General features: G+C 68.0%; 57 protein-coding genes (2 of these 57 running past the window's edge). 46 read left to right on the top strand and 11 right to left on the bottom strand.

What is annotated here, in order from left to right:
• The 4 genes in view from J4H85_RS10980 to J4H85_RS10965 are tightly spaced (at most 24 nt apart) and all read right to left on the bottom strand, a layout consistent with a single transcriptional unit that may run on beyond the window.
• A protein-coding gene (locus tag J4H85_RS10980) for a dipeptide ABC transporter ATP-binding protein (protein WP_208239552.1) crosses the window boundary here: on the bottom strand, positions 1–789 show its start. 1,053 nt of this gene lie to the left of the window's left edge; 789 of the gene's 1,842 nt are visible here — the first part of the coding sequence; the start codon lies at positions 787–789; its stop codon lies beyond the left edge, outside the window.
• Position 790: 1 nt separating this feature from the next.
• On the bottom strand, positions 791–1,702 hold the full coding sequence (locus J4H85_RS10975; protein ID WP_208239550.1) for an ABC transporter permease: 912 nt from the start codon (positions 1,700–1,702) through the stop codon (positions 791–793).
• Positions 1,699–2,652 carry an ABC transporter permease gene (locus J4H85_RS10970; protein WP_208239548.1) on the bottom strand — a complete coding sequence of 318 codons (954 nt, stop codon included), beginning with the start codon at positions 2,650–2,652 and terminating at the stop codon, positions 1,699–1,701. The genes J4H85_RS10975 and J4H85_RS10970 overlap by 4 nt, the downstream gene beginning before the upstream one ends.
• A gap of 24 nt (positions 2,653–2,676) precedes the next feature.
• Positions 2,677–4,197: an ABC transporter substrate-binding protein gene (locus tag J4H85_RS10965; RefSeq protein WP_208239546.1), complete on the bottom strand. Its 1,521-nt coding sequence runs from the start codon at positions 4,195–4,197 to the stop codon at positions 2,677–2,679.
• A 165-nt stretch (positions 4,198–4,362) separates the two neighbouring features.
• On the opposite strand from J4H85_RS10965, the gene J4H85_RS10960 reads away from it, so the two are divergent.
• Complete coding sequence (locus J4H85_RS10960) at positions 4,363–5,115, top strand: FadR/GntR family transcriptional regulator (protein WP_208239544.1); 753 nt, start codon at positions 4,363–4,365, stop codon at positions 5,113–5,115.
• Here J4H85_RS10960 and J4H85_RS10955 read toward each other — a convergent pair.
• Positions 5,069–6,400, bottom strand: coding sequence for an MFS transporter (locus J4H85_RS10955; protein ID WP_243893618.1), 1,332 nt, complete (start codon positions 6,398–6,400; stop codon positions 5,069–5,071). The genes J4H85_RS10960 and J4H85_RS10955 overlap by 47 nt on opposite strands.
• 198 nt (positions 6,401–6,598) lie before the next feature.
• On the opposite strand from J4H85_RS10955, the gene J4H85_RS10950 reads away from it, so the two are divergent.
• The 15 genes from J4H85_RS10950 to J4H85_RS10880 all read left to right on the top strand — a co-directional run bounded on the left by J4H85_RS10950 (position 6,599) and on the right by J4H85_RS10880 (position 18,312).
• Positions 6,599–7,051 carry an Lrp/AsnC family transcriptional regulator gene (locus J4H85_RS10950; protein WP_208239540.1) on the top strand — a complete coding sequence of 151 codons (453 nt, stop codon included), beginning with the start codon at positions 6,599–6,601 and terminating at the stop codon, positions 7,049–7,051.
• A gap of 153 nt (positions 7,052–7,204) precedes the next feature.
• Complete coding sequence (locus J4H85_RS10945; protein ID WP_208239539.1) at positions 7,205–7,708, top strand: Asp23/Gls24 family envelope stress response protein; 504 nt, start codon at positions 7,205–7,207, stop codon at positions 7,706–7,708.
• A complete protein-coding gene (locus J4H85_RS10940; protein ID WP_208239537.1) occupies positions 7,705–7,893 on the top strand; it encodes a DUF2273 domain-containing protein in 189 nt (62 codons plus the stop codon). The genes J4H85_RS10945 and J4H85_RS10940 overlap by 4 nt, the downstream gene beginning before the upstream one ends.
• Positions 7,893–8,273, top strand: a complete 381-nt coding sequence (locus tag J4H85_RS10935; protein ID WP_208239535.1) for an NTP pyrophosphohydrolase — start codon at positions 7,893–7,895, stop codon at positions 8,271–8,273. Before J4H85_RS10940 ends, J4H85_RS10935 begins: the two co-directional genes overlap by 1 nt.
• 1 nt (position 8,274) lies before the next feature.
• A complete protein-coding gene (locus J4H85_RS10930; protein ID WP_208239533.1) occupies positions 8,275–8,856 on the top strand; it encodes an Asp23/Gls24 family envelope stress response protein in 582 nt (193 codons plus the stop codon).
• Entirely contained in the window at positions 8,853–9,470 is a 618-nt protein-coding gene (locus J4H85_RS10925) for a hypothetical protein (protein WP_208239531.1), read from the top strand. Before J4H85_RS10930 ends, J4H85_RS10925 begins: the two co-directional genes overlap by 4 nt.
• Positions 9,471–9,531: 61 nt before the next feature.
• Positions 9,532–9,705: a CsbD family protein gene (locus J4H85_RS10920; protein WP_208239529.1), complete on the top strand. Its 174-nt coding sequence runs from the start codon at positions 9,532–9,534 to the stop codon at positions 9,703–9,705.
• 141 nt (positions 9,706–9,846) lie between these two features.
• Positions 9,847–10,419: an RNA polymerase sigma factor gene (locus J4H85_RS10915; RefSeq protein ID WP_208239527.1), complete on the top strand. Its 573-nt coding sequence runs from the start codon at positions 9,847–9,849 to the stop codon at positions 10,417–10,419.
• Positions 10,416–11,012 carry an Asp23/Gls24 family envelope stress response protein gene (locus tag J4H85_RS10910; protein WP_208239525.1) on the top strand — a complete coding sequence of 199 codons (597 nt, stop codon included), beginning with the start codon at positions 10,416–10,418 and terminating at the stop codon, positions 11,010–11,012. Before J4H85_RS10915 ends, J4H85_RS10910 begins: the two co-directional genes overlap by 4 nt.
• Before the next feature lie 30 nt (positions 11,013–11,042).
• On the top strand, positions 11,043–11,375 hold the full coding sequence (locus J4H85_RS10905; protein WP_208239523.1) for a hypothetical protein: 333 nt from the start codon (positions 11,043–11,045) through the stop codon (positions 11,373–11,375).
• 258 nt (positions 11,376–11,633) lie between these two features.
• Positions 11,634–13,091, top strand: a complete 1,458-nt coding sequence (locus J4H85_RS10900; protein WP_208239521.1) for a hemolysin family protein — start codon at positions 11,634–11,636, stop codon at positions 13,089–13,091.
• The gene (locus J4H85_RS10895; RefSeq protein ID WP_208239519.1) at positions 13,088–14,110 is read left to right on the top strand and encodes a CNNM domain-containing protein; all 1,023 of its coding nucleotides are present in this window, start codon (positions 13,088–13,090) and stop codon (positions 14,108–14,110) included. Before J4H85_RS10900 ends, J4H85_RS10895 begins: the two co-directional genes overlap by 4 nt.
• 38 nt (positions 14,111–14,148) lie before the next feature.
• Entirely contained in the window at positions 14,149–14,634 is a 486-nt protein-coding gene (locus J4H85_RS10890) for a Fur family transcriptional regulator (protein WP_208239517.1), read from the top strand.
• 52 nt (positions 14,635–14,686) lie between these two features.
• A complete protein-coding gene (gene katG / locus J4H85_RS10885; RefSeq protein ID WP_208239515.1) occupies positions 14,687–16,912 on the top strand; it encodes a catalase/peroxidase HPI in 2,226 nt (741 codons plus the stop codon).
• Positions 16,913–16,962: 50 nt separating this feature from the next.
• Positions 16,963–18,312 carry a cryptochrome/photolyase family protein gene (locus J4H85_RS10880; RefSeq protein WP_208239513.1) on the top strand — a complete coding sequence of 450 codons (1,350 nt, stop codon included), beginning with the start codon at positions 16,963–16,965 and terminating at the stop codon, positions 18,310–18,312.
• A 21-nt stretch (positions 18,313–18,333) separates the two neighbouring features.
• Here the strand turns inward: J4H85_RS10880 and J4H85_RS14280 are convergent, their stop codons facing one another.
• Complete coding sequence (locus J4H85_RS14280; RefSeq protein ID WP_307863625.1) at positions 18,334–18,786, bottom strand: Lrp/AsnC family transcriptional regulator; 453 nt, start codon at positions 18,784–18,786, stop codon at positions 18,334–18,336.
• 63 nt (positions 18,787–18,849) lie between these two features.
• Here J4H85_RS14280 and J4H85_RS10870 point away from each other — a divergent pair, with 63 nt between their 5' ends.
• From J4H85_RS10870 to J4H85_RS10785, 18 genes are all read left to right on the top strand, one after another.
• Positions 18,850–19,605, top strand: a complete 756-nt coding sequence (locus tag J4H85_RS10870) for an AzlC family ABC transporter permease (RefSeq protein ID WP_208239510.1) — start codon at positions 18,850–18,852, stop codon at positions 19,603–19,605.
• The gene (locus J4H85_RS10865) at positions 19,595–19,936 is read left to right on the top strand and encodes a branched-chain amino acid transporter permease (RefSeq protein WP_208239508.1); all 342 of its coding nucleotides are present in this window, start codon (positions 19,595–19,597) and stop codon (positions 19,934–19,936) included. Before J4H85_RS10870 ends, J4H85_RS10865 begins: the two co-directional genes overlap by 11 nt.
• A 9-nt stretch (positions 19,937–19,945) precedes the next feature.
• On the top strand, positions 19,946–20,773 hold the full coding sequence (gene ppk2, locus J4H85_RS10860; RefSeq protein ID WP_208239506.1) for a polyphosphate kinase 2: 828 nt from the start codon (positions 19,946–19,948) through the stop codon (positions 20,771–20,773).
• A gap of 42 nt (positions 20,774–20,815) precedes the next feature.
• Positions 20,816–21,334: a hypothetical protein gene (locus tag J4H85_RS10855; protein WP_208239505.1), complete on the top strand. Its 519-nt coding sequence runs from the start codon at positions 20,816–20,818 to the stop codon at positions 21,332–21,334.
• A complete protein-coding gene (locus J4H85_RS10850; protein WP_208239503.1) occupies positions 21,334–21,627 on the top strand; it encodes a hypothetical protein in 294 nt (97 codons plus the stop codon). Before J4H85_RS10855 ends, J4H85_RS10850 begins: the two co-directional genes overlap by 1 nt.
• 83 nt (positions 21,628–21,710) lie before the next feature.
• Entirely contained in the window at positions 21,711–23,303 is a 1,593-nt protein-coding gene (gene serA, locus J4H85_RS10845; RefSeq protein WP_208239501.1) for a phosphoglycerate dehydrogenase, read from the top strand.
• A gap of 14 nt (positions 23,304–23,317) precedes the next feature.
• A complete protein-coding gene (locus J4H85_RS10840; RefSeq protein WP_208239499.1) occupies positions 23,318–24,349 on the top strand; it encodes an asparaginase domain-containing protein in 1,032 nt (343 codons plus the stop codon).
• A gap of 51 nt (positions 24,350–24,400) precedes the next feature.
• The gene (ddaH, locus tag J4H85_RS10835; protein WP_208239497.1) at positions 24,401–25,171 is read left to right on the top strand and encodes a dimethylargininase; all 771 of its coding nucleotides are present in this window, start codon (positions 24,401–24,403) and stop codon (positions 25,169–25,171) included.
• Between the two features lie 237 nt (positions 25,172–25,408).
• Positions 25,409–27,718 (top strand): polyribonucleotide nucleotidyltransferase, encoded by a 2,310-nt coding sequence (locus J4H85_RS10830; RefSeq protein ID WP_208239495.1) that lies wholly within the window; start codon positions 25,409–25,411, stop codon positions 27,716–27,718.
• 166 nt (positions 27,719–27,884) lie between these two features.
• Entirely contained in the window at positions 27,885–29,273 is a 1,389-nt protein-coding gene (locus J4H85_RS10825) for a M16 family metallopeptidase (protein ID WP_208239493.1), read from the top strand.
• A gap of 9 nt (positions 29,274–29,282) precedes the next feature.
• Positions 29,283–30,056 (top strand): 4-hydroxy-tetrahydrodipicolinate reductase, encoded by a 774-nt coding sequence (dapB, locus tag J4H85_RS10820; protein ID WP_208239490.1) that lies wholly within the window; start codon positions 29,283–29,285, stop codon positions 30,054–30,056.
• Positions 30,053–30,529 (top strand): hypothetical protein, encoded by a 477-nt coding sequence (locus J4H85_RS10815; protein WP_208239489.1) that lies wholly within the window; start codon positions 30,053–30,055, stop codon positions 30,527–30,529. Before dapB ends, J4H85_RS10815 begins: the two co-directional genes overlap by 4 nt.
• Positions 30,530–30,650: 121 nt before the next feature.
• Complete coding sequence (locus J4H85_RS10810) at positions 30,651–32,246, top strand: APC family permease (protein ID WP_208239487.1); 1,596 nt, start codon at positions 30,651–30,653, stop codon at positions 32,244–32,246.
• Positions 32,247–32,293: 47 nt separating this feature from the next.
• Complete coding sequence (locus J4H85_RS10805) at positions 32,294–33,103, top strand: thymidylate synthase (protein ID WP_208239485.1); 810 nt, start codon at positions 32,294–32,296, stop codon at positions 33,101–33,103.
• 79 nt (positions 33,104–33,182) lie between these two features.
• A complete protein-coding gene (locus tag J4H85_RS10800) occupies positions 33,183–33,764 on the top strand; it encodes a dihydrofolate reductase (protein WP_208240447.1) in 582 nt (193 codons plus the stop codon).
• A gap of 19 nt (positions 33,765–33,783) precedes the next feature.
• Complete coding sequence (gene dapA, locus J4H85_RS10795; RefSeq protein ID WP_208239483.1) at positions 33,784–34,761, top strand: 4-hydroxy-tetrahydrodipicolinate synthase; 978 nt, start codon at positions 33,784–33,786, stop codon at positions 34,759–34,761.
• Positions 34,762–34,779: 18 nt separating this feature from the next.
• On the top strand, positions 34,780–36,456 hold the full coding sequence (locus tag J4H85_RS10790) for a ribonuclease J (protein ID WP_307863620.1): 1,677 nt from the start codon (positions 34,780–34,782) through the stop codon (positions 36,454–36,456).
• Between the two features lie 10 nt (positions 36,457–36,466).
• Positions 36,467–37,507 carry a lipid II:glycine glycyltransferase FemX gene (locus J4H85_RS10785; protein ID WP_208239481.1) on the top strand — a complete coding sequence of 347 codons (1,041 nt, stop codon included), beginning with the start codon at positions 36,467–36,469 and terminating at the stop codon, positions 37,505–37,507.
• Positions 37,508–37,544: 37 nt separating this feature from the next.
• Here J4H85_RS10785 and J4H85_RS10780 read toward each other — a convergent pair whose 3' ends face one another.
• The 3 genes from J4H85_RS10780 to murJ all read right to left on the bottom strand — a co-directional run bounded on the left by J4H85_RS10780 (position 37,545) and on the right by murJ (position 41,353).
• Positions 37,545–38,495 carry a lipid II:glycine glycyltransferase FemX gene (locus J4H85_RS10780; protein ID WP_208239479.1) on the bottom strand — a complete coding sequence of 317 codons (951 nt, stop codon included), beginning with the start codon at positions 38,493–38,495 and terminating at the stop codon, positions 37,545–37,547.
• A gap of 49 nt (positions 38,496–38,544) precedes the next feature.
• Positions 38,545–39,648, bottom strand: a complete 1,104-nt coding sequence (locus J4H85_RS10775; RefSeq protein WP_208239477.1) for a lipid II:glycine glycyltransferase FemX — start codon at positions 39,646–39,648, stop codon at positions 38,545–38,547.
• An 82-nt stretch (positions 39,649–39,730) separates the two neighbouring features.
• On the bottom strand, positions 39,731–41,353 hold the full coding sequence (murJ, locus tag J4H85_RS10770; protein ID WP_208239475.1) for a murein biosynthesis integral membrane protein MurJ: 1,623 nt from the start codon (positions 41,351–41,353) through the stop codon (positions 39,731–39,733).
• A 224-nt stretch (positions 41,354–41,577) separates the two neighbouring features.
• Here murJ and J4H85_RS10765 point away from each other — a divergent pair, with 224 nt between their 5' ends.
• The 11 genes from J4H85_RS10765 to dapF all read left to right on the top strand — a co-directional run bounded on the left by J4H85_RS10765 (position 41,578) and on the right by dapF (position 53,432).
• Entirely contained in the window at positions 41,578–42,972 is a 1,395-nt protein-coding gene (locus J4H85_RS10765; RefSeq protein ID WP_208239473.1) for a peptidoglycan DD-metalloendopeptidase family protein, read from the top strand.
• A 102-nt stretch (positions 42,973–43,074) separates the two neighbouring features.
• Complete coding sequence (locus J4H85_RS10760) at positions 43,075–46,017, top strand: FtsK/SpoIIIE family DNA translocase (protein ID WP_208239471.1); 2,943 nt, start codon at positions 43,075–43,077, stop codon at positions 46,015–46,017.
• Positions 46,010–46,591, top strand: a complete 582-nt coding sequence (gene pgsA / locus J4H85_RS10755) for a CDP-diacylglycerol--glycerol-3-phosphate 3-phosphatidyltransferase (RefSeq protein WP_208239469.1) — start codon at positions 46,010–46,012, stop codon at positions 46,589–46,591. The genes J4H85_RS10760 and pgsA overlap by 8 nt, the downstream gene beginning before the upstream one ends.
• 9 nt (positions 46,592–46,600) lie before the next feature.
• The gene (locus tag J4H85_RS10750) at positions 46,601–47,158 is read left to right on the top strand and encodes a CinA family protein (RefSeq protein ID WP_208239467.1); all 558 of its coding nucleotides are present in this window, start codon (positions 46,601–46,603) and stop codon (positions 47,156–47,158) included.
• Positions 47,159–47,319: 161 nt separating this feature from the next.
• Positions 47,320–47,640, top strand: a complete 321-nt coding sequence (locus tag J4H85_RS10745) for a helix-turn-helix domain-containing protein (protein ID WP_208239465.1) — start codon at positions 47,320–47,322, stop codon at positions 47,638–47,640.
• A 7-nt stretch (positions 47,641–47,647) separates the two neighbouring features.
• Positions 47,648–47,869 carry a DUF3046 domain-containing protein gene (locus J4H85_RS14055; RefSeq protein ID WP_307863616.1) on the top strand — a complete coding sequence of 74 codons (222 nt, stop codon included), beginning with the start codon at positions 47,648–47,650 and terminating at the stop codon, positions 47,867–47,869.
• A 315-nt stretch (positions 47,870–48,184) separates the two neighbouring features.
• Positions 48,185–49,243, top strand: a complete 1,059-nt coding sequence (gene recA, locus J4H85_RS10735) for a recombinase RecA (RefSeq protein WP_208239461.1) — start codon at positions 48,185–48,187, stop codon at positions 49,241–49,243.
• Between the two features lie 6 nt (positions 49,244–49,249).
• Entirely contained in the window at positions 49,250–50,029 is a 780-nt protein-coding gene (locus J4H85_RS10730; protein WP_208239458.1) for a regulatory protein RecX, read from the top strand.
• A 35-nt stretch (positions 50,030–50,064) separates the two neighbouring features.
• Complete coding sequence (gene miaB, locus J4H85_RS10725; protein WP_208239457.1) at positions 50,065–51,600, top strand: tRNA (N6-isopentenyl adenosine(37)-C2)-methylthiotransferase MiaB; 1,536 nt, start codon at positions 50,065–50,067, stop codon at positions 51,598–51,600.
• Entirely contained in the window at positions 51,597–52,511 is a 915-nt protein-coding gene (miaA, locus tag J4H85_RS10720) for a tRNA (adenosine(37)-N6)-dimethylallyltransferase MiaA (protein ID WP_208239455.1), read from the top strand. Before miaB ends, miaA begins: the two co-directional genes overlap by 4 nt.
• Before the next feature lie 36 nt (positions 52,512–52,547).
• The gene (gene dapF, locus J4H85_RS10715; protein WP_208239453.1) at positions 52,548–53,432 is read left to right on the top strand and encodes a diaminopimelate epimerase; all 885 of its coding nucleotides are present in this window, start codon (positions 52,548–52,550) and stop codon (positions 53,430–53,432) included.
• On the opposite strand, the gene J4H85_RS10710 is transcribed toward dapF, so the two are convergent.
• Complete coding sequence (locus J4H85_RS10710) at positions 53,429–54,055, bottom strand: class I SAM-dependent methyltransferase (RefSeq protein ID WP_208239452.1); 627 nt, start codon at positions 54,053–54,055, stop codon at positions 53,429–53,431. The two genes, dapF and J4H85_RS10710, sit on opposite strands and share 4 nt — an antisense overlap.
• A 96-nt stretch (positions 54,056–54,151) precedes the next feature.
• Here J4H85_RS10710 and hflX point away from each other — a divergent pair, with 96 nt between their 5' ends.
• A complete protein-coding gene (gene hflX / locus J4H85_RS10705) occupies positions 54,152–55,675 on the top strand; it encodes a GTPase HflX (RefSeq protein ID WP_208239450.1) in 1,524 nt (507 codons plus the stop codon).
• Positions 55,676–55,681: 6 nt separating this feature from the next.
• Here hflX and J4H85_RS10700 read toward each other — a convergent pair whose 3' ends face one another.
• Positions 55,682–56,166 carry the 3' end of a ThiF family adenylyltransferase gene (locus tag J4H85_RS10700; RefSeq protein ID WP_208239448.1) on the bottom strand. 727 nt of this gene lie beyond the right edge of the window, so the window shows 485 of its 1,212 coding nt (coding positions 728–1,212); its start codon lies off the right edge, out of view — the gene reads right to left on this strand; the stop codon is at positions 55,682–55,684.

Raw genomic sequence — 56,166 nt, 5'->3', positions numbered from 1 at the left:
GCGCGTGTACGGGTGCTGCGGTCGGGTGAAGACGGTCTCGGTCTCACCCGCTTCCACGACCGTCCCCTCGTTCATCACGAGCACGCGCGTGCACATGTTCGCGACGACGGCGAGGTCGTGGGTGATGAAGAGCAGACCGGTCCCGCGGGCGCGTACGAGCTCGAGGATCAGGTCGAGCACCTGTCGTTGCACCGTGACGTCGAGCGCCGTCGTGGGCTCATCGCAGAGCAGCAGACTCGGGTCGTTCGCGAGCGCCATGGCGAGCATCACGCGCTGACGCTGCCCGCCCGAGAGCTGATGCGGGTACGCCCTGGCCGCCTCCGCCGGATCGGGAAGGTGCACGGCATCGAGCATCTCGACCGCGCGTCGGTGCGCTTCGGCCTTCGAGGAGACCATGCGGTGGCGCAGCATGATCTCGGCGACCTGCGCGCCCGCGCGCATGAGGGGGTTCAGCGCGGTCAACGGCTCCTGGAAGACCATCGCCAGGTCCTTTCCGCGCAGGCGCATGAGGTCGGCCTCAGGCGCGTCGAGCAGATTGCCCGCGTACCCGTCGACCCGGACGGACCCGTCGGCGGCGACCCCGTGCGGCAGGAGACCGAGCAGGGCCGTCGTGGTCATGGACTTGCCCGAACCGGACTCGCCGATGAGCCCGATGCGTTCCCCGTGGGCCATGTGCAGCGAGAAGTCGTGGACGAGGGTGCGCTCCGCGGTGCGGACGTGCAGCCCGTCGACGGCGAGGAGCGCATCCGCGGGCGCGGCGGTGGCGCCTGGGTGCTGTGCAGAGGTCATATCAGCTGCGGCTTCCTGTGAGTTTCGGATCGAAGCGGTCGCGCAGGCCGTCGCCGAGCAGGTTGAATCCCATGACGGCGATCGCGATCGCCAGTCCTGGCCACACCGCGAGCATCGGCTGCGTCCCGAGGAACTGCTGCGACTCCTGCAGCATGCGACCCCACGACGGCGTGGGTGGCGGCGTGCCGAGACCCAGGAAACTGAGCCCCGCTTCGGCGAGCACGGCGAGGGCGAAGGCGACCGAGCTCTGCACGACGACGATGCCGAAGATGTTGGGAGCGACGTGGCGGATCGCGATGCGGAGCCGCGACTGGCTCGCGGCTCGGGCCGCGAGGACGTACTCGGTCGTCATCACCTGGAGCGTGCCGGATCGGGCCACGCGGGCGAATCCCGGCACGGTGGAGATGCCGATGGCGATCATCGCGGTGAGGGTCGAGGCGCCGTAGACGGCGCTGAACATGATGGCCAGGAGCAGCGCGGGGAACGCGAGTGCGATGTCGGAGGTGCGCATGATGACCTCTTCGATCCAGCCGCCTCTGATGCCGGCCGCGATGCCGAGCGGTGTGCCGATGAGGATCGCGATGCCGACCGAGATCACCCCGACGAAGAGCGTGATGCGTGCGCCGTACAGCATCGCCGAGAAGACATCTCTGCCGTATCGGTCGGTGCCCATTAGGTGCGCCCAGCTCGAGCCCTCGAGGCGGGCGCCTGGGTCAGCCTGTACCGGGTCGTAGGGCGTCCAGATGAACGAGACGATCGCGGCGACGGCGACGAGCGCGATGAGCGCGAGTCCGATGATGAGGGTCGGCGCGAGGCGTCCGCGGCGTCGGTCCGAGGCGGGAACCCCCGGGGCCTGGATGGCGGTGGTGCGGGGCGCTTCAGACGCCCGCGTCGGAATCCGTTCGGTACTCATGCGTTCGCACCCTTTCGCAAGCGCGGGTCGACGACCGTGTAGAGGATGTCGACCACCAGGTTCAGTATCAGGGTGATGGCGACCAGCACCATGACGACCGACTGCACCGTGAGCAGGTCGCGGTTGCCGACCGCATCGAGCAGCATGGATCCGAGTCCCGGGATCACGAATACCCGCTCGATCACCACGGCGCCGATGATGAGGGCGGCGATCTGCACGCCGGTCACGGTGATGACGGGGATCGCGGCATTGCGCAGTCCGTGCTTGATGAGCGCCTCGGTCTTGCCGAGCCCCTTCGCCCGTGCCGTGCGGAGGTAGTCCTCACTCATCACCTCGAGCACCGCCGACCGTACGTAGCGGGTCAGGATCGCGCCCTGCACCGAGGCGAGTGCGAGGACGGGCAGGATCAGGCGGCGCAGGAAGTCGCCGAAATCCTCCACCGGTGCCGTCCACCCGTTCGCGGGCAACCAGCCGAGACCGACGGCGAAGACGATGACGAGGAGGATGCCGGCGAGGAACCCGGGGATCGCGACGCCGATCTGAGACCCGACGCCGATGACGACGCCCGAGAGGTTGCGGTGCTTGACGGCGGCCCAGGTGCCCAGCGGGATCGCGACGAGCAGCGCGATCGCCATCGCGGTGAGCACGAGGATCAGGCTCACCTGGACCTTGTCGAGCACCATCGGGCTGATGTCCGTGCGGGTGACGTACGAGATGCCGAAGTCTCCGCGGAGCAGGCCGCCCGACCAGTCGAAGTACTGCTGGATGAGCGGACGATCAGTGCCGAATTCGGCACGCGTCTGCACGAGGAGTTCCGGGGTGGCGTTGACGCCGAGGGCGACCTGAGCGGGATCCCCGGGGATCAGACGCATGAACAGGAACACCACGATCGTGGCGACGAAGTACGTCGCCACGAATCGTGCGAGGTTGATGAGCAGTCTGACCGCCATGGGATGCGCTCCGGTGCCGTTCGGTTACTGCCAGCTCAGGTCGCCGAGGTTCAGCGCCTCGACGATGGCGTTCTCGGGCAGCCCCTGCAGGTCCGCCTTGGCGACGACGATGTTCGGGAAGAGGAAGAGCACCCCGGATGCGGCGTCTTCCACGATCTTCTCGGAGACCTCCTGCATTCCCGAGATGTACCCGGCTTCGTCGGCCTCGTCGGCGGCTGCCGCGATCGGCGCGATCTCCGAGTTGTCGTACCCGATGTAGTAGTCGGGGTCGTTGAACACGGTGAGCATGTCGCGGGCCTCGACGGCGAGCACGGTCGTCATCTGGTAGTCGTGGTTCGTGAAGACCTCGTCGAGCCAGACGGCCGGGAACTCGGACGATTCGATCGTCGCGTTGATGCCCACGTCGGCGAGCTGCGAGACGACGATCTCGGAGACGGCCTGCGCGTAGGGTCGCGTCGGCACCGTGAAGGTGATGTCGAGGCTCTCGTGACCCGCCTCCTGCAGCAGTTCGCGCGCCCGGTCGGGGTCGTGGGCGTACACGTCCGTCAGGTCCTCGTAGTAGGGATCGGTCGGCGTCGCATAGGTCGCCTGCAACGTGCCGTACCCGTTCCATGCGGTGTCGAGGATCGCCTGCTCGTCGAGGGCGTAGAGGACCGCCTGGCGCACTCGGACGTCGTCGAAGGGCTCCGCCTGGTTGTTGAGCGAGAGGGAGACCTCGCCGCTCGAAGTGCCGCTCAGAATGGTGAACGCGTCGTCCGACTCGAAGCTCGACAGCAGTTCGGGCGCCTGCAGGTTCGCGATCGCGTCGACGTCGCCGGTCTGCAGGGCATTGGTCGTCGCCGTCGCGTCCGCGAAGTAGCGCAGGGTGACCTCGTCGACCCCGGGGCGCTCGCCCCAGTAATCGTCGCGCGTGCCGAGCACGATGCGCTCGTTGGGGGTCCAGGTGTCCACGGTGTACGGGCCGGTGCCGACGGGCGCATTCGCGAGGTCGTCGACGCCGTCGGGGGTGAAGATCGCTCCGACAGGGGTCGCGAGGTCGAAGAGCCACGCATTGGACGGTCGCTCCAAGCGCACCGCGACTTCGTGGTCGCCGAGCACCTCGACCTCGTCGACGACGTCCATCTTCGACTTCAGGCTGGAGACCCAGTCGGATTCGACGCGGTCGAAGCTGAACTTCACGTCCTCGGCGGTGAAATCCGCACCGTTCGAGAAGGTGACGCCCTCCTCGAGCGTGAACGTGTAGGTCTTGCGGTCGTCGCTGACGGACCAGTCGCTCGCCAGGAGCGGCACGATCTCGCCCTCCTGATCGACCTCGACCAGACCTTCGTAGACGTTCGACATCATGGCCTGCGGAATCGCGGAGCCCGCGGTGGTCGTGAAGTCAAGGTTCGTCGGGGTTCCGGTCAGCGCGATCGTGGCGGAATCGGGGGTGTCACCGCCCCCGCCCTCGGTCGTGCTGCCGGCGCCGGCCGTGCATCCCGCGAGTGCGAGCGCGCCGGCAGCGGCAAGTGCGGTGGTGAAGATGGTCGAAGGACGTTGCATCATTGCTTCCCTGGGTGTGGTCCGGAGGTGTACCGAGATCGAACACGTCGATCATCTCACGAGGGTACATGGTCAGGCCACTCCCTGACAGGTAGGATCGGGTCATCTTCGACGGCCGCATGCGCGCGCCCCGAGAACGCGTCCCCTGCAGAGAGGCCTCGAACGCCGATGTCCCACACTTTCGAGCCGGCCGTACCGGTCCACACCTACGAGCGGATCGTCGACCAGATCGAACGCGCGATCCTCTCCGGAGAGATCCCCGTGGGGGCGCAGCTGCCCAGTGAACGCGAGCTCATGGTGCAGTTCGGAGTGAGCCGTCCGACCATTCGCGAAGCACTCAGGATTCTGCAGAGCATGGGCCTCCTCGAATCCCGGCCCGGAACCCGCGGCGGCCCGGTCGTGCTGGCACCATCGGCGAAGACGCTGTCCCGATCCCTCCGCGCACTCGTCGGCACCGACGCCGTCGAGGTCGCCGATCTCGTCGAGTACCGCGTGATCCTCGAGGGCTCCGCATGCCGCCTCGCGGCGATCAAGCACGACGACGGGCAGCTGAGCCGCATGAGCGTCGCGATCGATCGTATGGAGCGGGACGCGGTGTCGAACGCCGATTCGTTCGCCGATGCCGACCTCGAGTTCCACGAGGCCATCTGGGCTGCAAGCGGCAATCAGATGTTGCAATTGAGCGGAGAAGCCGTCGCCGGCGTCCTCTTGCGCTTGATGCAGCGCGATGCGGCGGGGGAGCACCACGACAATCGGGTCAAACTCGAATCCGCCCGTATCGATCGCGGCCTCTTCGCCGCCATCGAGCAGCGCGACGCCGGTGAGGCGAGTCGGATCGCTCGGCAGGCGGTGGCGAACCGATTCGCGCCGTTGCTCACTGCCGAGGCCGATCGCCGTGCTCTCGCGGCGCTCGCCGAGTGAGCACCGATCCGGAAACAGGTACCGGGGCGGACGGACGCGCAGCCGCGGTGATCGCGAGTGCCGCGCACCCCGCCGCGATCACGATCGCGAACACCGTCACGGAGTGGAACAGGCCGATGCGGTCGGTCAGTATCCCGAGCGCGATCACGGGGAGCGCGCTGCCGAGATAGGTGACGGTGTAGATGGCGCTGACCGTCGACGCGTGGTGACGGGGGTCGACCGCGGCGGTGGCCGCAGTGAATGCGGCCTGGAACGCGATGCCCTGACCGACGCCCGCGACCGCACAGGTGACGACGAGGAACCACACGCTCCCCACGGAACCGGCCGCCGCGAGTCCGATGAGCGCGACCGCGAGGGCGGCGAGACCCGAGGGGAGGCGCCACCGTCCACTGAGCGGAATGATCTGGACCAGGGCGGAGGATCCGAGGACGATGGCGGCGAGCGCTCCGATCAACGGGCGCGACTCGGTCTGGGCGATCGCGGCGAAGTGGGTCGGCGCGAGCGAGAGGCAGAACCCGAAGACCGCGAAGCTCAGGAAACCCGTTGCTGCGGCCACGCGGAACGTGCGATGCTGCGTCGCCGCACCGGGCGGGAACGGGCGATCGGACGTGCGCGCCGAGGGTGGTGCGTCGGGAAGCGCGATCGCGCCGTTGAGCGGCGCGGGCGCGCACGCTGCGTGCGGCGCGACGACCAGCACGATCGGGACCAGGGCGATCAGGACGGTCGCGACGGAGAGGTACGGCAGCACGAGGGGATTGCTGCCGGTGGAGAGAACGCCGCCGACGACGGGACCGGCTGCCACGCCGCCGGATGTCGCGAGCAAGGTCAACCGGCCGACGACCGACGGTCGCCCCGGCAGCAGCGCTCGCAGCGCTCCCGAGCCGATCCCCGTTGCGCACGCCACGGCAACACCCTGCACGGCGCGCGCGACGGAGAACCAGCCGAGAGTGGGAGCGCAAGCGAGCGCTGCCGTCGACAGCGCTGCGGCGATGAGGGAGGCAACGAGCACGGTGCGGCGGTTGGCCGTGTCCGCGACGCGCCTGAAGAGCAGGAGTCCGACGATCAACGCGAGCACGTAGCTCGAGAACGCGACCGTGGTGCCGACGGCTTCGATCCCGAGCGCGTCCTGCAGCAGCGGATACAGCGGGGTGCTGAGGTTGGCGCTGACGAGCAAGGTGAACAGCGCGATGACCGTGAGGACGATGCGCATGTGTCGTCGCATGTCTCGGGATGCCGGGGGACGCGACCGGCTCGGGGTGCTGAGCATCGTCGGGTCAACGCGCATGACAGGGCTCCTTCGCGAATGCCGGGGTGGGGCATTCCTCATCGTTCGCGGGGTGGTGCGAACGAGTGCAGTGCCCGCGCTGGTGTGCGCGGTGCGAGAACAGTTCATCAACGCAGTACCGATGTGCGCAAGTCCACGATGGTGAATTGATCAATATGATGGGTTTCATGTCGTTGTCTTCTGCAGAAAGTGGTCACAATGCCTGATCTCGATGCGACCGACCGACGCATCCTGCGTCTGCTCGACGACGATGCACGCATGCCCACGGCCATGATCGCGGGGCGCTTGGGCCTCGCACGCGGTACGGTGCAGGCGCGCCTCGAGAAACTCGCCGCATCGGGAGCGCTCCGGGCGCACAGCGCGCGCGTGAGTCCGGCAGCGCTCGGCCGTCCGGTCGGCGCCAGTGTGCAAGTGGAACTCGATCAGCATCAGATCTCCGAGGCCATCGCAGCGCTCGCCGGCATCCCGGAGGTGCTGGAGTGCTTCGCTCCCGCGGGGAGTACGGATCTGCTGCTGCGAGTGGTCGCGCGAGATCCTGACGACCTCTACCGGGTGAGCGAGGAGATCAGACTCTGCCCGGGCATCAACCGGACATCGACCAGCCTGTTCCTCCGCGAGGTGATCTCGTACCGGGTCACCGGGCTCCTCTGATCACGGCGTTCCGACGTCCGCGAAAAAAAGTTCGACGAATCTGTGACGATTCGCGCCCCTCATCCGTCCTATCTGTAGCGCGATGTTCGAGCGCACGGTACGCGGGTCACCCACACCAGCGTGCTGCTTTTCTCACACGGAAGGACACTGCACATGTCGAACGAACAGGTCAACGCCACGGCTCCCGAGACCGCCAAGGGCGCGTCCGCAGCGAAGGCTCCCGCATCGGTCGGTCGAGTGGATCGCCCCGCGACGCCCCACACCCAGGGTGACGTCGACGCGAGCGGCCGCACGACCATCGCGAATGATGTCGTCGCCAAGGTGGCAGGCATCGCGGCCCGCGAGGTCTCCGGCGTGTTCGCGCTCGGCGGCGGCGGTGCCCGGGCATTCGGCGCGATCCGTGACGCGATCAACGCCACCGACCTCACGCAGGGCGTGAAGGTCGAGGTCGGCGAGACGCAGGCGGCGGTCGATCTCACCATCGTCGTCGATTACCCGGCCCCGATCCAGACGGTCGCAGAGAATGTGCGCGTCTCCGTCACGGACGCCATCACCCGTCTGGTCGGCCTCGAGGTCGTCGAGGTGAACGTGGACGTGAACGACGTGCACCTCCCGGGCGAAGATCACGAAGACGACACCGAGCAGCGTGTCTCATGAGCCCCGTCGCAACCGGCGCACTGATCGGTGCCGCGCTGGCGATCGCCGCGCTGCTCTTCGGCTTCTGGGGGTTCCTCCTCGTCGCGGTCTTCATGGTCATCGGGGCGCTCATCGGCGCCCTGGCCAGCGGGCGGACGAATGCGAATGCGATCTTCGGAGCATTCACCGGCCGTAGGAGCTCGTGATGGGCCCCGAAGCTGACCTGCTGAAGCAGGGCGGTGACGGGTCCCCAGTCGTTCCGGGTCGAGTGCGTGTCCGCGAACAGGTGCTCGAGAAAGTCGCCCGAGAGACGGCCGCGACCGTCTTCGGAGTGCCGAGAGGCGACGTCCGCGTCGATCTCGGCGAGTGGCGAGGAGGCATCGCCCTCCGCGTCGACGCGAAGATCGGGATTCCCGATCTGAGCGATGACGCATCGATCGCCGCACACGCCAACGTGCTCGACCACGTTGCCGAGAAGCAACGCGAACTGCAGAACCGTGTCGGTGAGGCGACGGGCCGAGAGGTCCACCGCCTCGCCGTCACCATCACGGGGGCAAACGTCGCCGAGAGAAAGCGGGTGAGGTGAGATGAGTGATCGCGCATTGGAACGTGTGGTGCGTCGCGAGTCGCATTCGTCCCGTTCGTTCGCCGCGGCGGTTGTCCTCGTTCTCGTCATCGCACTGCTCGCATGGGTGGCGACGGAAACGGTGCTGCGTGCGTTCGAGCTGCCGGCGCTTCTCGCCCCCCCGGGTGCGGTGGCGACGTGGATCACTGGGCTTCCCGGCTCGGCGCCGGCAGGCGCCCTCGTCGCGGGAGGCGTGGTCGCGGGACTCATCGGTGTCGTGTCCATCATTCTCGCGATCGCCCCGGGGCGGTTGGCGAAACAACGGCTGTCGGGTGACGGACCGGTGGTGCTCGTCGACCATGGCGCGCTCGCCGCGTCCGTTGCCCAGGGCGTCGCCAACGATCTGAGTTTCGACCGTCGAGAGATCGCGGTCGGCGTCGGTCACCGGATCATCGATGTGACGGTGCGGCCCGCGTTCGGGGTCGAGGTGGATCGTTCGGCGGTGTCGGCATCGGCCGAGCGCGAGATCGAACGCTTCGGTCTCGTGCGGGAGCCTCGCGTCCGCGTCTACGTGGTCGCGTCACGAGAGAAGGAGCCGGCATGAATCATGTGAATCGCGGTCTCAACCGCACCATCCTGCTCATCGCGGGTCTCCTGCTGCTTGCGGGCGGGGCTCTCGCCGCTCTTGCGGCGCTCCTCCCGTCGATCGGCGACACGTGGACCCGCAGCGGGGCTGCGGCGATCGCCTCGGCGCAGGATCTGCAAGGGGCGACAACGGTCACCCCGGATGCAGCCGTCACCTGGCTCGACATCGTCGTGGTCGTGGCCTGCGCACTGGTCGCAGTGCTCTGCGTGATCATCATCGTGAAGATGCTGACCGGACGCCGACGCGACCGCGTCCGCATCGCGGTCCGCGAGGACGATCTGGGACGCATCGTGATCCGCGATACGTTCGCCGCCGACGCGTTGCAGCAATCGCTCGCTCAGCGGCCCGAGATCGTCTCGTCGAAGATCTCTGGTGGCCGGTACGGGGGCAGCGAGGTCCTGCACGTCAGTGTGACACCGCGCTCGGGAGTCTCCCCGAGAGAGGTCGCCGATACCGTTACCGGGCTCGTGAACAACCTCGCACGGCTCACGGGGTCGACGAACCCCGTGTACGTCTCGATCCACGCCGGACTGCGATCGCGCATCGCCGCACCCCCGGCCCGGGTCCTCTAATGGTCAGCCGTCGCGGACGGACGATCACCCACCACCCACTCACCACGAAAGGACACTGAACATGAGTGCAGCAGACAAGATCAAGGCACAGGCCGAACAGCTCTCGGGCAAGGCGAAGGAGGCCGTCGGCAAGGCGACGGATAACGAGCGCCTCGTCGCCGAGGGCAAGGCCGACCAGGTTAAGGGCGATGCCCGCGAAGCGACTGAGGACGTCAAGGACACGTTCAAGAAGTAGCGCGGACACGCCGGTGCGGCACGGAGACTGTGAATATGATCTGCGGACTCCGTGCCGTACCTGTCGGGCGATACGCTGACCGCAGGGACGATGCCGATCGCTCGAGTCCGGTGCCGTCATCGCGGCGATGGGGGTGGACAGATGCTTGATGGAACCATCAGGGCCTCGACGAATCTCGAGGACTCCGAGGATCGCATCGTCGTCGGACGGTGTGTCGACGGTGATGTCGCAGCGTTCAGCGTGCTCGTGCGGAGGTACACTCCGCTGATGCGCGCGTACGCCAGACGCATGCTCTCCGGCAGCGCGGATGTGGACGATATCGTCCAGGACGTGTTCGTTGCCGCGTGGCATCGCCTCCCGGAGCTCAGGGAACCGGAGAAGGTGAAGTCATGGTTGATGCGGCTGGTGAGTCACCGATGCATCGACCACATTCGTCGGACCGGTCGCGAGACCGGACTCGACGGGTGGGATGCTCCCGCCGAAGCAGACGCAAGCCCCTCCCGCGTGGCAGAGAACAATGCAAGACTGCGAGCTCTGGGCGAAGCCCTGAGATCCCTGCCGGAGGATCAGCGAGAGTGCTGGGTTCTCAGAGAACTCGGCGAGCTCTCGTATGGCGAGATCTCCTCCGAGCTCGACGTTCCGGTGTCCACGGTGCGCGGTCTGATCGCTCGGGCACGGAAATCGATAATTGTGCGGATGGAGGCGTGGCGATGACTCATGAACCCGAACTGCCCGACTCGCTTGAGGCTGAAGACTTCGACGGGTACACGCTCGAAGAGCTGAGTGACTACGTCGATTCAGGACGGGTGCCGCGAAACACTCGGATCGAGAGTTCACCGTCCTGCCGGATCGCCCTCGAGGCGCTCGCGCGCCTGCGCGAGGTGCAGAGCGAGATGCGCCGCGCCGATGTCGAGGCGGAACCGCCGGCGGATGAGCTCTGGGTGGACCGCATCCTGGCGCAGATTCCGCCGAACTCCCGTCCGGGCAGACGCATTCCGCTGGAGGTTGCCGGGGCGACGGGTGACTTCGCGCTGACCGAAGGGGCGATCCGCGGTCTCGTGCGCGGCGCCGATGCGACGGTGCCGGGCGCGCTGATCGGCCGGTGCCGCATTCTCGGCGACGCGGAGGTGCCGTCGGCCCCGGTGCACGTGAACGTCGAGGTCAGCATCTGCTACGGGTACCCGATCGGCGAGGCAGTGCACGCGTTGCGTGAGGAGATCGCCCGCCGTCTTGCCGTGCACACGCAACTCCGTGTCGAAGGAATCGACATCGATGTCGTGGACCTGCAATCCCGAGGTGGTGAGTAGTACGCAATGAATGAAAGCGAGAATGACGCAATGCCGTTCGCACCGAGCGCTCCAGATATCGAGCGAGCACTCCTCGGAATTCGGGGGGTCGTCCACCTGTATCCCGCGGGTTCTGCGCTGTCGCGAGCCGTCGATCTCGGTGCAGCGGCATGGGGAGTCGGCGAGCTCCGCTCGCGGGTCCGCGTCGTCGATGCGTCGGCGACCGCCGAGATCACGGTGTCGCTCGGCGTGTCAGCAGGCAGACCTGTCCTCGAGACGCTCGGCGACGTCACCGATGCGCTCGCCGTACTCTACGCCGAGGCCGACCGTCCCGCGCCGATCCTGCACCTCACCGTCGTCCATCTCGACGATCGTCTGCTGTAGCGCAGGCGCGCACGGCTGAGTATCCGCCGAGTGTTCGTTCGTCCCCACGGAAGACGGTCTGCGCGCTGTGTATTCTGAAATCCCTGCCCGACTTCCACGCACTGGAGAGTGAAGCCGACACATGGGTTCTGCCCCTGAGTCCGGGTCGTCATCTGACGGCCCGAGTCATAGTTGTTGCCGTACCGAATTCCCTAATCGCTCACCGCAGCGATCCGTGCCCCAGCGGCGCGTCTCCCTCGCCGAGGGGGTGAAACTCGCATGCTGACCGCAGTGCTCACCCTCGTCGTCGGCATCATCGTGGTCCTCGTGATCATCGCACTCAACGGCTACTTCGTCGCTCAAGAGTTCGCGTACATGTCCGTCGACCGCTCCCGTCTCGCCGCAAGCGCACATTCGGGTGACGCCGGCGCGCGTCGCGCCCTCGCCGTGACGAAACGGACCTCGTTCATGCTGTCGGGCGCGCAGCTCGGGATCACGGTGACCGGCCTGCTGGTCGGGTACGTCGCCGAGCCGCTGATCGGTGCATCGCTCGGCGTCCTGCTGGGCGGCGTCGGCATCCCGCTGGCGGTGAGCGTGACCGCCGGTACGGTCTTCACGCTCGTCGCGGCCACCGTGATCCAGATGATCTTCGCCGAGCTCTATCCGAAGAACCTCGCGATCGCCGCGCCGGAACCGCTCGCGCGAGCTCTTGCCCGATCGACGCTCATCTATCTCCTGCTCTTCGGCTGGCTGATCGCGGTCTTCGACCGTGCAGCGAACGGACTGCTGCGGTTGATCCGCGTCGAGCCCGTGCACGATGTGGACGCGAGCGCCTCGCCCGAGGATCTCAAGCGGGCCGTCGCGGACTCGCGTGAGAGCGGAGATCTGCCCGACAACCTGTCGATGCTCATCGACCGGGTGCTCGACTTCCCCGATGAGGACGTGGAGCACGCGATGATCTCGCGTTCGCGCGTCGCCACGGTCGAGGCCGACACGACCCTCGCGAACCTTCGCGCGCTCATGGCGCATGAACACAGCCGGTACCCCGTGGTCGACGGCGGAGACGAGCCGATCGGTGTCGTGCAGCTCGTGGATCTGTTGCGCACCGATCTCGCAGACGATGCACCGGTCACGCAGATCATGCGCGCGCCGCTCTTCGTGCCCGCGTTGATGCCGCTGCCCGACGCGTTGGAGGAGATGAGCGAGGCGCACGCGAAGTTCGCCTGCGTCATCGACGAGTACGGCGGCTTTGCCGGCGTCCTCACCACGGAGGATCTCGCCGAGGAACTCGTCGGTGAGATCACCGACGAGCACGACGACGACGCGGCCGCCGCGATCGTCGCCGAGCCCGGAGGGACGTGGCTCGTCGACGGCGAAGTGCATCTCGACGAGGTGCAGCGCGCGATCGGGCACGACCTCCCTGCGGGCGACTATGAGACGATCGCGGGTCTCGTGATCTCGGTCGATCGCGGGTTTCCCGAGGCCGGCGAAACGGTACGCGTGCCGCTGCCCGACGATCCCGCCGATCTCGTGCTGCCCCGGCCCGTGCGACGCGAACTGCAGGTCGATGTGCTCGGCATCTCCAAGCACGTGCCCGACTCGATGCGCATCGCCGTCGTCGAACTCGAGGACGCCGAGGACGCGGTCGATGGCGCCGCCGCGGAGCAGGCACCGGTCGAAGAGGATCAGGACACCGGCGCCGCGGATGGCGCAGACGAAGCGGAGGCACGCCGATGAATGACCCGATCATCGTCATCAGCGCGACGGTCGCGCTGATCGTTCTCAGCGCCTTCTTCGTCGTGATCGAGTTCGCGCTGCTCGGTGCGCGACAGCATCGACTCGAAGAGGACGCGCGGACGAGTCGCTCGGCTCGCGCCGCACTGCGCGGTGTCAACGAACTCACGCTGATGCTCGCCGTCGCGCAGCTGGGCATCACGGTGTGCACGTTCGCGCTCGGCGCGGTCACGAAGCCGGCCGTCGATGCGGCCCTGGGGCCCGTGTTCGCCTCGTGGGGCCTGCCCGAGCAGGTCGCCGACGTCTCGGCCTTCGTGCTGTCGCTCCTCGTCGTCACGTTCCTCCACCTCGTCATCGGTGAGATGATGCCGAAGTCGTGGGCCATCGCGCACCCGGAACTCGCAGCGAAGATCATCGGCGTGCCGTCCCGCGCGCTCGCCTGGGTCTTCCGGCCCCTCCTGGTCTGGATGAACCGCATCGCGAACCGACTCGTCTCGGCGAGCGGCGTGGAGCCGGCGGAGCGTCATGCGGCTGGCGGGCAGGACGTCGCGACGATCCGGCAGCTCGTTGAGCACTCGGGGCAGGTCGGCACGCTCGATGCATCATTCCGCACCCAGTTGTCGCGGGTGCTCGATATCGAGCGCCTGCGTGTGGCCGATCTCGTCGAGACCGCGTCGGCCGACGCCGCGACGGTGGGCGCCGGGGCGTCGGCGGGAGACGTGCGCCGAGCCGCAGCAGAGACCGGTCATCTCCGGGTACTGCTGCGACGCGAGGGGCGTCTGCCAGGCGTGATCCACGTACGCGATCTGCTGCTGGAGCCCGCGGAGGCCTCCGCCGCCGCCCATGTGCGCGAGCCGTTGATCCTGTCGAGCGAGGCACCGGTCTACGACGCGCTGAGCACGCTGCGCGAGGCGGGGGAGCAGCTCGCCATCGTGGTGCGCGAGGCTCAGGTCGTGGGCGTGCTCACCGTCGCGGACATCCTCCGTCGAATCATGCCGAGAGGATCGAGTCTGCAGCTCTAGGGTTTTGAATGATTCAAAACAACTGTAGTGTAGGGAGCATGCCTCCGACCCAGAACACCGAGACGCGCCGTGCCGGTGCACCGCAGCCCGAGGAGTGGAGCGCCGTGCTCCGCGCCTCGGGTCTGCGGAGCACGGCGGGCCGCGTCGCGGCGCTCGGGTACCTCGCCGACCACCCGCACAGTTCGGCGGGCGAAGTGCACGCCGGCCTCGCCGACGCGTTGCCCTCGCTCACCCTGCAGTCCGTGCACAATATTGCCCACGATCTGACGGAGCACGGGTTGCTGCGACGTGTGAACCTGCCGGACTCCGACAGTTCGCTGTACGAGACCCGCATCGGTGACAATCATCATCACGTGCAGTGCGTCGTCTGCCGCCGCATCGAGGACATCGAATGCGTGGTCGGCGAAGCGCCCTGTCTGTCGCCGGATCATGCGCACGGCATGCGTCTGCTGGAGGCGGCCGTCACATTCCGCGGTGTCTGCGCCGCGTGCGAGGCCGCGGGCGCGACGCCGGCGGCCGGCTGACCGCGGAACCGACTCGACTGACTCACCCCCCCAACGAAGGAAGGAACTGAGAGTGACCGAAGAGAGCAAGTGCCCCGTCAACCACTCGAGCGCACCCGACAACGATGCGCCGGGAGAGGGCCTCGCGCCCGCTGGCGGACGAACCGGCAACGCCACCTGGTGGCCGAACCGCCTCAACCTGAAGGTGCTGGCGAAGAACCCGGATGTCTCGAATCCGCAGGGGAGCGATTTCGATTACGCCGCAGCGTTCGCCGCGCTCGACCTCCCCGAGGTGAAGCGGGATATCGCCGGACTCCTCACCGATTCGCAGCCGTGGTGGCCGGCCGACTTCGGCAATTACGGTCCGCTCATGATCCGCATGGCCTGGCACTCGGCCGGCACCTATCGCGTGTTCGACGGCCGCGGCGGCGGCGGTACGGGGCAGCAGCGCTTCGCACCGCTCAACAGCTGGCCGGACAACGTCATTCTCGACAAGGCACGTCGACTGCTGTGGCCGGTGAAGAAGAAGTACGGCAAGTCTCTCTCGTGGGGCGACCTCATGATCCTCGCGGGCAACGTTGCCCACGAGCAGATGGGAATGCCGGTGTTCGGCTTCGCCGGCGGTCGCCCCGATGTCTGGGAGCCGGACGACGACGTGTACTGGGGTTCCGAGCAGACCTGGCTCGGCGATGACGCGCGCTACGAGGGCGACCGGGAACTGATCCGTCCGCTCGCGGCGACCATGATGGGCCTCATCTACGTCAACCCCGAGGGTCCCGGCGGCGAGCCCGACCCGGTGAAGGCGGCGAAGGACATCCGCGAGACGTTCGGGCGCATGGCGATGAACGACGAGGAGACCGTCGCGCTCATCGCCGGCGGTCACACCTTCGGCAAGACGCACGGCGCTGCGCCCGAGGGTGACCACGTGTCCGAAGACCCCGAGGCCGCTCCGATCGAGCAGATGGGCCTCGGCTGGAAGAGCAGTCACGGCAGCGGCAGCGGAAACGACGCCATCGGATCGGGGCTCGAGGTTACCTGGACCTACCATCCGACCCGGTGGGACAACGAGTTCTTCCACATCTTGTTCGCGTACGAATGGGAGCTCACCAGCGGCGAGGGCGGGCACTACCACTGGCGTCCGACGAACGGTGGCGGCGACGACATGGTGCCGATGGCACAGGGCAGCGGTCGTCGCGAGCCGCGCATGCTCACCACCGACCTGTCGTTGCGCGAGGATCCGGTGTACCGGGAGATCTCGCTCCGGTTCCGCGACGATCAGCAGGCGTTCACCGAGGCCTACCGTCGCGCCTGGTTCAAACTTACCCACCGCGACCTCGGACCGAAGTCTCGGTACCTCGGACCCGAGATCCCCGCTGAGGATCTGCTCTGGCAGGATCCGATCCCCGCGGCCGAGGGCACCCCGATCGATGCGGCGGACATCGCGGCGCTCGAGCAGCGGATCGCCGACGCCGGACTGTCGGTCTCCGAACTTGTCGGCACCGCGTGGGCGGCGACCTCGTCCTTCCGCGGGAGCGACAAGCGCGGCGGAGCGAACGGCGGTCGACTGCGCCTGGAGCCGCAGCGCAGCTGGGAGGTGAACCGGCCGGAGCAGCTCGCGCGCGTCATCGACGTGCTCGAGGGCATCCAGCGCGATTTCGCCGCGTCGTCGGGTGGCAGGCACGTCTCCTTCGCCGACCTCGTGGTGCTCGCCGGCAACGTCGGCGTGGCTCAGGCCGCCAGAGCTGCGGGGCACGAGGTGGAGATTCCCTTCACCCCTGGCCGTACCGATGCGACGCAGGAGCAGACCGATGTGGAGTCGTTCGAGTACCTGAATCCCGCCGCGGACGGGTTCCGCAACTACGAGAGCGACCGAGCACTCGGCCTGCCGGCCGAGCACCTGCTCGTCGATCGGGCCAACCTGCTCACCCTCTCGGCGCCGGAGATGACGGTGCTGCTGGGCGGTCTGCGCGTGCTCGACACGAACTGGGACGGCTCGCAGCACGGCGTGCTTACGAACCGCCCGGGGGTGCTCACGAACGATTTCTTCGTGAACCTGCTCGACCTCAACACGACCTGGCGTCCGCTGGACGAGGAGTCCCGCACCTTCCGGGCGACGGACGAGGCGACGGGGCAGGAGACCTGGACGGGCACGCGCGCCGACCTCGTCTTCGGATCGAACTCCGAACTGCGGGCCGTCGCCGAGGTGTACGCGAGCGATGATGCGGACGAGAAGTTCGTGCGCGACTTCGTGGATGCCTGGGTGAAGGTCGCGAACCTGGACCGCTTCGACATCCGCTAGGTCATCGGTGCGGGATCGCGCTGCCGCGTGAATCTCCCTAGCATGGGGTGATGACGACGGTGGTGTGGTTCCGCGACGACCTGAGGCTCGGGGACCACCCGGCCCTGCATGCCGCGACAGAGGGCGACGATGACATCGTCGCCCTCTTCGTGCTCGATGAGGAATCGGCCGGGGTGCGACCCCTCGGCGGCGCGGCGAAGTGGTGGCTGCACCACTCGCTCGCCGCGCTGGCCGACGCGCTCGCCGCGGTCGGTATTCCGCTGGTGCTGCGCCGCGGTTCCGCGAGCGAGATCGTGCCGGCGGTCGTCACTGAGGTCGGGGCCGTTCGCGCGTCCTGGAACCGCAGGTACGGCGGCGCGGAACGCGCGATCGATGCGGATCTCAAGGAGCGGCTGCGCGACGCGGGGGTCGATGCGCACTCGTTCCCCGGGAACGTGCTGCACGAGCCGTGGACCATCGCAACGCAGCAGGGTTCGCCCTACCGCGTCTTCACGCCGTTCTGGAGGGCGTGTCTCGCGGCTGAGGCGCCCGCTGAGCCATTGCCGGCACCGGACCCCGGGCGGGTGACTCGGCCCGATCCCGCGGAGACTCCGGAGTCCGACGACCTGGCGGAGTGGGGCTTGCTCCCGACGACTCCCGACTGGTCGGCGGGGCTCGCGGCTCGCTGGACGCCGGGTGAAGCGGAGGCGCACGCGGTGCTCGAGGACTTCCTCGAACGATCGCCCGCGGAGTACACGCGTCTCAGGGACACCCCCTCGGTGTCGGCGACGTCGAGCCTGTCACCGTATCTGCGATGGGGGGAGATCAGTCCGCGCGAGGTCTGGCATCGCGCGACCGAGGTGCCGGGCGATCGAAGCGCCTTCCTCTCCGAGGTCGGGTGGCGCGATTTCGCGTGGTACACGCTCTACCACCGGCCCGAGATGCCTACCGAGAACCTCGATCACCGGTTCGACGCGTTCCCCTGGGCCGAGCCCGATGCAGAGACCCTGCACGCGTGGCGCTTCGGCTCGACGGGGATGGGCATCATCGACGCCGGGATGCAGGAGCTCTGGCAGACGGGAACCATGCACAATCGGGTGCGCATGGTCTGCGCGTCCTACCTGACGAAGAACCTCCTGCTCGACTGGCGCATCGGAGAGGCGTGGTTCTGGGACACGCTCGTCGATGCGGATCTCGCGAGCAACACGTTCAACTGGCAGTGGGTGGCCGGCTGCGGTGCGGACGCGGCGCCGTTCTTCCGCATCTTCAACCCCGAGACGCAGCAGAAGAAGTTCGACCCCGAGGGGGCGTACGTCACCCGTTGGGCTCCTGAGAGCGCGATGCTGGCACCGCTCATCGACCTCAAGCTGAGCCGGAAGCGCGCTCTGGCGGCGTTCGGAGAGATCAGCGGCGGATCCTGACGCGTTCGACGCCCGCGCCGATCAGCCTTTGACGAGACGCATCGTCTGGTGCGAGAGCAGACGATGCACGGCGGGAAGTCGGGAAAGCGTGTCGAGCGTGAGGCGCTCGTAGGCCTCGGTATCGGCGACCTGCACCCGAAGATAGTAGTCGGGTTGTCCGAGCATGCGCCGCATCTCGACGACCTCGGGCACTGCCGCGGCCGCGGCTTCGAAATCCTCGATGGTCTTGCGATCGTTCATGGCGATGTCGATCGCCACCATCACCTCGAACCCGCGACCCGCCGCCTTCGGATCGACTTTGGCGTGGTACCCCTCGATCACCCCGTCGCGCTCGAGTCGTTGCACGCGGCGCAGGCACGGAGCCGGCGTGAGCCCGACCCGGCGGGAGAGTTCGGTGTTGCTCAGGCGTGCATCGTGCTGCAACTCGGCAATAATTGCGTGATCAAGGTCGTCGATGCGTGGTTCGTTGCTCACGCCCGTAGAATATCAGGGGCATCTGGCAACCCGAGACACCGCATCTTTTCCTAGCATTGCAGTATGAGCTCTCGTTCTCCCGCGACCGGTCAGCGCGCGGCCGTCGCGCCCCTCGGAGAGCCGGATCATCCGGATCGCCGCACCGAGATCGCCGCAGGCGCCCGGACGGTCCTGCCCGCGGGGCTCGCGGTCATTCCGCTGGGCCTCGCGCTCGGTGTCCTGGTCGTCCAGTCGGGGTTCGAATGGTGGTGGGCCACCCTCCTCGCGGCCATCGTCTTCGCCGGTTCGCTCGAGTTCTTTCTCGTCGGCCTGTTCGCGGCCGCGGCCCCGCTCGCCCAGATCGCGGTGAGCGCGGTGATCGTGAACTTCAGGCACGTCTTCTACGCCCTCTCGTTCCCGCTGCACCGTGTCACCGGCCGCGGATGGAAGGCGTACAGCACGTTCGCGCTGACCGATGAGGCGTACGCGCTCACGGCCACCCCGGCCGCGCACGGATGGACGCGAGCGCGGATCCTGACGATCCAGGCCGGGTTCCACGCGCTCTGGATCCTCTTCGTCACGATCGGCGCCGGCCTCGGCACCCTGATCCCGCCGCAGGTGGTCGGACTCGATTTCGCCCTGACGGCGCTCTTCGTCGTGCTCGGGGTCGAGGCGTACAAGATCCGCCGTTCGCTCCCCGCTCCGGCGCTCGCGCTCGGGTGCGCGATCATCGCGCTGCTCGTCTCGCCGAACCACATGCTGATGATCGCCATGGGTCTGTTCGTGACGGCGCTCGTGTGCGGGTACCTGGTGACGAAGCGGAGGCGTCGTGTCGGCTGAGCACTCCTACCTGCTCGCGGGGATCCTGATCTCCGCAGCCATCACCTGGGCGATGCGCGCCGTGCCGTTCGGCATGCTCGCGCCGCTGCGAGACAGTGAGCTGCTCGCCTACCTCGGTGCCCGCATGCCGGTCGGCATCATGCTGATCCTCGCGCTGTACACCGTGCGCGACGTGAACCCGGTCGAGGTCATGCACCTCGGCCCGACGGTGCTCGGCATCGGGATCACCGTGGCACTGCAGCTCTGGAGAGGGAGCGCCACCCTCAGCATTTTCAGCGGAACGGCGGTGTACGTCGCGCTGTCATCCGCGGTCGCGGCGTGGGGGGCATAGGATCCCGGTATGACTCCGCACGAGGGCCCCGCTCCCCGAAAACTGCAGAAACGCGCGTACGAACGGGAGCTCCGCAGATTGCAGGCGGAGCTCGTCGCGCTGCAGCAGTGGGTGATCGCGACCGGGGAGCGCGTGTGCCTGGTCTTCGAGGGACGCGACGCCGCGGGAAAAGGGTCGGCGATCAAGCGGATCACGGAGTACCTGAACCCGAGGCACGCCCGGATCGTGGCCCTGCCGACGCCGACGGATCGTGAACGGACGCAGTGGTACTTCCAGAGGTATGTCGAGCACCTCCCGGCGGCGGGTGAGATCGTGCTCTTCGACCGGTCCTGGTACAACCGCGCCGGTGTCGAGCGCGTCATGGGGTTCTGCACGGAGCAGGAGTATCACCGGTTCCTCAGGCAGACCCCCGACTTCGAGCGCATGCTCGTCGAAGACGGCATGCATCTCATCAAGTACTGGTTCTCGGTCTCGGACTCCGAGCAGGAGGCGCGTTTCCGTTCGCGCGCGCAGGATCCGATGCGGAGGTGGAAACTCTCTCCGATGGATGTCGAGTCGATCACGAGGTGGGAGGAGTACTCGCGGGCGAAGGACGCGATGTTCGCCGCGACGGATCTGCCCGGCTCGCGCTGGGTGACCGTGGAGAGCGAGGACAAGAAGCGCTCGCGCATCAACGTGTTGCATGACATTCTGGAGCGCATCCCCTGGGAGTACGTCGAGCCGGCCGAGATCGAGATCCCCGAGCGGCCGGCCGAGCGCGACACCGCGTACGTGCGGCCCGACCGTGACGAGATGCTCTTCGCCGCCGACGTCGCAGCGTCGCTCGAGCGGCGGTGACGCGCACCGTGCTCCAAGCCACGGCGGTCTAGGCTGGATCGCATGCGGAACAAGTCTCCACGCGAACCCCGCGAGCCTCGCGACAGTGCGCTCGCGAGCGGGTGGACGGTCGAAGGCGCACCGGAACCGGCGACCACCCCGGCGGAGCCCGTACCCGCGGCGACCGAGCTCGCGACGCGCGTGCCTGGGGGCCCTGGAACGGATGCCGGTGCCGATCCTGCCGATCCCTCGCCCGATTCGCGTCAGCAGTTGAGCAACGGCGCCCTCGTGCTGCTCGGGGTGATCGGCGGCCTCTACCTCATCTACACCTACGTCTGGATGACTTGGGCTCAGTACTACAGCGGCGTCAACACCGCGGTGGCTGCGAACAGCGGTGTCATCGGCGGGGCGCTGCAGCAGATCGTCTTCTGGGCGGCACCCGCCGCCCCCGCGCTGTGGTTCCTGAGCGCCGTCCTCCTGAATCGCGGTCGCTCGACGGGCCGACTCGCCGTGGCGCTCATCGTCGGTGCGATCCTCCTCGTCCCCGTCCCCATGCTGGTCTCGAGCGGGGGAGCCCTCTGATGGCGTCGAGAATCACCGGCTGGGGAGCCGCCGCGATCATCGTGGCGCTCTACATCTACGCCGTCGTCGCCGCGGTCGGCAACCTGCTCGGCATGGTCGGCTTCCTGGGCGACGCCCTGAGCGCCACGGCCTATATCGCCCTCATCGGCGGCATCGCCGCGCCGCCCCTCGGCTTGGCCGCGGCGTTGTGGCTCGGCAGAGGGCGCACCGGAGGCGTCCGGCTGCTTCTGCTCGCCGCAGGTCTCTGCGGTGCGGCTGCACTGCAGCTCGACGTGCTCCACCTCATGGGCTGAGGTTTCCGTGCCCGTCGCGCGCTAGACTCGTCCACTGGGCCGCACGGCCCACATCGCACTCGCTGACCCTGAAGGAACCTGTCGTGTCGAAGCCGATCGTGCTGATCGCCGAAGAACTCTCGCCCGCCACCATCGCCGCGCTCGGCCCCGACTTCGACGTGGTTCACGTCGACGGCACCGACCGCGAAGCCCTTCGCACCGCGCTCGCCACCGCCGACGCGATCCTCATCCGCTCCGCCACGCAGCTCGATGCCGAGGCGATCGCGTGGGGATCGGGACTCAAGGTCATCGCCCGCGCCGGAGTCGGTCTCGACAACGTCGACATCAAGGCGGCGACCCAGGCGGGTGTCATGGTCGTCAACGCGCCGACCTCGAACATCATCAGCGCCGCCGAGCTCACCGTCGCGCACATCCTCGGTCTCGCGCGACACCTGCCGCGCGCGCACGCCTCGCTCTCGTCGGGGGAGTGGAAGCGCTCCTCGTTCACCGGCATCGAGCTCTACGAGAAGACCGTCGGCATCATCGGGCTCGGACGCATCGGCGCGCTGATCGCCGAGCGCCTCCGCGGGTTCGGCGTCGAGCTCATCGCCTACGACCCCTACGTCACCGCCGCTCGGGCGCAGCAGCTCGGGGTACAGCTGGTCAGCCTCGACGAGCTCGTCGAGCGCGTCGACTTCTTGACGATTCACATGCCGCGCACCCCTGAGACGCTCGGCATGATCGGCCGCGCGCAGTTCGCGGCGATGAAGCCGACCGCCTTCGTCGTCAACGTCGCGCGCGGCGGTCTCATCGACGAGGAGGCGCTGGCGGAAGCCCTGGCCGCAGGTGAGATCGCCGGAGCGGCGCTCGACGTCTTCGTGCAGGAGCCGCCCGCGGACACCGCGCTCACGGGTCTCGACCGGGTCAACGTGACCCCGCACCTCGGAGCCTCCACCGCCGAAGCCCAGGAGAAGGCCGGCGTGGCGGTCGCGAAGTCCGTCCGTCTCGCCCTCGCCGGAGACCTGGTGCCCGATGCGGTCAACGTGGCCGGCGGTGCGATCGATTCGTACGTGCGTCCCGGGCTTCCGCTCACGGAGAAGCTCGGACAGGTGTTCGCGGGGCTCGCCGCCGGACCCATCACGTCTCTCGATATCGAGGTGCGCGGCGATCTCACCGAGCACAACATCGAGGCCCTCCGCCTCGCGGCGCTGAAGGGCGTCTTCTCCCAGATGGTGAGCCACCCGGTGTCGTACGTCAACGCGCCGCTCCTCGCCGAGCAGCGCGGTATCGAGGTGAGCTTCACGACGGAGGCCGTCTCCGAGAGCTACCGCAACGTGATCACGCTGCGGGGGGTGCTCGCCGACGGCACGCCGGTCTCGGTCGCCGGAACCCTCACGGGTCCGAAGCAGATCGAGAAGATCGTCGGTCTCAACGGGTACGAGGTGGAGCTGCCGATTCCCGAGCACCTCATCGTGTTCAGCTACGAGGACCGTCCGGGCATCGTCTCGACCTACAGCACGATCCTCGGGGAAGCCGGAGTCAACATCGCCGGGCTGCAGGTATCGCGCGACAGCGAGCACCGAACGGCGCTCTCGGTCCTGTCGATCGACGCTCCCGTTCCCGAGTCGCTCATCGACCAGCTGCGCGTCTCGATCGACGCATCCACGCTCAGGGCGATCACCGTCCCCGAGATCTGACCGGTCGACCCGCCGTGCTCCGAGAGGCCGCCGTCGCCGCGCCGATCCTCGTCGTGTACGCGGGAGGCACCTTCGGCATGCGCGATCGCGGTCGCGGTCTCGAGGCCCCGGTCGATCTCCGGATGGAGATGGACGGGATCCTGAGCGCGGGTCGCGGTTCGACCGATCACGGCCGCGTGCACCCCTGGGTGCACGCGCCGGCCTCCGCGATCGGCGACAGTTCGCAGAGCGGGCACGGGGGCGGGCTCGCGATCGCCGATCTCATCCGGTCGGCGTCGTCCGACGGGCACATCGGGGGCGCCGTCGTCGTGCACGGCACCGACACCCTCGCGCACGTCGCCGCGCAGACCGCGTTCGCGATCGCCGACCTCGAACTGCCCGTCGCTTTCACCGGCGCCCAGAAGCCTCTTGGCACGCCCGGGGGCGACGCCGAGGCGAACCTGCGCGACGCCTTCGCCTGGTGCGCCCGTTCGACGCGCGGCGACGCGGCGACGGTCGTAGCGTTCGGCGGGCGGACGCTGACGGCGGTGCGGGCGACCAAGCGCTCGAGCGAAGAGCCCGACGGATTCCACGCGCCGCTGGCTCGAGCCGAATCCGCGGTCGGGATCGACGAGTCCCTCGGCCGCGCGCTCGCTGCGGCCGCCGGACACCGTGCGCCCAGCGTCGGGCTCCTGACCGCGGTACCGGGAATGCCGGCGTCGCTCGTGGATGCCGCGCTGGCGGCCTTCCCCGACGGCCTCGTGCTCGAGGGGTTCGGCGCGGGGACGTTCCCGCTCGACGATGGCCGTGTTCCCGAGGCGATCCGGCGCGGTGTCGAGCACGGCACGCCCGTGCTGGCGACCACCAGGTGCCCGGCCGGCTCGGTCGGCCTCGATCGGTACGCCGTCGGTGCAGAGCTCGCCGCGGCAGGCGCGGTCGGCGGTGCCGACCTCACCGCGGAGGCCGCCGTGGGCAAGCTCCGCGCGCTGGTTCGCGCCGGGTACGCCGGGCGCGACCTCGCCCGCCGCTGCGCCGCGAACCTCATCGGCGAGCAGCGGTCGCGCTGAGCGATACGCTGGAACCCGTTCCCGTCCAGCCCGTCACTCCTCGGAGGTCCCATGTCCACGCTCGCTCTCGTGCGCCGTCCCGGTTCGCAGCTCGATGACGGCATCGTCGATCACATCGAGAAGGTGCCGGTCGACCTCGACATCGCCCGCGAGCAGTGGCGCGCATATGTCGACGTGCTCGAGCGGCACGGCTGGAGCACCGTCGAGGTGGAGGAGGCGGACCACTGCCCGGACGCGGTCTTCGTCGAGGACACCGTGGTGATGTTCCGCAACGTCGCCGTCATCACCCGACCGGGAGACGACCGCCGCAAGCCCGAAACGGCTGGCACCCGTCGCGTGGTGGAGCAGCTGGGCTGCCCGGTCGCCGAGATCCGGGAGCCCGGAACGCTCGACGGCGGCGACGTGCTGAAGATCGGCGACACCGTGTACGTCGGACGCGGTGGCCGCACGAACGCCGAGGGCATCGCGCAGCTGCGCCGGATCCTCGGTCCGCTCGGTGCGCGCGTCGTCGCCGTGCCGGTCACGAAGGTCCTGCACCTGAAGACCGCCGTCACCGCGCTGCCCGACGGCACGGTCATCGGCTACCCCGACTACGTGGACGAGCCCGGCCTCTTCGAGCGCTTCCTGCCCGTGCCCGAGCCGCACGGCACCGCAGTGGTCTGCCTCAGCGCCCACGAGCTCGTCATCTCGGCCTCGGCGCCGCGGACGGCGGAGCTGCTGCGCGACCTCGGCTACACCGTGACGGAGACGCCGCTGAGCGAGTTCGAGAAGCTGGAGGGGTGCCCCACGTGCCTCTCCGTGCGCGTGCGCAATCTGGACTGAACCCGCGACTCGTCTCGTGCCCGGTGCGTTCTCGCGTGCGGGTGGTAGTGTGAGGGAGTGGGCTGATGCCCACCGTCAACGATGTACCGAGCACGAGGCGGCTGGTCTTCGGTGGAGGATTCCTCTCGCGGCGCGGGAGTGATCGTGCACTGTTGATCAGCACTGCAGATCAGTGACGCCGCCGCGCAGACGGCGCGGTGGTCCGCCGCGTGCTCACCTGAATGCAAAGGAGAGCCCGTGGAGGGTCCTGAAATCAAGTTCGCCGAGACCGTTCTCGACAACGGCCGCTTCGGCAAGCGCACCATCCGCTTCGAGGCAGGCCGCCTCGCGCAGCAGGCGCAGGGCGCGGTCGCCGCGTACCTCGACGAGGAGACGATGCTTCTCTCGGCGACCAGTGCCTCGAAGAACCCGAAGGATCATTTCGACTTCTTCCCCCTGACCGTCGATGTCGAGGAGCGCTCGTACGCCGCGGGCAAGATCCCCGGCTCGTTCTTCCGCCGTGAGGGTCGCCCCTCGACGGAGGCGATCCTCGTCTGCCGTCTCATCGACCGCCCGCTGCGCCCGTCGTTCGTCGACGGTCTGCGCAACGAGGTGCAGATCGTGGTGACCGTGATGTCGATCGCCCCGGGCGAGTTCTACGACGCGCTCGCGATCAACGCCGCTTCGGCGTCCACGCAGATCTCGGGTCTGCCCTTCTCGGGTCCCATCGCCGGTGTGCGCCTCGCGCTCATCCCCGGTGCCGCTGGCCAGGAGGATCAGTGGGTCGCGTTCCCGAACGTGGCGCAGCTGCAGGAAGCCGTCTTCGACCTCACCGTCGCCGGCCGCGTCGTGACGAAGGCCGATGGCAGCGAAGACGTCGCGATCATGATGGTCGAAGCTGAAGCCACCGAGGGCAGCTGGGAGCTCATCCGCGGCGGCGCCGTGAAGCCGAACGAGGCGATCGTGGCGCAGGGCCTCGAGGCGGCGAAGCCGTTCCTCGCCCAGCTCGTGCAGGCGCAGTCGCAGCTCGCGGAGCAGTCGGCGAAGGAGGTGCAGGAATACCCCGTGTTCCCGCCCTACGCCGACGAGACCTACGCAGCGGTCGCGGAGCTCGCGGAGGGCGAGCTCGCCGGCATCTACCAGATCGCCGACAAGCAGGAGCGTCAAGACGCCGATGACGCGCTCAAGTCGCGCGTCAAGGAGGCCGTCGCCGCGAAGGTCGCAGCCGGCGAGCTGTCGGCCGACGCCGAGGGACAGGTCTCGGGTGCGTACAAGGCCGTGACGAAGAAGATCGTCCGCAGCCGGATCCTCACCGACGGTGCACGCATCGACGGTCGTGGTCTGCGCGACATCCGTGCGCTCGACGCCGAGGTGCAGGTCATCCCGCGCGTGCACGGTTCCGCGATCTTCCAGCGCGGCGAGACCCAGATCATGGGCGTCACCACGCTGAACATGCTCAAGATGGAGCAGCAGATCGACTCGCTGTCGCCGGTCACGAGCAAGCGCTACCTGCACCACTACAACTTCCCGCCCTACTCGACCGGTGAGACCGGCCGTGTCGGCAGCCCGAAGCGTCGCGAGATCGGGCACGGCTTCCTGGCCGAGCGCGCACTCGTGCCGGTGCTGCCGTCCCGCGAGGAGTTCCCCTACGCCATCCGTCAGGTCTCCGAGGCGCTGAGCTCGAACGGCTCGACGTCGATGGGGTCGGTCTGCGCGTCGACGCTGTCGATGCTGAACGCGGGTGTGCCGCTGCGCGCTCCGGTCGCCGGCATCGCCATGGGTCTGGTCTCCGACGAGGTCGAGGGCGAGACGCGCTACGCGACGCTCACCGACATCCTCGGTGCGGAGGACGCGCTCGGCGACATGGACTTCAAGGTCGCCGGTACCAGCGAGTTCGTCACCGCGCTGCAGCTCGACACGAAGCTCGACGGCATCCCGTCCGATGTGCTCGCAGGCGCGCTGTCGCAGGCGAAGGAGGCCCGCACGACGATCCTCGACGTGCTCGGCCAGGCCATCGACGCCCCCGACGAGATGGCGCCGACGGCGCCGCGCGTGATCTCGGTGCAGATCCCGGTCGACAAGATCGGCGAGCTCATCGGCCCGAAGGGCAAGACGATCAACGGCATCCAGGACGAGACCGGCGCCGAGATCTCGATCGACGACGACGGCACCGTCTACATCGGCGCGACCGACGGCCCGACCGCCGAGGCCGCGCGCGCCCAGGTGAACGCGATCGCGAACCCGACCAACCCGGAGGTCGGCGAGCAGTACCTCGGCACGGTCGTGAAGAACGCCGCGTTCGGTGCGTTCGTCTCGCTGCTGCCCGGTAAGGACGGTCTGCTGCACATCTCCGAGGTGCGCAAGCTCGCCGGTGGCAAGCGCATCGACTCCGTCGACGACGTGCTGTCGATCGGCCAGAAGGTGCTCGTGAAGATCACCAAGGTCGACGATCGCGGCAAGCTGTCACTCGAGCCCGTCATCGAGGAGGCCGCTTCGGCTGCAGCGGCAGCAGTGGCTGCCGAGCCGACCGAGCTCCCCGACGAGCCCACCACGGTGAACCCCGCGTAAGCGGCTCATCCGCCCGCCCGGTGCGGGATCCGAAGCGCCCGTCCCGCTCACGCGGGGCGGGCGCTTCGTCGTGCGAGGCCCGGTGGTGCGCGGCCGTCGGGCTGGGATCCCGAGCGCCTGGGCCCTGGCGCGTTGGTTTCGCAGGGCGAGGCCGTAGTCTGGAGGGATGCGTGAGCCGATTCCGTTCCCCCTCGACCAGCCCGCCCTCGACATCGATCTCGGCGGCACGCGCGTGCGGCGCACGGTGCACCCGAGCGGACTGCGAGTGCTGACGGAGTACATGCCCGGCGTTCGCAGTGCATCGGTCGGGTTCTGGGTGGGGGTCGGGTCCCGCGACGAGCAGTCCGAGAACGACGCGGCACGAGGAAGTCTCGGATCGACGCACTTCCTGGAGCATCTGCTGTTCAAGGGCACGCCGACGCGCGACGCCTACGCGATTGCGACCAGCTTCGACCGCGTCGGTGCCGAGAGCAACGCGATGACGGCGAAAGAGTACACCTGCTATCACGCGAAGGCTCGAGACGTCGATCTCGAGGGGGCGGTCGAGGTGCTCGCCGACATGGTGACGAACTCGGTGCTCGATCAGGGCGAGTTCGAGAACGAGCGCGAGGTGATCCTCGAAGAGTTGGCGATGGCTGCCGATGACCTCGCCGATGTCGCGAGTGAGCGCTTCTTCGAAGCGGCACTGGGGGAGCACCCCCTGGGGCGCCCGATCGGCGGCACCCCGGAGACCATCCGCGCGGCACGGCGCGACGACGTGAACGAGCACTACGCGCACCAGTACGATCCGTCGACGCTCGTGGTCACCGCGGCCGGAGCCGTCGATCATGATCGTCTCGTCGAGCTCGTGCTGCGCGCGCTCGCGGCGAGCGGAGATCCGCGCTGGTCCATCGAAGCGGATCGTGTGCCCGTGCGCCGCAGTGCGTCCCCCGACGCGGGTGCGGAGTCGACCGCGGCGCCGGAGGCCGTCGCGACGCCGCACGCTACTCCGCACGTCGACATCACGGAGAAGCCGAGCGAGCAGGTGAACGTGATCGTCGGAACGACCGGTCTCCGCGCCGGCGACCCCCGCCGCTTCGCCCTGGGCCTCATGAACTCAGTGCTGGGCGGGGGCATGTCGAGCCGGTTGTTCCAGGAGATCCGGGAGAAGCGGGGGCTCGCCTACACGGCGTACTCGTTCGGAGCGAGCTACTCGGACGCCGGACTCTTCGGCATGTATGCGGGGACCGCGCCGCAGAAGGCCGCTGAAGTCGTGGAGCTCGCCCGCACCGAGCTGGCGAAGATCGCCGACGCGGGGATCACGGCAGACGAGCGGGAGCGCGCGCTCGGCCAGATCGCCGGCTCGTCGGCGCTCGCGCTCGAGGACTCGGACACCCGCATGGGGCGGCTCGGGCGCTCGGAGCTCGGCACCGGCGAGTTGTACGACCTCGATACGTCGCTCGAGCGGTTCCACGCGGTGAGCGATGCCGACGTGCGCGACATCGCCGCCGTGCTCCATCGGCAGCCGGCCACCATCGTCGCCGTCGGCGAGGTCTCGCGCTCCACGCTCCGGTAACCTGGACGCATGCCCACGCGCGTTGCTGTTTCCGGTGCCACCGGTCGTCTCGGTTCCCTCGTCTGCGAGGTGGTGGACGCGGATCCCGAGCTCGATCTGATCGCGCGCCTGTCGAGCCGCAGCGACCCTGAGGAGGGCGCCTCCGCCGACATCCTGGTCGATGTGAGTCACCCCGAGGCCAGTGCCGACATCGTCTCGCGCGCGCTCGATCGCGGACAGCGAGTGATCGTCGGCACGAGCGGGTGGTCGGCCGATCGACTGGACTGGTTGACCGGTCGCGTCGCTGAGGCCGAAGGCGCGGTGATCGTCGTCCCGAACTTCTCGTTGGGCTCGGTGATCGGCACCGCGCTGGCGCAGTTCACTGCCCCGTATTTCGACGCGGTCGAGATCATCGAGGCGCACCACCCGCAGAAAGTGGATTCGCCCTCCGGTACCGCGGTGCGCACCGCCGAACTCATCGCGGAGGCTCGCGCGGGGCGCCCGATCGACGCGCCCTTCGCCGAGCAGGCCGCGCGCGGGGAGTCGGTCGCCGGGGTGTCCGTGCACAGTCTGAGACTGGCGGGCGTCGTCGCGAAGCAGGAGGTGCGGTTCGGCGGCCCCGGCGAGGTGCTCACCATCACGCACGACACCCACTCGAACGATGCGTACCGCGCGGGGATCCGGGCGGCGCTCGGCGCTGTCAGCGGGGTGTCGGGGCTGGTGGTCGGGCTCGACCGTGTGCTCGGGATCGCGACTCCCGCACGTGACGTCCAGGACGACTCGTCGGACGGTGCGTCCGCATGAGCCCTCGGACGCGTGCGGTCGCCGGGGTGATGTTCCTGTCAGCGGTGCTCGCGGTGTACTTCGTGTTCGTGGGCGTGCGGGCGGTCGCGCTGCTCGGGTCGGGCACGCTCATCGCGGTGCTCATGGGGATCGCGCTCCTGATCCTGCCCCTCATCGGCGTGTGGGCGCTCGTGCGAGAGCTGCGGTTCGGCTTCGCCGCGAATCGTCTCGCCGGGATGCTCGAGTCCTCCGATCGCATGCCGGAGGAAGAAGTGGATACGCGCCCTTCAGGACGTCCCGTCCGTGAGCAGGCCGACGCCATCTTTCCGAAGTATCGCGACGCCGTGGAGGCCCGCCCGGACTCGTGGGTGGACTGGATGCGACTCGGAGTGGTCTACGACGCCTGCGGGGATCGGAAGCGGGCGCGCGCCGCAATTCGTGAGGCCATCGCCCGCGAGCGCACGGCCGGGCGTGAAGAATCTTCGGGCGAATAGCGGTTCTCGCAGCGGAGGTCTACACTTTTCCAGGCACACACGGTCGGGGCCCGGATGACCCCGTGCAGTCCCGGTGTCGGCAGGTCGCGAGCGCAGTGGTGCGCGAGAAAGCACGGATGTCATGAGCAAGTACGATTTGAACGCCGATCCGGCGACGCGCACCCTCGACTCGGTGACGGGGATCAGCAAGAAGGGTCTTCCCTCCGGCACGGTCGGCGTGCTCGGTGCACTCGTGATCGGCTTGTCGACCTGTGCGCCGGCGTACACGCTGACGGCGGCGGTGGGTCCGGCCGCGAGTGAGGTCGGGTATCAGACCCCCGCCATCTTCTTGATGGGGTTCATCCCGATGCTGCTCGTCGCGCTCGGATATCGCGCACTGAACAGCGCGATGCCCGACTCCGGCACCTCGTTCACATGGGCGACCCGTGCGTTCGGCCCCTGGATCGGGTGGATGGCGGGGTGGGGCTTGATCGCGGCGACGGTCCTCGTGCTGTCGAACCTGGCCGGCATCGCCGTCGAGTTCCTCTTCCAATCGATCAGCATCGTGCTCGACGATCCCTCGATCGCCGAGATCGCTGGCAACCGTTTCATCAACATCGTGGTCTGCATCGCGTTCATGGCGATCGCCACGTTCATCTCGTACCGCGGCATGACGTCGACGAAGATCTTCCAGTACATCACCGTGCTCTTCCAGATGGCGGTACTCGTCTGGTTCATCGTCGCGATGTTCGTCGGCGCGGGCGACCCGGCGAACACGGCGGGCCGCCTGCCCGAACTCTCCTGGTTCAATCCGCTTGAGGTCGACAGTTTCAGTGCCTTCGCCGCGGGTATCGCGGTCTCCATCTTCGTGTACTGGGGCTGGGACACCGTGCTGACGATGGGCGAGGAGACGAAGCCGTCGAAGGGCAAGCTGTCCACGGAGAGCAAGGCGGCGATGATCCTCATCGCGATCCTGGTGGTGCTGTACGTCGGAACGGCTGCCGCAACGGTCAGCTTCGCCGGTCTGGGCGATACCGGGACGGGGCTCAATAACTCCGCCATCGCCGAGAACGTCTTCGCGGCGCTCGCGCACCCCGTCATGGGTCCGGCTGCGATCCTGCTCTCGCTCGCGATCCTGGTGAGCGCGATGGCGTCGATCAACTCGACGGCGATCTCGCCCGCGCGCACCCTGCTCGCCATGTCGCACTACGGCGCGCTCCCCGCCTCGATCAAGAAGATCCACCCGAAGTACAAGTCGCCGTACCGCGCATTGCTGCTGTCGTCGATCGTGGCCTCGGTCTTCTACGCCGTCATGCGCTTCATCAGCGAGGACGTACTGTGGGACACCATCACCGCGCTCGGCATGATGGTGTGCTTCTACTACGGGATCACGGCGCTCGCGAGTCCCTGGTACTTCCGGAAGGCGGCGGTTCGCGAGGGGATCGGCGCGATCGTGTCGAAGGTCGTGCTGCCCGGCATCGGCGGCGTGCTGCTGCTGGTGGTGTTCGTGCAGACGACGATCGACAGCATGGATCCGGCATTCGGATCGGGCAGCAGCATCGGCGGCGTCGGCCTCGTCGGCGTCATCGGCGTGGTCGTGCTCGGCCTCGGCGTCGTGCTCATGATCCTGCAGTCGCGGGTGTCGCGCGAGTTCTTCGGCGGTCGCGTGCTCGCGCGGACCGAGGCGACATCGGACACCTCCGCGCTCGAGCTGTTCGACGACGGACTGGGTTCCTGATCGCAGCGGTGCGACCCGGTGTCGGACCCCGGCGGTAGACTGAGCGGGTGACTGAGACGCTGATCCCGACCCCGTACGAAGACCTGTTGCGCGAGATCCTGGAGACGGGAACGCCGAAGGGGGACCGGACGGGGACCGGGACGCGCAGTGTCTTCGGTCGGCAGATCCGATTCGACCTCGCCGAGTCGTTTCCGCTGATCACCACGAAGCGGGTGCACTTCAAGTCGGTCGCGGTCGAGCTGCTCTGGTTCCTGCGCGGGGAGGGCAACACCGCGTTCCTGAAAGAGCACGGCGTCACTATCTGGGACGAGTGGGAGAACGAGCAGGGCGACCTCGGTCCGGTCTACGGCGTGCAATGGCGGTCGTGGCCGACGCCGGACGGTCAGCACATCGACCAGATCGCTCGCGTGCTCGACGACATCCGCAGCACCCCCGATTCGCGACGCCTCATCGTCTCCGCCTGGAACGTCGGCGACCTCGATGCGATGGCGCTCATGCCGTGCCACGCCTTCTTCCAGTTCTACGTCGCCGACGGCAAGCTCTCGTGCCAGCTGTACCAGCGCTCGGCCGACATGTTCCTCGGCGTGCCCTTCAACATCGCGTCGTACGCTCTGCTCACGCTGATGGTGGCCCAGCAGACCGGCCTCGAACCGGGCGAGTTCATCTGGACGGGCGGGGACTGCCACATCTACGACAACCACGTCGAGCAGGTGCGCACGCAGCTCGCGCGCGACCCGTACCCGGCCCCGCAGATCAAGATCGCCGAGCGCGATTCGATCTTCGACTACGAGCTCGGCGACTTCACGGTCGAGAACTACCAGCACCACCCGGGCATCAAGGCCCCGGTCGCGGTGTGAGACGAACGGGAGCAGCAGCGTGACCACGAGCGACGAACTGCGCGATGATCTACAGCCCCGCATCGGAGCGGGCGTCGGTATGATCTGGGCCGAGGCGCGCGGTGGCGCGATCGGTCGCGGCGGCGAGATGCCCTGGCACCTGCCCGAAGATCTCGCGCACTTCAAGGAGCAGACCTGGGGTGCCCCGGTGATCATGGGAAGGCGCACGTGGGAGTCGCTGCCCGAGCGCTTCCGACCCCTTCCGGGTCGCGAGAACGTCGTCGTGACGAGCGACGACCACTACGACGCGCGCGGAGCAGTACGCGTGGCGTCGCTCGAAGCGGCGCTCGACCGCACCCGCGGTACGGTTCAGGCGGAGCGCGCCGAGCACCTCGAGCAGCTCGCCGCAGCAGACGGTGCCGCGTGCCAGAGTCCGGGCGAATGGCCCGAGGTCGGCGTGTGGATCATCGGCGGCGGCACGCTCTACCGGGCCGCGCTCGATCTCGCCACCGATGTGGTCATCACCCGCATCGATCTCGACGTGCCCGACGCCGACACGTACGCGCCCGAGATCGGGGCCGACTGGGAATGCACCCGAAGCGACGGGCCGCACACGTCCCGCACCGGTCTCGATTACCGATTCGAGTGGTATCGCCGTCGTTCGGAGAACCGCGACGACTAACGTCCGGTACCCTGTTATGGTGACGAACGCAGAGAATCCTTTCGGGCAGGTCCTCGTCGCTCTCGTGACCCCGTTCCACGCCGATGGCGAGGTCGACTGGGAAGCCACGGAGCGGCACATCGACGGCTGCATCCAGAGCGGAGCAGACGGCATCGTGGTGACCGGAACCACCGGTGAGACCTCGACGTTGACCGATCCCGAGAAGATCAAGCTCGTCGAGGTCGCGAAGTCGGTGTCCGGCGGCCGTGCGAAGATCATCACCGGCGGCGGCTCGAACGAGACGGCGCACGCCATCGAGCTGTACCAGGCGAGCGAAAAAGCCGGGGCCGACGGCGTCATGATCGTGACTCCGTACTACAACAAGCCGACGCAGGCGGGGTTGCTCACCCACTTCCGTCTGGTCGCCGATGCGACGGATCTGCCGGTGATCCTGTACGACATCCCCGGTCGCACGGGCGTTCCCATCACGTACGAGACGATCCTTCGGCTCGCGAAGCACCCGAACATCCTCGCGGTGAAGGACGCGAAGGGCGACTTCAGTGAGGTGAGCCGTGTGCTCAACCAGACCGACCTCATGTACTTCTCCGGGGACGACGCGAACGTCCTGCCCCACCTCTCGATCGGTGCGAGCGGACTCATCGGCGTTACCGCGAACATCGCGCCGGCGCCGTACCGTCGCATCATCGATGCGGTCAATGCCGGAGACCTGACGGCCGCGCGTGACGAGCATCAGCGGCTCGAGCCGCTCGTGCGCGCCGTGATGACCCACGTACCCGGAACGGTGGCGGCGAAGTACATTCTGCACGGTCTCGGATACATCAACAGTCCCCGCGTGCGTTTGCCGCTCGTGGGGCCGGAAGAGTGGGAAGCCGCTCTCATCGAAGACGAACTGGCGCTCGTGGGGGACATCCCCGGCGTCGAACTGACGAATTTCCGGCCCGACCGCAACGCGGCGGCCGGAGGTGCGCTGCCGAAAATCGCGGGCACCACACGCTAATACAACCCAGGAGGCCCAGTGCCGAACCCCCCTTACGCTCCTCCCGCCGCGCAGCCTGACACGCTGCGCATCACCCCGCTCGGCGGGCTGGGCGAGGTCGGTCGTAACATGACCGTGTACGAGATCAATGGCAAGTTGCTCATCGTCGACTGCGGTGTGCTTTTCCCCGAGGAGCACCAACCGGGCGTCGACCTGATCCTGCCCGACATCTCGAAGATCGAGGATCGCCTCGGCGACATCGTCGCCGTGGTGCTCACCCACGGACACGAGGACCACATCGGCGCCGTGCCCTATCTGCTGAAGCGACGCGAGAACATCCCGCTGATCGGCTCGAAGCTCACGCTCGCACTCGTCGAGGCGAAGCTGAAGGAGCACCGCATCAAGCCGGTCACCCAGGTGGTCGCCGAGGATGAACGCCTGTCACGGGGGCCGTTCGACCTAGAATTCGTCGCGGTGAACCACTCGATCCCCGATGCGCTCGCGGTCATGATCCGCACGGCGGCCGGCAGCGTGCTCGCAACCGGCGACTTCAAAATGGATCAGCTGCCGCTCGACGGGCGCATCACCGATCTTCGCGCGTTCGCCCGCCTCGGTGAAGAGGGCGTCGACCTCTTCATGACTGACTCCACGAACGCCGAGGTGCCGGGCTTCACACCGCTCGAGAAGCACATCGGGCCAGTGCTCGAGCAGGTCATCGAGAAGGCCTCGGGCAAGGTCGTCGTCGCCAGTTTCTCGAGCCATGTGCACCGCGTGCAGCAGGTGCTCGACGCCGCGGTCCAAGCGGGTCGCCGCGTCGTGCTGCTCGGGCGCTCGATGGTGCGCAACATGAAGATCGCCTCCGACCTCGGTTACCTGAATGTGCCCGAGGGTGTGCTGGTCGATCTCAAGAAGAGCGGCGACATTCCCGACCACCGCATCGTGTACATGTCCACGGGTTCGCAGGGCGAGCCGATGGCCGTGCTCAGCCGCATGATGAATCAGGAGCACCAGGTCGAGATCGGTGAGGGCGACACCGTCATCCTCGCGTCGAGCCTCATCCCCGGAAACGAGAACTCGGTGTTCCGCATCATCAATGGGCTCATGAAGCTCGGTGCCAATGTGGTGCACAAGGGCAACGCGAAGGTGCACGTCTCCGGACACGCGTCCGCGGGCGAGCTCATGTACTGCTACAACATCGTGCGTCCGAAGAACGTCATGCCGATCCACGGCGAGTACCGTCACCTCATCGCGAACGGGAAGGTCGCGATCGAGACGGGCGTGCCGCAGAACCGTACGATCATCGGTGAGAACGGCACCGTCGTCGACCTCGCGGACGGCGTCGCCAGGGCCGTCGGTCAACTCGAGATCGACTTCATCTACGTCGACGGCAAGAGCGTCGGCCGCGTGACCGACGACGACCTCCGCGACCGGCGCGTGCTCGCGGAAGAGGGATTCATCTCGGTGGTCACCGTTGTCGAGCCCACCACGGCACACATCGTGTCGGGCCCCGATATCCACACCAAGGGTGTGGCAGAGGAGGCGCGCGTCTTCGACTCGATCACGCCCAAGATCGCGGATGCGCTCGAGACTGCGATGAGCGAGGGCGTGCACGATGCGAAGCAGTTGCAGCAGATCACGCGACGCACCATCGGCCGCTGGGTCGGCACCAAACTGCGGCGGAAGGCGATGATCGTTCCCGTGGTCGTGGTGGTGTAACGTGCCCCGGTTGCGTTTCGCGAGCGCGGACGAGATCGCGCACTGGAATGAGAGCGTCGAGCAGCTGCCTGGCGGAGGAGAGGTCTGGCAGAGCCGGGAGTACGGTCAGGTCAAACGCTTCCAGCGGTACCGTCCGCTCTACGTCGTCGGGCCCGACTTCCCGCCCACACTGGTGCTGGAGAAGACGATCCCGGTCCTCGGCCGCCTCTGGTACGTCCCGGGCGGCCCGACGGCAGACGGTGTCGCGACCACCCTGGAGGCCGCACGAAAGCTCGGCGAATTCGCGCGGATCAACGGTGTCTTCCTCCTGAAGATCGAGCCGCGCCTCGACAAGGATCCCGGGACGCTCGATCGGTTCCGTGCAGCGGGCTTCGGACCCGCCGTGCGAGTACTGCCGAACGAATCGACGATCCTGCTCGACATCTCGGGTGACGAAGCCGATGTGATGTCGCGGTTCTCGGGGAGCACCCGTACGAAGATCCGGAAGGCGGACAAGCTCGGGTTCGAGGTGCGCCGCGTCGAGACGACCGACGAGCACTGCCGCATCATGTACGACCTGCTCGCCGAGACGGGGGAGGGGCGCTTCGAGCTCCGTCCCTACGCCTACTACCGAGACTTCTGGCGCACATTCGCCGGAGCCGGGCGGGGGCAGCTGTTCCTCGGGTACGCGGACGGTGTTCCGGTAGCCGGCATGTTCGCCACCGTCTTCGGAACGACCAGCGGGTACAAAGACGGCGCGTCGACGCGCTCGGGATCGCTGCCGAACGGAGCGATGTACCGCATGCAGTGGGAGCTGATCCTCTGGGGGCGGGAGCACGGTGCCGAGGTGCACGACCTCATTGGATCGCCGCCGAGCGACCGCCTCGACGACCCGGAGCATCCGCTCCACGGGGTCGGACAGTACAAGCTGCGCCTCTCGAAGCAGGTCACCGATTACATCGGCGTGCTCGACCTGCCGCTGCGTTCGCGGTATGCGCAGATCTGGAAGCGTCTGGGTGACCCGATCGCCCGGCGCTGGGCGCTCGGTGTGCGGAAAGACGTCTTCTACTGAGTGAGGGTTCGCCGTGCGCTCGCGCGGCGAACCCCTGCTACACCCGCCCGCCGACGACCGTGCGCGCGAGCGAGTAGATCGCGTAGCTCAACGGACGGACGGGCAGCTCCCATGCGCCCGAGAACGCGATCTGCTCGCCACCGAATGAACGCTTGAAGTCGCTGAAGCCCGACCACGCGTGATCGGTCACGTCTGCGGGCACGACGCCGTAGAGGTCGAATTCGCGGCGACCCTGCTCGTGCGCCTGCTGCATCATGGTCGTCACGAGGACGACGCCGGGCGAGAGCTTGCGGTGCGCCGTGTTCGCGGCGGCGTGGGCGTAATAGCGGCGCTCCTCGTCGTCGAAGACCAGGGACGCCGCGATCGGCTGTTCTTCGCCCTCGAGGTCGACGAGGTAGATGGTGGCGTCGCCCGATGGGACGAGTGTGCGCGCCTGCTGCCGCAGGTACTCGTCGGCGTGCGCGTGCATGCCGGTGCGGTCGGAGACGTCCCGGAGCAGGCGCAAGAGGTGCTCGATGTCCTCCGGGTCGGCGCTCGCGCGGATCGCGAGACCCTTCTTCGCGGCGTTCCGGTGCAGGTTGCGGTTCGTCTTCCGCATCTCGCCGAGCACGTCATCGAACGGACGGTCGAGTCGCACGCGTTGGGTGTACTCGGGCTGCACGCGCGCGACACGCCGGAGCCCGGAGGCCTCGAGTGTCGCGGGAGCGAGTGCCGGCTGCGCACCCTCGGGGATATCGCGGAGCATCGGTTCGACGCGCACGAAAGCGGCACCGAGTCGCTGAGCCTCGCTCCGCAGAGCCGATAGCGCCGCGGGCAGCGCGTCAGCCCGGTCGAGCTGGGGGCCGTACGGCGCGTACAGACGCGAATTCAGTTTGCCGCGCTCCAGGATCGCCTGCGCGCTCCAGCCGTCGCCGTCGAGCGCCACGACGGTTCGTCCGAGGTCTCGTTGCAACCGAGCCCAGGCCTGGCTCTGGAGGAAATGTCCCATATTCTGTCGTCGCCTCTCGATGCGGGTGCGGTGTGCGGACGCGGCAGTGCTAGAAGAGTCCGAGGTCGCGGTACCGTCTGCGGTGCAGGCGCTGCGCGATCGGAAGCCCGTATCGCTGCCAGCGTCGGAACGCGGACGGACGCAGCACGAGGTCGTACGCTCCGATGTACTCGGTCACCTCGCGAGCGAAGGAGAGCTTGAAGGGGGCGAGCGAGTGGTTCGGGTGGTCGGGATCGTCGAGCCGATCCTTCGGCGGCACCCCGAGCATGTCGTAGGTCTTCGCACCCGCGTCGCGGGCCTGCCGCATCAGATGCCACTGCATCAGATTGGACATTCCCGGGGTCACCCTGGGGCGCTCGGATCCACCGTCCTTGTAGAAGGCGCGGTCGCCGATGCGGATCGTGTACGCCATGACCGCGGGGGTGCCATCGACCTCGATCGCCGCGAACGATCCCTGACCGCGCGACGAGAAGCCGCGCCAGAACCGTTCGGCGTAGTCCTCGGAGCGCAGGTTCAGATCTTGCTTGTTGCCGCCGCCGACGAGACGCATGAGCCGGTGCATGTGCGTGAAAGTGTCTGGTGTCGCCGGCATCTCGACGACGCGGATCCCGTCGCGCTCGGCCCTCCGGATCATGTTGCGGCACTTCTTGTGGAAGCTCGCCATGAGCGCGTCGTCGTCGCGGTCGATGTCGACGATGGCCGTGCTCGTATTGCCCTGCAGGCCCTCACGCCAGCGCGCGTCCATCGGTGCGAGTGAGTACGGACCGCGCGCGAGGGCATCCCGGTGCTCGGATGAGTGCTCGATCGGGGGCTCGATCGTGATCGCGAAGACCCGCCGCGCTCCCGCTCGCGCGAACGTGGTCAGTGCCGCGGCGTGCGCGTGCGTCTCCTCGGGCGACGTCACTGCCGGACCGTGCGGGAGGTACCAGTAGGTGCCCACGGTCGCGATGCGCCGCTCGAGCACGAGCGCGACGGAGACGATCCGCTCGTCACGGGTGAAGACGACGTGCCGCGGGGTCCACCCGACCGCTGCCTTCGTGTCGGCGAACGCCTCGGCGAGCACGAAGTCGCCGCCGGCGGGGTTGGCAGCGACGAGCTCGTCCCACCTGCGCCGTTCGTCGGCCGTGGCGGCGCGAGCCTGCAGACTGCTCATGTGCGGGAGACCCCTCTCGTTCGGTGACGATGACCCAGTGTAGTGCGTGGAGCGAGCGTGTTCCGGTCCGGTCCGATACGGTTCAGCGCCCCCCGGGGAGCATGCCGCGCAGGCGACCGAGAATCGAGACCGCCTCGCGGTTGCGCATGAGCAGCAGCACCGCGCCGTAGACCGCGGCCATGGCGATCGTGACGATCGCGCAGACGAGGAATGCACCGCCGAAGCTCCGCATGGCCAGAGCGTTCGGGCCGATGCCGCCGAGCAGGGTGAGCACGCCCCAGCCGGCCAGCGCGGCCACGATCGCCGAGATGACGTTCTGCACGATCCCTCCGAGGATGCCTCGTCCGCCGAGGATCCCGACCCGGCGCCTCAGCAGGATGAAGGTCGCGGCCATCTGCAGCGCGAAGAGCGCCGAGATCACACCGGTCAGGGTGGCGGTGATCATCTCGGTCGGGAGGGTCGTGCAGAAGATCGCGGCCACGATCGTGAGCATCGACTGACCGACCGCGATGAAGAACGGCGTTCGGGTGTCACTGAGCGCGAAGAATCCGCGGTTCAGCACGAAGAGCAGGCTGAACGGGATCAGGCCGATCAGGTTCGCGATGAGGACGACGGACACCGTGCTGACGACGCCGTACGTCGCGCCCGGTTGGATGAGTCGGATGAGCGGCAGCGCGAGCACGAGCATCGTCGCGGTGAAGAACGTCATCGAGAATCCGACGAGCCGAGCCGAACTCGTGATGTCTGAGGTGAACGCGGAGAAGTTCTCCGCGTGCACGTTCTCGCTCATCCGGGTGAAGCGCGCCGTGACGAGTGAGATCGTGATGATCGAGTGCGGCAGTACGAAGATCAGACCGGCGAGTTCGGCCGCGGCGAGGCCGGCCTCGCCGGATCCGGCGAGATTCATGACGCGGGTGTTGAAGAGCCCGACTGCCTGAGTGAGGAGCACGGTCAGGAAGGTCCATCCCGCGACCTTGCCCATCGTGCCGAGACCGATGCCGCGGAAGCCGAAGTCGATCCGGAAGGTGAGTCCGGCGCGTCGCCAGAACGCGAAGAGGATGAGTGCTTGCGAAGCGACCCCGAGTGTCGCGGATCCGGCGACGAGGGCGATGCCCAGCAGGTCCCATCGCCCGGCACCGGCGAGACCGTCCGGGTCGGCGCCGAAGAGCACCACGAAGCCGATGAGGCCGACGATGTTGAGCACGTTGTTCAGGACGGGGGACCAGGCGTAGGGTCCGAAGAGGCTGCGCGCGTTCAAGACCTCGCCGAGCACCGTGTAGAGCGAGTAGAAGAGGATCTGCGGGAGCAGCCAGAAGGCGAAGACCGTCGCGAGCTGCACCTGATCGGCGTCCCAACTCGAGCCGAGCCAGGCGATGAGCGGGGGAGTGAGCACTCCGGCGACCACCATGATGGCGCCCGAGCCGACGAGAGCGAGGGTGATCAGCTTGTTGATGTACCGGGCGCCTCCGTCAGACGCGAGCGCGGCCTTGGTGATCTGCGGCACGAGCACCGCGGTCAACGCCCCCGTCGCAATGAGGGTGTACACGGTATTCGGCACCTTGCCGGCGTTCGCGAACGCGTTCGCGCCGAAGCCGATCGAGCCGATCGCGTACGCCAGCACCATCGCTCGGACGAGACCAAGCACTCGGGACGTGAGCGTGCCTGATGCGATCCAGAGGCCCGCACGGCTCACGCTACCCGCCATCAGCGACGACTCCTCGTCGGGTGCGTCGGCGACGACTCGAGTCCGGTCATGCGGGCGGCTCCAAGCGGGTGACGGGGCGGGGGAGAGAACGTGGACGAGTCTAACCGTGCCCGCGGATGAATTCAGATCAGAACTGTTCAGCAAGCGTCCAGCCTGCTATCGTGTCAAAGGTATGTGCGGGCTTCGGGGGCCCGCGGGGAAGAACTGAATCGCTGAGGAGGCGCATGTCTGCCACGAAAGCCGCTCGTCGGCGCGGAGGTGCCGTGAGGCGTGGGATCGGAGTGGTCGCGGTGTTCGCCGTGGCCGCGTTCGGGTTCACCGGACTCCAGGTGCAGGATGCGCAGCCGGCACAGGCGCTGGATCTCGATCTGCCCACCTGGGACGACGTGCAGAAGGCCAAGAGCAACGAAGCGTCGGCCGCGAAGAAGGTCACCGAGATCGAGAGTCTGCTCGAAGATCTCGAGGTGCAGGTCGAGAAGACGCGTAATGCCGCAGCAGATGCCCAGGAGGTCGCGGAGGGTGCGGCCCAGGATGCCCTGAAGGCGGCGGACCGCGCGGACTCGCTGGCCGAAGAGGCCGAGAAGAGCCGGGTCGAGGCTGACGAGGCCGCCGAGCAGGCGGCATCGCTCGTTTCGCAGATGTATCGCTCCGGCGGCATCGACCGCAACGTCGAGCTCTTCCTCGAGACCGACGACTCGACGGCCGACCAGCTGCTCGAGCGCCTCGCCTCGATGTCGAAGGCGACGGAGCGCAACACGTCCGTCGCCGACGAGGCCGAGCGGACGATGAATACCGCGGCCTCACTCGGCAAGCAGGCTGAGGACGCGCAGGCCGAGCGCGACCGTCTGAGTGCGGTGGCGCAGGAGAAGAGCGCCGTCGCGGCCGCAGAGGCCGAGGAGTCGCGCGTCGAACTGGTCGAGCAGGAGGCGCAGCAGAAGACGTTGCAGACCCAGCTCGAAGCGCTGAAGGACAAGACGACCAAGACGGTCGACGGGTACGAGGAGCGCCTGCAGAAAGAAGAGGAGGAGCGTCAGCGCATCGCTGCGGAGATCGCTCGTCAGCAGGCGGAACTCGCTCGTCAGGCCGAGCTCGAGCGCCAGCGTCTCGCGAACAGCGGTGGCGGCGGTGGTGGTGGTGGCGTCGTGCCTCCGCCCGCCGGTGGCGGTGGCGGCGGCGGTGGTGGCACCGGCGGCGGTGGTGGCGGCGGCGGCGGCGGCAGCAGCTCCGGCGGCTGGGTGCTTCCTCTGAGCAGCTACCAGGTCACTGATCGGTGGGGCGGTGCGCGTGCCCACAACGGTATCGACCTCGCGGCGCCGATGGGCACCCAGATCCGAGCCGCAGGAGCGGGAACCGTGGTGTTCTCGGGATGGAACACGTTCTGCGGCGGCAACGAGGTGCGCATCCGCCACGACGATGGCGGCCCCGATACGTGGTATTCGCACCAGAACACCGCCCCGTACGTCGGAGTGGGTCAGCGCGTCGGCGCCGGTCAGGTCATCGGACAGGTCGGCACGACTGGATGCTCGACCGGACCGCACCTGCACTTCGCCACCTGGTGGGGCGAGTCGCAGGCGGTGGAGCCGGAGTCGGCGATGGCGGCTCGAGGGCTGTACTTCTGAACCGTGTGAACGACCGCGGCGAGCCCGTGCTGCACCCGTGCAGTTTCAGGCTCGCCGCGGTCGTTCTGCGTCCGCGTCGGGGGTGGGCGGTACCGTAGAGACATGCCGAGTAAGACTTCAGCGCGCGGAAAAACCGGGAAAGCGACCGGGTCGTCGACGCGCGCCACGACGAAGACCTCGGCGAAGACTACGAAGACCCGCGTGCTCCCGGAACCTCCCGAACCGACGGAGGGCGTGCTGACGCGCGCCTGGCTCGGTCTCGGGCACGGCGTCGGTGCAGCGGCTCGAGCGTTTCGCCTCGAACCGTTGGATCCGGCGGATCGCCGCGACGGAATCCCGCTGCTGCTGACCCTCATGGCCATCGCGGGTGCGGTGATCGAGTGGTTCCTCATCGGTCAGCCGATCGCGGTGCAGCTCGATGCGTGGACCTTCGGTGCGCTCTTCGGTCGCCTCGCCTTCGGACTGCCCATCATCATGATCGGCTTCGCGTTCTGGCTCTTCAACAACCCGTCGAGCGTTAGCGACAACCGTCGTATCGCGATCGGCTTGTTCCTCGCGATGCTGAGCATTTCGGGCTTGTGCCATGTCTACGGCGGAACGCCGCAGCCGGCGGACGGTATGGAGACGCTCGCTGCTGCCGGGGGTCTGCTGGGGTGGCTCGTCGGGGCGCCGCTCGTCGCGCTCACGGTCTGGGTTGCGACCCCCGTGCTCTCGTTGCTCCTCGCTCTGGCGCTGCTCATCGTGACCAAGACTCCGCCCGGCCGCATCGCGCGTCGTCTCCGCGAGGCATACGCGTTCCTCTTCGGCGCCGTCGAGGACGAAGAGGCGGATCGCGGCACGACGCCGGAGACGTCCGCAGCGACGCCGAAGTCGAAGCGCGCGAAGCGGAAGAGCGATGAGACGCTCTTCGATCTCGAGGACGAGCCGGTCGAACCGGGCCAGCTGCCCTGGTGGCGCCGTAATGCGTCGGGTCGCGAAGAGGATCCCGACTACGCGGACCAAGGCTCGGACGACGTCGATCGCGTGCTGCCGGGTGCCGAAGCTCCGACCGCCGCGTCCGAGGGCGCGTTCGACAGTGCCCTCGAAGATCCGCAGACGAATGTCTTCCCCGACGATCTCTTCGGCGACATGGAGCAGGCGGAAGCCGCAGTCGCCGGGCGTGCGGCTCGACCCGCGTCGGGTCTGGGCGACGACTCGCTCGAGCAACCCGAGGGCATCCCCGAGACCCCGCCCGAGCACCCGCTCGCTCCGACCGATCGGTCGTTCGCGGTGGCTCCCGCGCACGAGCCGGCGGCACCGGTCGACTATCAGCTGCCCGACGAGTACGAACTGTCCGCGGGCGAGCCGGGCAAGGCGCACACGCGCGCGAACGACGAGATCATGGAAGCGATCACCGAGGTGCTCGCGCAGTTCAAGGTCGACGCATCGGTGACGGGATTCTCGCGAGGCCCGACGGTCACCCAGTACGAGGTCGAGCTCGGCCCCGGGGTGAAGGTCGAGAAGGTGACGCAGCTCTCCAAGAACCTCGCGTACGCGGTGGCGTCGAACGAGATCCGCATCCTGTCACCGATCCCTGGCAGGAAGGCGATCGGTATCGAGATCCCGAACAAGGATCGCGAGAACGTGGCGCTCGGTGATGTCCTGCGCTCGGCCAAGGCGCAGCGCAGCGCGCATCCGATGACGATCGGCGTCGGCAAGGATGTCAAAGGCGGGTTCGTCGTCGCGAACCTGACGAAGATGCCCCACCTGTTGGTCGCCGGTGCCACCGGCTCCGGAAAGTCCAGCTTCATCAACTCGATGATCACGAGTGTGCTCATGCGCGCGACGCCCGCAGAGGTGCGCATGGTGCTCATCGACCCGAAGCGCGTCGAGCTCACCATCTACCAGGGCGTGCCGCACCTGATCACGCCCATCATCACGAACCCCAAGAAGGCCGCCGAAGCGCTGCAGTGGGTCGTGAAAGAGATGGACATGCGCTACGACGATCTCGCGAGCTTCGGGTTCCGTCACATCGACGACTTCAATGAGGCCGTCCGGTCGGGTTCGATCGTGCTGCCGGAAGGCAGTCAGCGCACCCTGAAGCCGTACCCGTACCTGCTCGTGGTCATCGACGAGCTCGCCGATTTGATGCTCGTGGCCCCCCGAGACGTCGAGGACTCCATCCAGCGCATCACGCAGTTGGCCCGTGCCGCCGGTATCCACCTGGTGCTCGCGACCCAGCGGCCCTCGGTGAACGTGGTCACCGGCGTGATCAAGTCGAATGTGCCGAGCCGGTACGCGTTCGCGGTCGCGTCGGGCACGGACTCCAAGGTGATCCTCGACGAAGTCGGTGCCGAGCGCCTGATCGGTCAGGGTGACGGCCTGCTGCTCGTGAACGGCGATTCGACGCCGATGCGCGTGCAGGGCGCCTGGGTTCCGGAAACCGAGATTCATCGCGTCGTCGAGCACGTCAAGTCTCAGGCCATGCCCGAGTACCGCGCAGACGTCGCTCAAGCTGCCGAGAAGAAAGAGATCGACGCCGACATCGGCGACGACCTCGAAGATCTGCTCGCGGCGATCGACCAGGTCGTTACCTCGCAGTTCGGTTCGACCTCCATGCTGCAGCGCAAGCTGCGTGTGGGATTCGCCAAGGCCGGGCGACTCATGGACCTCATGGAGTCGCGCGGTATCGTCGGTCCCTCCGAGGGGTCGAAGGCGCGTGATGTGCTCGTGGCGCCCGAGCAGCTGCCAGAGGTGCTCGCGCGGATCACGGGAGGCGGACCGGAGCCGCAGGCGGCGCCTCCGGTTCCTGCGCCGGCCGCGCAACCGCCGCAGACGACCCTCGCGCAGGTGCCGCCGACCGCTGCGTTCCCCGCGAGCGGGACAGGGTCGTCGGGCGCCGACGGCGAGGCGGTGACCGAGGTGTTGTCGCCGGCAGAGACGCGCGGGCCGACGATGGACCGCGATGATCGGTACGACGACCCGATGGCGCGCGAGCGCGCTGGTCTTGAAGAGGTCGAGGCCGACTCGGATGAGGATGCATGGGGGCTGACCGGACGTGACTGACCCGCAGACTCCCGCGCGCTCGAGCAACTGGAACGCGCCGAATATCATCACTGCGGCGCGCATCGTCGCGACGCCGTTCTTCGTGTGGATGCTCTTGGCCGACGGCGGCGACATGGGCGCGCTGCGGTGGGCCGCGGCAGCGTTCTTCGTGATCGCGATCGCCACCGATGCCTGGGACGGGTACCTGGCGCGTTCGCGGAACCTGGTGACCGACCTCGGAAAGCTGCTCGACCCGATCGCCGATAAGTTCTTGACGGGTGCGGCGTTGGTCGGACTCTCCATCCTCGCGGAACTGCCCTGGTGGGTGACGATCGTCGTCCTCGTCCGCGAACTCGGGGTGACGGTGCATCGACTCTTCGAAGCACGCAGCATCGTTGTCGCCGCAGCGTGGATGGGCAAGCTGAAAACGGTGGCGCAGTCGGTGGCGATCACGCTCGCACTGCTGCCCCTCCCGCAGGTGCTCGGCGAGTGGTTCACCGTGGTGAACGTCGTCACGATGTCCATCGCCGTGGCGCTGACGATCGCGAGCGGAATCGATTACGTGATCAACGCCGTGCGCACGGCGCGCCGGTAGGTGCCGCCGATGCAGGCCACCCGTCTCGTGCAGTTGGCCCGGGCGCGCGGCGGCCGGATCGCGGTAGCCGAATCGCTCACCGGCGGCCGTCTCGCCGATGCGATCGTGTCGGTTCCCGGAGCGTCGATGGCGTTCTCCGGCGGGATCGTCGCCTACGACACGGACCTGAAGCACCGGTTGCTCGGTGTGGACGACGCGCTGCTGCGGCGGGTCGGCCCGGTCGACCCCGAGGTGGCGCGTCAGATGGCGTCGGGCGTGCGGCGAGTGTGCGCCGTGCCCAGGATCGATGAGGCTGGGGGCGGCGGTGCGGAACCGGCGACGCTGCTCGGGATCGCGACTACCGGCGTCGCGGGCCCCGACCCCGACCCCCAGAGCGGTCAGGCGCCGGGTACCGTGTGGATCGGGGTGAGCATCGCGGATCCAGATGCCAAATCTGGTGCACGCGTGTGGGCCGTCCCCGCATCGCACCTGAGCGGGTCCCGCGAAGACATCCGCGCAGCCGCAGTGGGCCAGGCGGTGCGGCTGGCTGAGTGTGCACTGCAGGGCGAATTCCACGAACTTGAGTGACCGTCGCTCAAGTTCAGGGAAGACTCAGGAATAGTCTCGGTAGTCTCTGAGTTGTTCCCTGTGATGCCGGTAATGAACCGGCGCCGCCGTGGCGACGTGACAAGTGCCCGGGTAGAGTGGGACCACGATGGATCATCGTGGAAGTCAGAAGGAGGGTGCACATGGTGCTGTTTCGTCAGGAGATCGGTGACGTGCTCCGCGACTTCCGCCTGCAGAAGGGCCGAACGCTGAGGCAGGTCGCCGGTGAGGCCAGTGTGGCCCTCGGATATCTGAGCGAGGTCGAGCGCGGGCAGAAGGAGGCGTCGAGTGAGATCCTCGCCGCTGTCGCCGAGGCGCTGGATACGCCGCTGTCGGTGATCCTCGGAGAAGTCAGCGAACGCTACTCGGTGGCCGAGGGTGTGAATGTGCGTCTGGGCGATCGGGTTCCCGACACGATCCCCGACGACCTCGTCACCGACTTCGCACCCGAGCTGGTTCCGTAATGAGCTCGTGCGCCTGAGCGAGTTCCAGCGCGCGATGTCTGAGGAATTCGGGCATGCGTACTCGGGTGTGCTGATCAGGGATCACTGGCTCGCCGCGCTCGGAGGAACCGCTGCGGACGCACTCGACAGCGGTGTTCCGGCGCGGGCGGTCTGGTCGGCGATCTGCGAGGATCTGCAGGTTCCACTCGAGCGGCGTCACGGTCGCGGCCTGCGCGAGCCGAGCGAGTAGACGGGTGCAGCGCCCCGGGGGAGTGCCTCCGGGGCGCTGTCATGCGTGCGTGAGGGGTGCGTCGTGAGTCGCGACACGCGCCCCGAGTGAACACATATCCCGAAGGTGTGTTCGAACTTTGCTATTCTCGTTCACAGGTGAGGTGGTCGACGAGTGATCCCCAGTTCCGCGGCATCCGGCTCCCATGTCAGAGGTGCGGCCTAGGGTTCTTCTCGAACACCCCATTTACGCCTTGTCGGTGACCGCGAACGTCTGCGGGCCGACAGCCGGTAGGCGGCAGAGCGCGGAGAGATCCGCTGAATTCGAGGAGAGATCATGGCAGCACCGAAAGATCGCGAGAAGGCGCTCGACGCAGCACTCGCGAACATCGATAAGCAGTTCGGCAAGGGCGCGATCATGCGTCTCGGAAGTCAGGAGCGCGAGGCGGTCGAGGTCATCCAGACCGGTTCGGTCGGGCTCGACGTCGCCCTCGGCATCGGCGGTCTTCCGCGTGGGCGCATCGTTGAGATCTACGGCCCCGAATCCTCGGGCAAGACGACGCTGACATTGCACGCCATCGCGAACGCGCAGCGCAACGGCGGCATCGCGGCGTTCATCGACGCGGAGCATGCGCTCGATCCCGAGTACGCCCAGAAGCTCGGCGTCGACATCGATGCGCTGCTCGTCTCCCAACCCGACACCGGTGAGCAGGCGCTCGAGATCGCGGACATGCTGATCCGTTCGGGGTCCGTCGACCTGGTGGTCATCGACTCGGTCGCCGCGCTCGTGCCGAAGGCCGAGATCGATGGCGACATGGGTGACAGCCACGTCGGGCTCCAGGCTCGACTGATGTCGCAGGCGCTCCGCAAGATGACCGGCGGACTCAACGCGACGAAGACGACCGCGATCTTCATCAACCAGCTGCGTGAGAAGGTCGGTGTCTTCTTCGGAAGCCCCGAGACCACCTCGGGTGGCAAAGCGCTGAAGTTCTACGCGTCGGTCCGACTCGACATTCGACGCATTCAGACGCTGAAGGAGGGCACGGATGCCGTCGGCAACCGCACGCGAGTGAAGGTCGTGAAGAACAAGATGGCTCCGCCCTTCAAGCAGGCGGAATTCGACATCCTGTACGGCCATGGCATCTCCCGCGAGGGCTCCCTCATCGACTACGGTGTGGAGCAGGGCCTCGTGAAGAAGAGCGGCGCCTGGTACACGTATGACGGCGATCAGCTCGGGCAGGGCATGGAGAACGCGCGTCGCTTCCTGGTGGAGCACGCCGACATCGCCGCCGAGATCGAGGAGAAGATCCTCACGAAGCTCGGCGTCAACGGACGAGGCGAGACGGAGGCCGAAGCCGAGGTCGCCCCCATCCGCGACGAGCGTCTCGGAGCGTAGCGACCGATGGCCGTGCGCTTCCGTCCCTCACCCGGTGACGGCCAGCGTCCGCAGGGAGAAGACCGTGGCGATCTCGCCGAGGTCCTCTCCCTGCGGTCCAGGCTCCCGCAACGCGAGTGGGCCCAGTCCCAGGGGGACTGGGCCCCGGAATCGAATGAGCACTCCGCTGAGGATTCGGGGACGCCTTCGCCGCCGGTGCAGCTGGATTCGATCTCCCCGTCCGAGCCGCCTGATGCCCCGAGCGACGAACTCGCACCCGCGGGCGAGGTCGACTCTGCGGAACCGGAGCCCTCAGGCCCGGAGCGCACTGCGAACGAGGACGCCGTGCGGGTCCTCGGACGGAAGGCGCGATCGAGCGGCGAGCTCAGGCGCGATCTCGAGCGGCTCGGGCACGACGCGCACGAGGTCAGCGGGGTGATCGACGAGTTTCGCGAGAACCTGTACCTCGACGATGTCGGGCTCGCCAGAATCGTCACCGAGAAGCTGCGAGATGCGAAGGGAGCGAGCCGCGGTCAGATTCGACGCAAACTGCAAGAGCGGCACTTCGACGAGAGCGCGATCGAGTCGGCCCTCGCCGACCTCGACGAGCACGAAGAAGACCAGTTGTTGCGCGCCGCTGCCGAGGATCGTGCTCGGCGACTCACGGGACTCGACCCGCAGACCGCCGAACGGCGTCTGCTCGGGTTTCTCGCCCGACGCGGTTGGGGTGGCGAGCCGGCCAGGCGTGCGGCTCGCGACGCGCTGCAGGGCGGCGGACGATCGAGTTCCGGCGTCCGCTTTCAGTGAGTTCGCGGGCACGACGCGACGGTAGAATCGTTCCCATGTGTCCCACCTCAGCTGCCCCGACCGTGATCGACCCGTCGCCCGCTGCGTTACGGGCCGACGGGTCGCCGCGGAGCTTCTCGGTGCGCACTCTGGGCTGCCAGATGAATGTGCACGATTCTGAACGCCTGTCCGGCTCGCTCGAGGCTGCCGGGTACACGCCAGCCGGGCCCGACGAGCAGGCGGACGTCGTGGTCATCAACACCTGCGCGGTTCGTGAGAACGCCGCCAACAAGCTGTACGGCAACCTCGGGCAACTCGCGAAAGTGAAGCGGGAGCACGCCGACTTCCAGATCGCGGTCGGCGGGTGCCTCGCGCAGAAGGACCAGGGGGCCATCGTCGAGCAAGCGCCCTGGGTGGACGTGGTCTTCGGCACCCACAACATGGGGGCGCTGCCCACCCTCCTCGAACGCGCACGGCACAACGCCGAAGCGCAGGTAGAAATCCTCGAGTCTCTCGAGGTGTTTCCGTCGACCCTCCCCACGAAGCGAGATTCTGCCTCCAGTGGATGGGTGTCGATCTCGGTCGGCTGCAACAACACGTGCACGTTCTGCATCGTTCCCGCGTTGCGGGGCACCGAGAAGGACCGCCGGCCCGGCGACATCCTCGCCGAGGTGCAAGCGCTCGTCGACGACGGCGCGATCGAGGTCACCCTGCTCGGTCAGAACGTGAACACCTACGGAGTGGAGTTCGGCGATCGACAAGCGTTCGGCAAACTGCTGAGGGCCATGGGGGAGATCCGCGGTCTCGAGCGCGTCCGGTTCACGAGCCCGCACCCGGCCGCATTCACCGACGACGTGATCACCGCAATGGCCGAGACGCCCAATGTGATGCCGTCGCTGCACATGCCGCTGCAGTCCGGCTCCGATGCGATCCTGAAAGCGATGCGTCGCTCATACCGCTCGCGACGATTCCTCGGGATCCTCGACCGGGTGCGCGAGCAGATTCCGCACGCCGCGATCACGACCGACATCATCGTCGGCTTCCCGGGCGAGACAGAAGAAGACTTCCAAGAGACGATGCGGGTCGTCGAGGCGTCGCGCTTCTCGAGCGCGTTCACGTTCCAATACTCCATCAGGCCGGGGACACCGGCGGCGACGATGGACGACCAGGTGCCCAAAGCGGTGGTCCAGGAGCGTTTCGAACGTCTGACCGCGCTGCAGGAACGCATGTCGCTCGCCGAGAACGAGGCGCTCATCGGGTCACTGCAGGAGATCCTCGTCGCCGCCGGAGAGGGGCGCAAGAACGATGCCACGCAGCGGCTCTCCGGGCGTTCGGAGGACAATCGCCTCGTGCACTTCGCCCTGCCCGAGGGTGTTGCCCGCCCGCGTCCCGGCGACGTGGTGACGGTGCGGATCACCGCGGCGGCCCCGCACTTCCTGCTCGCAGACGATCTCGCGGCGGTCCGGGTCAGGCGCACGCAGGCCGGCGACGCGTGGGACCGACGTCAGGCGGAGAGCTGCGGCGCGCCGGCGGCAGGATCACCCGCCCCGGGTGCGGTGAACCTCGGTCTGCCGACGCTGCGGGTCCGATGACGAGCGGTGGCTCCCCGAAGCTGTGGGCCGTCGTCGGCGCCACCGGCACCGGGAAGTCAGGACTCTCGCTCGACCTGGCGGAGCGTCTCGACCGGATGGGGCGCTCGGCCGAGATCGTGAACGCCGACGCCATGCAGGTGTACCGGGGCATGGATATCGGCACCGCGAAGGTGCCGGTCGACGAGCGGCGCGGCGTGCCGCACCACCTCTTCGACGTCCGGGAGCCCGCCGAAGAAGCCACGGTCGCCTGGTACCAGCCCACCGCGCGCGACACGATCGAGCGGATCCTCGCGCGCGGCGCAGACGCGATTCTCGTCGGGGGATCGGGCCTGTACGTCTCGAGTGCGGTATTCGACTTCCGCTTTCCCCCGAGGGATCACGCGGTGCGCGCCCGACTCGACGCCGAACTCGAGTCGGAGGGCGTCGATCGCCTGTTCGCGCGACTCCAGTGTCTCGACCCCGACGCCGCCGCGGTCGTCGACGGACGCAACGGTCGCAGAGTCGTGCGCGCCCTCGAGCTCCAAGAGCTCGGCGCAACGGCCCACGGGGCGCTGCCGGACACGCCGGTGCTCTGGCGCGACGACACCCGCATCGTCGGCGTACGGGCCGAGCGCCGCGTGTTGGTCGAACGCCTCGATCGACGCGTCGAACGCATGTGGGCCGAGGGACTCGTCGCCGAAGTGGAGGGCCTCATCGCCCACGGCATCGCCGACGGGCCGACGGCGATGCGAGCGATCGGGTACGCGCAGGCGCTGGCGCAGGTACGCGGACAGTTGACGGAAGCGGACGCCATTGCAGAGACGCAGCGCTTGACTCGGCGCTACGCGAGACGCCAGGTGAGCTGGTTCCGTCGATATCCTGATGTCCACTGGCTCGACGAGCCGGCCGCGGACGCCATCGATGTCTGCTGAGCATCGGCACGGGTGGCAGTCTCTAGACTGGGAGGTATGACAGCGCTCGAGTTCACCAAGGGTCACGGCACCGGCAACGATTTTGTGCTCGTCCGCGACCCCGATGGTCGGCTCGACGTGTCACCCGACCAGATCCGGTACTTGTGCGACCGGCACTTCGGCGTCGGTGCCGACGGGTTCATCCGTGCGGTGCGGTCTGCATCGCATCGTGAGGGCGACGATCGAGCCGAGTGGTTCATGGACTACTGGAACGCCGACGGCACTCCCGCCGAGATGTGCGGCAACGGTGTGCGCGTCTACGTCCACTTCCTCATCGCCGAGGGTCTGGTCTCGGTGGAGTCCGGGGACTCGGTGGCGATCAGCACGCGCGCAGGTATCAAAGACGTGTTGGTCGATGCCCACGAATACACGGTGGATCTCGGGGGGTGGCGTCTGGACGAGGAGCGTCTGGTCACGGTTCCGGGCCTCGACGTCGCCCGTCCGGGCCTCGGCATCGACCTTGGCAACCCGCACGTCGTGTGCGCGCTCGCGCACGACGGCGAACTGGATGCCCTCGATCTCGCACGCGCGCCGCGTCTCGATCCGGTGCCGCCGAACGGTGCGAACGTCGAATTCGTGGTGCCGCGCGATCCGCTCGTCGCGGACGGCATCGCCGAAGTGCGCATGCGGGTGCACGAGCGCGGCGTCGGTGAGACGCTCTCCTGCGGCACGGGAACGGCCGCTGCGGCCCTCGCCTTTCGCCACTGGGGCGGGCCGGGGATGCCCGACGACTGGCGCGTCGAAGTGCCGGGAGGCTCGCTGCTCGTCAGCATGTACCCGGTCGGCGATGTGGAGCACGTGTCGCTCTCGGGTCCCGCGGACCTCGTCTATCGGGGGGCCGTCGAGCTGCCGCAGGGACTCGGCGACGCGACGCAGCGCTAGGGGCGATCGACGCGGATCACGTGGAACCCGCGGTCCCGGTGCGCGCGCTGCACGGTGAGCGCTGAGAATTCGCGCGCGATCCACGTGGTGAGCGATTCGGCGCCGAGGTGCTTCGCGACCACGAGCGAGGCGGTCCCGCCGCTCGTCAGGCGCGGGAGCCACTGCCGCAGAATGTCGTGGAGTGCCGCTTTGCCGACGCGAATCGGCGGGTTGGATCGGATGTCGGAGAAGTCGAGATCATCCGGCACGGACTCGGGAGCGCACACGCGCACGTTCGTGAGTCCGAGCCGTGCGGCGTTCTGCGCGCAGAGTTCTCGAGACCGCTCGTTGACGTCGACCGCCCAGACCTCGCGGTCCGGATGCGTGAGGGCCGCGCTCAGCGCGATGGGCCCCCAGCCGCACCCGATGTCCAGGATCGCCGAACCCGTTCCCGAACCCGGTGCCGGGAGCTCATCCACCCACCGGAGCAGGACCTCGGTGCCGCGGTCGACGCCGTCGGGGCTGAAGACGCCTCCCGCGGTGACCACGGCGCGCTCGGCTCCGGCGAGTTCCACGTGCACCTCCCGAGGACGGAAATCGCCGGTCGGGGTCGCGGAGAAGTAGTGCTGGGTCTCGTCGCTCACCGTCCCAGTATCCCAGGCCCGGACGGACCGCCGAGACCCTGCGCTGTGGGCGAACGATCGACACGCGCGGCCGATCGGCGCTTAGACTGATGCCAGATGAGCACACCAGAAGATCAGCACCCTGCCGACGACCCGATCGAGCGGATCCTCGCGCGAGCCTCCCAGCGACGGGACGCCACCGTGATCCGCGACTGGAGCGAGGGCGCCCAGGCGCTCGGCGACGCCGAGCACGATCACTTGGCCGAGGATCTCGATGCGATCCGCATGGAGCGCGAGCAGCGGGCGTCGATGCGCCGCGTGCCCAGCCTCTCGACGGAGCTCGAAGACGTCTCCGAGGTGGAGAATCGTGAGCTGCGACTCGAGAACGTCGTGCTGATCGGCGTGTACTCACAGGGCAGCGTCGAAGACGCCGAGAACTCGTTGCGCGAACTCGCCGCGCTGGCCGAGACGGCCGGTGCCCGGGTGATCGACGGGCTGCTCCAGCGACGGGCGAATCCCGATCCGGCGACCTATCTCGGCAAGGGCAAGGCGCAGGAGCTCGCCGAACTCGTCGCCGCGGAGGGTGCGGACACGGTCATCGCCGACACCGAACTCGCGCCGAGTCAGCGTCGTGCCCTCGAGGACGTGGTGAAGGTGAAGGTGATCGATCGTACCGCGGTGATCCTGGATATCTTCAGTCAGCACGCCAAGAGCCGAGAGGGCAAAGCCCAGGTCGAGCTGGCGCAGCTCGAGTACCTGCTGCCCCGACTCCGCGGTTGGGGCGAGTCGATGTCGCGTCAGGCCGGTGGCCAGGTGGGTTCGGCCGGTGCAGGCATGGGCTCGAGAGGCCCTGGCGAGACCAAGATCGAGTTGGATCGCCGCAGGATCCACTCCCGGATGGCGAAGCTGCGCAAGCAGATCGCCGGCTTCGCGCCGTCGCGCGCCGCCAACCGTGCGAACCGCAAGCGCGGCGAGGTGCCATCGGTGGCGATCGCCGGCTACACGAACGCGGGCAAGTCGTCGCTGGTCAACCGACTCACCGGAGTGCAGGAGCTGGTGCAGAACCAGCTCTTCGCCACCCTCGACACCGCCGTGCGTCACGCGGAGACCGACGACGGCAGGCAGTTCACCTACGCCGACACGGTCGGGTTCGTGCGCAACCTGCCTCACCAGCTGGTCGAAGCCTTCCGATCGACGTTCGAGGAGGTCGCCGATGCCGACCTGATCCTGCACGTCGTCGACGGGTCGCATCCCGATCCGGAGGCCCAGCTGCGCACGGTGCGCGACGTGATCGCCGAGGTCGAGGGGCAGGCGATTCCCGAGCTCGTCGTCTTCAACAAGGCGGATCTCGTCGACGAGTCGACGCGGATGGTGCTGCACGGGCTCGTCCCGGACGGCGTCTTCGTGTCTGCGCGCACCGGCGAGGGGCTCGCCGAGCTGCGGCAGCGCCTGTTCGCTGCGCTCCCGGTGCCCGACACGCTCGTGACAGCGGTGATCCCGTACGAGCGCGGTGAGCTCGTCGCAGAGCTTCACGAGCGCAACCGGGTGCTCGAGACGGACTACGAGGAGGGCGGCACTCGAGTGAGCGCCTTCGTGTCCGCCGAGATGCTTGCGAAGCTCGAACCGTTCCTGGCGGCCTGAACCGCCTCACTCGGGCGTCGGTTCACCTCTCGGCCGCGTCGTGTCCCGGGCGAGGGCGTTGAGGCCGCCGGGGAGGCTGCGCAACTGCAGCCCGAACGCTTCACGTGCCACGGTCGCCCACGCTGCCACCACGTCACCGCTGCGTCGGCCGGACGCGCAGAAGACGACCACGGAGTCGATCCGCGGCGCATCGTCCGGCGACGCTGCTGCGCGGGCGAGCATGCCGCGCAGGGCGTCCGGCGAGAGCTCAGACATCGGCAATCGCATCGGAGAGGTCGGCGTTGGCAGGTCGGCCACGAGCCGCTCGTGGGGTTCGCGCACGTCGAGCGCCACCGCGGTGCCGGATGCGATCCGTGCGAGCGCGGCGTCCCTGGCATCGGCATCGGCACGATCCTCCCCCGACGCGGCACCGCACACCGACGCACCGTAGTCGTCGCGCAAAGCGGAGACTCGTGATCGGCCGGGATCGGGGGCGACGGTGAACTTCCGGG

It is taken from the genome of Leucobacter tardus (assembly GCF_017583045.1).
Taxonomy (GTDB): domain Bacteria; phylum Actinomycetota; class Actinomycetes; order Actinomycetales; family Microbacteriaceae; genus Leucobacter; species Leucobacter tardus.
This window is presented reverse-complemented; position numbering and strand designations above follow the sequence as displayed.

What these genes read in the sequence shown, in the direction of transcription:
- miaA (WP_208239455.1), top strand. Translation starts at nt 51,597, where the DNA reads ATGACGAGCGGTGGCTCCCCGAAGCTGTGGGCCGTCGTCGGCGCCACC.
- J4H85_RS10970 (WP_208239548.1), bottom strand. Translation starts at nt 2,652, where the DNA reads ATGGCGGTCAGACTGCTCATCAACCTCGCACGATTCGTGGCGACGTAC.
- J4H85_RS10810 (WP_208239487.1), top strand. Translation starts at nt 30,651, where the DNA reads ATGAGCAAGTACGATTTGAACGCCGATCCGGCGACGCGCACCCTCGAC.
- J4H85_RS10890 (WP_208239517.1), top strand. Translation starts at nt 14,149, where the DNA reads ATGCCTCCGACCCAGAACACCGAGACGCGCCGTGCCGGTGCACCGCAG.
- J4H85_RS10815 (WP_208239489.1), top strand. Translation starts at nt 30,053, where the DNA reads ATGAGCCCTCGGACGCGTGCGGTCGCCGGGGTGATGTTCCTGTCAGCG.
- J4H85_RS10925 (WP_208239531.1), top strand. Translation starts at nt 8,853, where the DNA reads ATGAATCATGTGAATCGCGGTCTCAACCGCACCATCCTGCTCATCGCG.
- J4H85_RS10800 (WP_208240447.1), top strand. Translation starts at nt 33,183, where the DNA reads ATGATCTGGGCCGAGGCGCGCGGTGGCGCGATCGGTCGCGGCGGCGAG.
- J4H85_RS10870 (WP_208239510.1), top strand. Translation starts at nt 18,850, where the DNA reads ATGAGCTCTCGTTCTCCCGCGACCGGTCAGCGCGCGGCCGTCGCGCCC.
- ppk2 (WP_208239506.1), top strand. Translation starts at nt 19,946, where the DNA reads ATGACTCCGCACGAGGGCCCCGCTCCCCGAAAACTGCAGAAACGCGCG.
- J4H85_RS10825 (WP_208239493.1), top strand. Translation starts at nt 27,885, where the DNA reads ATGCGTGAGCCGATTCCGTTCCCCCTCGACCAGCCCGCCCTCGACATC.
- dapF (WP_208239453.1), top strand. Translation starts at nt 52,548, where the DNA reads ATGACAGCGCTCGAGTTCACCAAGGGTCACGGCACCGGCAACGATTTT.
- J4H85_RS10965 (WP_208239546.1), bottom strand. Translation starts at nt 4,197, where the DNA reads ATGATGCAACGTCCTTCGACCATCTTCACCACCGCACTTGCCGCTGCC.
- J4H85_RS10945 (WP_208239539.1), top strand. Translation starts at nt 7,205, where the DNA reads ATGTCGAACGAACAGGTCAACGCCACGGCTCCCGAGACCGCCAAGGGC.
- miaB (WP_208239457.1), top strand. Translation starts at nt 50,065, where the DNA reads ATGTGTCCCACCTCAGCTGCCCCGACCGTGATCGACCCGTCGCCCGCT.
- J4H85_RS10940 (WP_208239537.1), top strand. Translation starts at nt 7,705, where the DNA reads ATGAGCCCCGTCGCAACCGGCGCACTGATCGGTGCCGCGCTGGCGATC.
- ddaH (WP_208239497.1), top strand. Translation starts at nt 24,401, where the DNA reads ATGTCCACGCTCGCTCTCGTGCGCCGTCCCGGTTCGCAGCTCGATGAC.
- J4H85_RS10730 (WP_208239458.1), top strand. Translation starts at nt 49,250, where the DNA reads ATGGCCGTGCGCTTCCGTCCCTCACCCGGTGACGGCCAGCGTCCGCAG.
- J4H85_RS10920 (WP_208239529.1), top strand. Translation starts at nt 9,532, where the DNA reads ATGAGTGCAGCAGACAAGATCAAGGCACAGGCCGAACAGCTCTCGGGC.
- J4H85_RS10765 (WP_208239473.1), top strand. Translation starts at nt 41,578, where the DNA reads ATGTCTGCCACGAAAGCCGCTCGTCGGCGCGGAGGTGCCGTGAGGCGT.
- J4H85_RS10850 (WP_208239503.1), top strand. Translation starts at nt 21,334, where the DNA reads ATGGCGTCGAGAATCACCGGCTGGGGAGCCGCCGCGATCATCGTGGCG.
- J4H85_RS10905 (WP_208239523.1), top strand. Translation starts at nt 11,043, where the DNA reads ATGCCGTTCGCACCGAGCGCTCCAGATATCGAGCGAGCACTCCTCGGA.
- J4H85_RS10900 (WP_208239521.1), top strand. Translation starts at nt 11,634, where the DNA reads ATGCTGACCGCAGTGCTCACCCTCGTCGTCGGCATCATCGTGGTCCTC.
- J4H85_RS10750 (WP_208239467.1), top strand. Translation starts at nt 46,601, where the DNA reads ATGCAGGCCACCCGTCTCGTGCAGTTGGCCCGGGCGCGCGGCGGCCGG.
- J4H85_RS10910 (WP_208239525.1), top strand. Translation starts at nt 10,416, where the DNA reads ATGACTCATGAACCCGAACTGCCCGACTCGCTTGAGGCTGAAGACTTC.
- recA (WP_208239461.1), top strand. Translation starts at nt 48,185, where the DNA reads ATGGCAGCACCGAAAGATCGCGAGAAGGCGCTCGACGCAGCACTCGCG.
- dapB (WP_208239490.1), top strand. Translation starts at nt 29,283, where the DNA reads ATGCCCACGCGCGTTGCTGTTTCCGGTGCCACCGGTCGTCTCGGTTCC.
- J4H85_RS10895 (WP_208239519.1), top strand. Translation starts at nt 13,088, where the DNA reads ATGAATGACCCGATCATCGTCATCAGCGCGACGGTCGCGCTGATCGTT.
- J4H85_RS10855 (WP_208239505.1), top strand. Translation starts at nt 20,816, where the DNA reads ATGCGGAACAAGTCTCCACGCGAACCCCGCGAGCCTCGCGACAGTGCG.
- J4H85_RS10960 (WP_208239544.1), top strand. Translation starts at nt 4,363, where the DNA reads ATGTCCCACACTTTCGAGCCGGCCGTACCGGTCCACACCTACGAGCGG.
- J4H85_RS10955 (WP_243893618.1), bottom strand. Translation starts at nt 6,400, where the DNA reads ATGCGCGTTGACCCGACGATGCTCAGCACCCCGAGCCGGTCGCGTCCC.
- J4H85_RS10745 (WP_208239465.1), top strand. Translation starts at nt 47,320, where the DNA reads ATGGTGCTGTTTCGTCAGGAGATCGGTGACGTGCTCCGCGACTTCCGC.
- hflX (WP_208239450.1), top strand. Translation starts at nt 54,152, where the DNA reads ATGAGCACACCAGAAGATCAGCACCCTGCCGACGACCCGATCGAGCGG.
- murJ (WP_208239475.1), bottom strand. Translation starts at nt 41,353, where the DNA reads ATGGCGGGTAGCGTGAGCCGTGCGGGCCTCTGGATCGCATCAGGCACG.
- J4H85_RS10880 (WP_208239513.1), top strand. Translation starts at nt 16,963, where the DNA reads ATGACGACGGTGGTGTGGTTCCGCGACGACCTGAGGCTCGGGGACCAC.
- J4H85_RS10950 (WP_208239540.1), top strand. Translation starts at nt 6,599, where the DNA reads ATGCCTGATCTCGATGCGACCGACCGACGCATCCTGCGTCTGCTCGAC.
- J4H85_RS10935 (WP_208239535.1), top strand. Translation starts at nt 7,893, where the DNA reads ATGGGCCCCGAAGCTGACCTGCTGAAGCAGGGCGGTGACGGGTCCCCA.
- J4H85_RS10930 (WP_208239533.1), top strand. Translation starts at nt 8,275, where the DNA reads ATGAGTGATCGCGCATTGGAACGTGTGGTGCGTCGCGAGTCGCATTCG.
- J4H85_RS10915 (WP_208239527.1), top strand. Translation starts at nt 9,847, where the DNA reads ATGCTTGATGGAACCATCAGGGCCTCGACGAATCTCGAGGACTCCGAG.
- J4H85_RS10975 (WP_208239550.1), bottom strand. Translation starts at nt 1,702, where the DNA reads ATGAGTACCGAACGGATTCCGACGCGGGCGTCTGAAGCGCCCCGCACC.
- J4H85_RS10780 (WP_208239479.1), bottom strand. Translation starts at nt 38,495, where the DNA reads ATGGGACATTTCCTCCAGAGCCAGGCCTGGGCTCGGTTGCAACGAGAC.
- J4H85_RS10760 (WP_208239471.1), top strand. Translation starts at nt 43,075, where the DNA reads ATGCCGAGTAAGACTTCAGCGCGCGGAAAAACCGGGAAAGCGACCGGG.
- J4H85_RS10775 (WP_208239477.1), bottom strand. Translation starts at nt 39,648, where the DNA reads ATGAGCAGTCTGCAGGCTCGCGCCGCCACGGCCGACGAACGGCGCAGG.